46 protein-coding genes and 1 tRNA gene are annotated in these 57,671 nt (G+C 50.4%); 9 read left to right on the top strand and 38 right to left on the bottom strand.

Going from position 1 to position 57,671, the window contains the following annotated elements:
- Positions 1 to 163: 163 nt before the first annotated feature.
- From WC659_05265 to WC659_05185, 17 genes are all read right to left on the bottom strand, one after another.
- Positions 164 to 5,041 (bottom strand): hypothetical protein, encoded by a 4,878-nt coding sequence (locus tag WC659_05265; GenBank protein ID MFA4873315.1) that lies wholly within the window; start codon positions 5,039 to 5,041, stop codon positions 164 to 166.
- A gap of 3 nt (positions 5,042 to 5,044) precedes the next feature.
- The gene (locus tag WC659_05260; protein MFA4873314.1) at positions 5,045 to 5,377 is read right to left on the bottom strand and encodes a hypothetical protein; all 333 of its coding nucleotides are present in this window, start codon (positions 5,375 to 5,377) and stop codon (positions 5,045 to 5,047) included.
- Between the two features lie 23 nt (positions 5,378 to 5,400).
- The gene (locus WC659_05255; protein ID MFA4873313.1) at positions 5,401 to 6,957 is read right to left on the bottom strand and encodes a hypothetical protein; all 1,557 of its coding nucleotides are present in this window, start codon (positions 6,955 to 6,957) and stop codon (positions 5,401 to 5,403) included.
- Between the two features lie 10 nt (positions 6,958 to 6,967).
- Positions 6,968 to 7,294 (bottom strand): hypothetical protein, encoded by a 327-nt coding sequence (locus WC659_05250; protein ID MFA4873312.1) that lies wholly within the window; start codon positions 7,292 to 7,294, stop codon positions 6,968 to 6,970.
- Between the two features lie 114 nt (positions 7,295 to 7,408).
- Positions 7,409 to 8,527 carry a hypothetical protein gene (locus tag WC659_05245; GenBank protein MFA4873311.1) on the bottom strand — a complete coding sequence of 373 codons (1,119 nt, stop codon included), beginning with the start codon at positions 8,525 to 8,527 and terminating at the stop codon, positions 7,409 to 7,411.
- Between the two features lie 126 nt (positions 8,528 to 8,653).
- Complete coding sequence (locus WC659_05240; protein ID MFA4873310.1) at positions 8,654 to 9,319, bottom strand: hypothetical protein; 666 nt, start codon at positions 9,317 to 9,319, stop codon at positions 8,654 to 8,656.
- Positions 9,320 to 10,305: 986 nt separating this feature from the next.
- Positions 10,306 to 10,380: transfer RNA gene (locus WC659_05235), tRNA-Asp, on the bottom strand.
- Entirely contained in the window at positions 10,381 to 11,055 is a 675-nt protein-coding gene (locus WC659_05230) for an LAGLIDADG family homing endonuclease (GenBank protein ID MFA4873309.1), read from the bottom strand. It lies immediately after the preceding tRNA gene.
- A 59-nt stretch (positions 11,056 to 11,114) separates the two neighbouring features.
- A complete protein-coding gene (lgt, locus tag WC659_05225; GenBank protein MFA4873308.1) occupies positions 11,115 to 12,056 on the bottom strand; it encodes a prolipoprotein diacylglyceryl transferase in 942 nt (313 codons plus the stop codon).
- A gap of 175 nt (positions 12,057 to 12,231) precedes the next feature.
- Positions 12,232 to 12,876, bottom strand: coding sequence for a TlpA disulfide reductase family protein (locus WC659_05220; protein ID MFA4873307.1), 645 nt, complete (start codon positions 12,874 to 12,876; stop codon positions 12,232 to 12,234).
- A 105-nt stretch (positions 12,877 to 12,981) separates the two neighbouring features.
- Entirely contained in the window at positions 12,982 to 13,125 is a 144-nt protein-coding gene (locus WC659_05215) for an SEC-C metal-binding domain-containing protein (protein MFA4873306.1), read from the bottom strand.
- An 84-nt stretch (positions 13,126 to 13,209) separates the two neighbouring features.
- Positions 13,210 to 14,160 carry an FAD-dependent oxidoreductase gene (locus WC659_05210; protein ID MFA4873305.1) on the bottom strand — a complete coding sequence of 317 codons (951 nt, stop codon included), beginning with the start codon at positions 14,158 to 14,160 and terminating at the stop codon, positions 13,210 to 13,212.
- A gap of 208 nt (positions 14,161 to 14,368) precedes the next feature.
- Positions 14,369 to 15,004: a hypothetical protein gene (locus tag WC659_05205; protein MFA4873304.1), complete on the bottom strand. Its 636-nt coding sequence runs from the start codon at positions 15,002 to 15,004 to the stop codon at positions 14,369 to 14,371.
- Between the two features lie 129 nt (positions 15,005 to 15,133).
- Positions 15,134 to 16,135 carry a carbohydrate kinase family protein gene (locus tag WC659_05200; protein MFA4873303.1) on the bottom strand — a complete coding sequence of 334 codons (1,002 nt, stop codon included), beginning with the start codon at positions 16,133 to 16,135 and terminating at the stop codon, positions 15,134 to 15,136.
- Between the two features lie 178 nt (positions 16,136 to 16,313).
- Positions 16,314 to 16,970, bottom strand: coding sequence for a hypothetical protein (locus WC659_05195; protein MFA4873302.1), 657 nt, complete (start codon positions 16,968 to 16,970; stop codon positions 16,314 to 16,316).
- Positions 16,971 to 17,135: 165 nt separating this feature from the next.
- Positions 17,136 to 17,663: an RpiB/LacA/LacB family sugar-phosphate isomerase gene (locus tag WC659_05190; protein MFA4873301.1), complete on the bottom strand. Its 528-nt coding sequence runs from the start codon at positions 17,661 to 17,663 to the stop codon at positions 17,136 to 17,138.
- A gap of 174 nt (positions 17,664 to 17,837) precedes the next feature.
- Positions 17,838 to 18,545: a thioredoxin domain-containing protein gene (locus tag WC659_05185; GenBank protein MFA4873300.1), complete on the bottom strand. Its 708-nt coding sequence runs from the start codon at positions 18,543 to 18,545 to the stop codon at positions 17,838 to 17,840.
- 343 nt (positions 18,546 to 18,888) lie between these two features.
- Here WC659_05185 and WC659_05180 point away from each other — a divergent pair, with 343 nt between their 5' ends.
- Together WC659_05180 and WC659_05175 are read left to right on the top strand one after the other, a co-directional pair.
- Positions 18,889 to 20,820 carry a DUF4430 domain-containing protein gene (locus WC659_05180; protein ID MFA4873299.1) on the top strand — a complete coding sequence of 644 codons (1,932 nt, stop codon included), beginning with the start codon at positions 18,889 to 18,891 and terminating at the stop codon, positions 20,818 to 20,820.
- A 48-nt stretch (positions 20,821 to 20,868) separates the two neighbouring features.
- A complete protein-coding gene (locus tag WC659_05175; GenBank protein ID MFA4873298.1) occupies positions 20,869 to 21,573 on the top strand; it encodes a hypothetical protein in 705 nt (234 codons plus the stop codon).
- 366 nt (positions 21,574 to 21,939) lie between these two features.
- Here WC659_05175 and era read toward each other — a convergent pair whose 3' ends face one another.
- The 14 genes from era to WC659_05105 form a co-directional block, all read right to left on the bottom strand.
- Positions 21,940 to 22,815, bottom strand: coding sequence for a GTPase Era (gene era / locus WC659_05170; GenBank protein ID MFA4873297.1), 876 nt, complete (start codon positions 22,813 to 22,815; stop codon positions 21,940 to 21,942).
- Between the two features lie 111 nt (positions 22,816 to 22,926).
- Entirely contained in the window at positions 22,927 to 24,243 is a 1,317-nt protein-coding gene (rlmD, locus tag WC659_05165; GenBank protein ID MFA4873296.1) for a 23S rRNA (uracil(1939)-C(5))-methyltransferase RlmD, read from the bottom strand.
- Between the two features lie 182 nt (positions 24,244 to 24,425).
- On the bottom strand, positions 24,426 to 24,824 hold the full coding sequence (locus WC659_05160) for a metallopeptidase family protein (protein ID MFA4873295.1): 399 nt from the start codon (positions 24,822 to 24,824) through the stop codon (positions 24,426 to 24,428).
- A gap of 60 nt (positions 24,825 to 24,884) precedes the next feature.
- Complete coding sequence (locus tag WC659_05155; GenBank protein ID MFA4873294.1) at positions 24,885 to 25,334, bottom strand: hypothetical protein; 450 nt, start codon at positions 25,332 to 25,334, stop codon at positions 24,885 to 24,887.
- Positions 25,335 to 25,342: 8 nt separating this feature from the next.
- A complete protein-coding gene (locus tag WC659_05150; protein ID MFA4873293.1) occupies positions 25,343 to 25,624 on the bottom strand; it encodes a hypothetical protein in 282 nt (93 codons plus the stop codon).
- A gap of 1,998 nt (positions 25,625 to 27,622) precedes the next feature.
- Complete coding sequence (locus tag WC659_05145) at positions 27,623 to 30,577, bottom strand: LamG-like jellyroll fold domain-containing protein (protein MFA4873292.1); 2,955 nt, start codon at positions 30,575 to 30,577, stop codon at positions 27,623 to 27,625.
- A 125-nt stretch (positions 30,578 to 30,702) separates the two neighbouring features.
- Complete coding sequence (locus WC659_05140; protein ID MFA4873291.1) at positions 30,703 to 31,836, bottom strand: aromatic amino acid transport family protein; 1,134 nt, start codon at positions 31,834 to 31,836, stop codon at positions 30,703 to 30,705.
- Between the two features lie 95 nt (positions 31,837 to 31,931).
- Complete coding sequence (locus tag WC659_05135) at positions 31,932 to 32,450, bottom strand: prepilin-type N-terminal cleavage/methylation domain-containing protein (GenBank protein MFA4873290.1); 519 nt, start codon at positions 32,448 to 32,450, stop codon at positions 31,932 to 31,934.
- Between the two features lie 219 nt (positions 32,451 to 32,669).
- Positions 32,670 to 33,848 carry a GspE/PulE family protein gene (locus WC659_05130; protein MFA4873289.1) on the bottom strand — a complete coding sequence of 393 codons (1,179 nt, stop codon included), beginning with the start codon at positions 33,846 to 33,848 and terminating at the stop codon, positions 32,670 to 32,672.
- A gap of 95 nt (positions 33,849 to 33,943) precedes the next feature.
- The gene (gene xseB, locus WC659_05125; protein MFA4873288.1) at positions 33,944 to 34,195 is read right to left on the bottom strand and encodes an exodeoxyribonuclease VII small subunit; all 252 of its coding nucleotides are present in this window, start codon (positions 34,193 to 34,195) and stop codon (positions 33,944 to 33,946) included.
- Positions 34,196 to 34,319: 124 nt separating this feature from the next.
- Positions 34,320 to 35,501 carry an exodeoxyribonuclease VII large subunit gene (xseA, locus tag WC659_05120; GenBank protein MFA4873287.1) on the bottom strand — a complete coding sequence of 394 codons (1,182 nt, stop codon included), beginning with the start codon at positions 35,499 to 35,501 and terminating at the stop codon, positions 34,320 to 34,322.
- Positions 35,498 to 36,004 carry an NUDIX domain-containing protein gene (locus tag WC659_05115; protein MFA4873286.1) on the bottom strand — a complete coding sequence of 169 codons (507 nt, stop codon included), beginning with the start codon at positions 36,002 to 36,004 and terminating at the stop codon, positions 35,498 to 35,500. The genes xseA and WC659_05115 overlap by 4 nt, the downstream gene beginning before the upstream one ends.
- Positions 36,005 to 36,123: 119 nt before the next feature.
- A complete protein-coding gene (locus WC659_05110) occupies positions 36,124 to 36,264 on the bottom strand; it encodes a hypothetical protein (protein ID MFA4873285.1) in 141 nt (46 codons plus the stop codon).
- Positions 36,265 to 36,314: 50 nt separating this feature from the next.
- Positions 36,315 to 36,782 (bottom strand): putative toxin-antitoxin system toxin component, PIN family, encoded by a 468-nt coding sequence (locus tag WC659_05105; GenBank protein ID MFA4873284.1) that lies wholly within the window; start codon positions 36,780 to 36,782, stop codon positions 36,315 to 36,317.
- A gap of 252 nt (positions 36,783 to 37,034) precedes the next feature.
- On the opposite strand from WC659_05105, the gene ychF reads away from it, so the two are divergent.
- The gene (gene ychF / locus WC659_05100; GenBank protein MFA4873283.1) at positions 37,035 to 38,096 is read left to right on the top strand and encodes a redox-regulated ATPase YchF; all 1,062 of its coding nucleotides are present in this window, start codon (positions 37,035 to 37,037) and stop codon (positions 38,094 to 38,096) included.
- Positions 38,097 to 38,506: 410 nt separating this feature from the next.
- On the opposite strand, the gene WC659_05095 is transcribed toward ychF, so the two are convergent.
- Positions 38,507 to 39,760, bottom strand: a complete 1,254-nt coding sequence (locus tag WC659_05095; GenBank protein ID MFA4873282.1) for a hypothetical protein — start codon at positions 39,758 to 39,760, stop codon at positions 38,507 to 38,509.
- 408 nt (positions 39,761 to 40,168) lie between these two features.
- Between WC659_05095 and rpsF the strand changes: the two genes are divergently transcribed.
- The 4 genes from rpsF to efp all read left to right on the top strand — a co-directional run bounded on the left by rpsF (position 40,169) and on the right by efp (position 42,229).
- Entirely contained in the window at positions 40,169 to 40,603 is a 435-nt protein-coding gene (gene rpsF / locus WC659_05090) for a 30S ribosomal protein S6 (GenBank protein ID MFA4873281.1), read from the top strand.
- Positions 40,604 to 40,705: 102 nt separating this feature from the next.
- Positions 40,706 to 41,140, top strand: a complete 435-nt coding sequence (locus WC659_05085; protein MFA4873280.1) for a single-stranded DNA-binding protein — start codon at positions 40,706 to 40,708, stop codon at positions 41,138 to 41,140.
- A 171-nt stretch (positions 41,141 to 41,311) separates the two neighbouring features.
- The gene (rpsR, locus tag WC659_05080; protein ID MFA4873279.1) at positions 41,312 to 41,551 is read left to right on the top strand and encodes a 30S ribosomal protein S18; all 240 of its coding nucleotides are present in this window, start codon (positions 41,312 to 41,314) and stop codon (positions 41,549 to 41,551) included.
- A gap of 105 nt (positions 41,552 to 41,656) precedes the next feature.
- Positions 41,657 to 42,229, top strand: a complete 573-nt coding sequence (gene efp, locus WC659_05075; GenBank protein MFA4873278.1) for an elongation factor P — start codon at positions 41,657 to 41,659, stop codon at positions 42,227 to 42,229.
- A 91-nt stretch (positions 42,230 to 42,320) separates the two neighbouring features.
- Here the strand turns inward: efp and recA are convergent, their stop codons facing one another.
- The 4 genes from recA to WC659_05055 form a co-directional block, all read right to left on the bottom strand.
- Positions 42,321 to 43,394 carry a recombinase RecA gene (gene recA, locus WC659_05070; GenBank protein MFA4873277.1) on the bottom strand — a complete coding sequence of 358 codons (1,074 nt, stop codon included), beginning with the start codon at positions 43,392 to 43,394 and terminating at the stop codon, positions 42,321 to 42,323.
- A gap of 36 nt (positions 43,395 to 43,430) precedes the next feature.
- Positions 43,431 to 44,129 carry a helix-turn-helix domain-containing protein gene (locus WC659_05065; protein MFA4873276.1) on the bottom strand — a complete coding sequence of 233 codons (699 nt, stop codon included), beginning with the start codon at positions 44,127 to 44,129 and terminating at the stop codon, positions 43,431 to 43,433.
- Positions 44,130 to 44,575: 446 nt separating this feature from the next.
- Positions 44,576 to 46,843 carry a DNA translocase FtsK 4TM domain-containing protein gene (locus WC659_05060; protein ID MFA4873275.1) on the bottom strand — a complete coding sequence of 756 codons (2,268 nt, stop codon included), beginning with the start codon at positions 46,841 to 46,843 and terminating at the stop codon, positions 44,576 to 44,578.
- A gap of 559 nt (positions 46,844 to 47,402) precedes the next feature.
- Positions 47,403 to 48,194 (bottom strand): helix-turn-helix domain-containing protein, encoded by a 792-nt coding sequence (locus WC659_05055; GenBank protein ID MFA4873274.1) that lies wholly within the window; start codon positions 48,192 to 48,194, stop codon positions 47,403 to 47,405.
- Positions 48,195 to 48,396: 202 nt separating this feature from the next.
- On the opposite strand from WC659_05055, the gene WC659_05050 reads away from it, so the two are divergent.
- Together WC659_05050 and WC659_05045 are read left to right on the top strand one after the other, a co-directional pair.
- On the top strand, positions 48,397 to 49,206 hold the full coding sequence (locus WC659_05050) for an ABC transporter substrate-binding protein (protein ID MFA4873273.1): 810 nt from the start codon (positions 48,397 to 48,399) through the stop codon (positions 49,204 to 49,206).
- A gap of 14 nt (positions 49,207 to 49,220) precedes the next feature.
- Complete coding sequence (locus WC659_05045) at positions 49,221 to 49,862, top strand: amino acid ABC transporter permease (protein MFA4873272.1); 642 nt, start codon at positions 49,221 to 49,223, stop codon at positions 49,860 to 49,862.
- Positions 49,863 to 49,954: 92 nt separating this feature from the next.
- On the opposite strand, the gene rpoC is transcribed toward WC659_05045, so the two are convergent.
- Complete coding sequence (gene rpoC, locus WC659_05040) at positions 49,955 to 53,815, bottom strand: DNA-directed RNA polymerase subunit beta' (GenBank protein MFA4873271.1); 3,861 nt, start codon at positions 53,813 to 53,815, stop codon at positions 49,955 to 49,957.
- 105 nt (positions 53,816 to 53,920) lie between these two features.
- The gene (locus WC659_05035) at positions 53,921 to 57,304 is read right to left on the bottom strand and encodes a DNA-directed RNA polymerase subunit beta (GenBank protein ID MFA4873270.1); all 3,384 of its coding nucleotides are present in this window, start codon (positions 57,302 to 57,304) and stop codon (positions 53,921 to 53,923) included.
- Between the last annotated feature and the right edge of the window lie 367 nt (positions 57,305 to 57,671).

Raw genomic sequence — 57,671 nt, 5'->3', positions numbered from 1 at the left:
CGCGCAAGATCTCGAGGGTTTCTTGCTTTTTATTCAGGTTATGGGCGTACAGCCGTACGCCCCTACATTTTGATTATGCGGTGCGCGTGATCGCGGGCGGGATGAATTACAAAAGGCGCGTTGCCGCGCGCCCGTATGATGATTCTCTTTTTCGGAGAAAAGATTATGTGTCGGGTTTCTTGAGGCTTTGCTCAACTGATTCCTGTAAGTGCTTAAGATACTGTCCGATGCTGCTCGTTTCCCCGTACGCGGTAATAATGGCATCGAGCGCGCCCTCAACGTCTTTTATATCCTGCGCATTGTCCATGATAAAGTTCCCGCCATTCGCATCAACTCCCTTTACGATAAGCTCAAGTCCCCTGCGAAAATTAGCCTCTGACATGCCTAAATTTGCCGCAATCTTGCCAAATTCCGTGCCAGACAGGTTAATCATATCTTGCGCATTTCCTTTCACCAAATAGAGATCGTCAGTATTTAATGATGTGAATGCTTTGCCAAAATCATATTTCACCTCTGGTCCCGAAGACGGGGACACAGCTTCCGCCGCGTGCGCTGCCGCCCGCTCTGTCACCGGAGCCATATGTTTACCATGAAGCTGATCCCATGCCTGCTGATAAATCTCTTGCAATTTATTGACATTATTGGGCGTAACCTCTATCTGTTTGCCGCCTTCTATAAGATACAATTTGTCGCCATCGCGCGCGAAGGTAAAGATATTCATTTCCACCGCTTGCTTGTCAGGGATGACCGCTTTAAAAGCTTCAACCTTTTGTTCGCCTGTGGCCTTATCAGACATAAGTGTATCCCATGCATCTGTGTATTTATGCATCTCTGCAACTTCCTGATGCAAACGATCAACTGCAGGGATCCCAGTAGATTCTTTGCCCTCCAATGGTTGAGTACGTTGAGCATCCAGTCCCGGTATCTTTGGATCAATACCTGCGATACCCGTCGGCAATGGACTTTTATCAATAGCAATTATCCTCAATCCCTCTCCTTTCAACTGCTTGCCTCCAAAGGCCCCGCCCACTTCCTGCTGATTACCTAATGAATCAATTATAAGTTTATTGTCCTTCACCGTGAGCACACCTATTGTATTTATGCCTTCAGGACTATTCACAGAAATCCGCGGCTCTAGGCTGCCCTGCGCATCGTCTCCTACACGCCATCCTTCGGGTATCGCTATACGGTAATCCTTGCCGCCGATGATGCAGTTCATCATCCTGCCGTCTTGCTCAATGTGCACCCGATCAATCTCGCGCAAAGCCTGGTCCAACTGCTGATAATACGCGAAGTCGCGTTGGCTCTCCGGTGTATAAAACAAACGCTTTGCTCCCTCTGGGAGCACCTTCTCATCATTCAATAATTGTTTATCCAGTTTGGCGTATTCGGCAACAACTTGCTGGACTCCCTTGGCATCTACTTCCACGGCGCCCTCCGGCAACCCATGATCTTTAAATGATCCCTTTCCTCCGCCAGTCGCTCCTTCTTCTATCTTATTGAATTCATAAATATTTTTCGTCCCGGGCACATGGCGGTACTCCATATGAGAATTCTCATCATAGAAATATTCCTGCCCGCCGGCGCTGCTCTCTGGCACAGGCGTTTCCAATATCACGCCTCCGGATACCTTCGCCGCAGCAGGCGGCGCTTCAACCTGCGCACCCTTGCCTGCCTGCGGATATACGAGCTCCGCGGGCTGCTCATACTCTGCGCCCGCTTCATTGATCACCACAGTCCTGCCGGTTCCTGCCGTTTCAGGCACCACCGGCGCTGCACTGCCACCTGCTGTGGTTCCCTCTGCGAACACCTCTTCCGCCCGCATTTCTCTAATAATATCATCCGCAAAATTCTTCTCACCCGGCGTGGATTCAATCGTCTCGTGCGGATGCTCCGCCTGCCACTTAGCAAGTAGGCGATTGTGTTCCTTATTCTGGGCGTCTTCCGAAGCGCTGACATGATGAATCACGTCAGCCTGATGAGTTATCGTCCATTGATTAAACAGTTTATCATAATCAAAATTCTTTAACTGTTCCGCAGTCAAATGGTCAATATCAACATTAGCAGGCAAATTATATGCTGCCGGATTACGCAAAACTTCGTCTTTCAAAGCGTCAATCGTCCAAGTATCATCCCCGGAAAGTTGCAAGCTTGATTCCGGAATTTGATGGCCCACAAGTTGGGTGAAGTCAGCACGGACATTAGCTTGCTTGATAAGCTCATGCCACAAGTCCCCACCGCCTTGATATCCAATATGGGCCGGCAAGGGAACGGTTTCGACTGGTGGCGGAACTATCGCTTCTCCCCCTCCTTTATCTCCACCATCCTCAAATTCTCCTGGTACATGTTCTTCCCCGGCAGAACCTGGTGCGGGCAATGCCCCCTCGCCCCCTCCATCATCAAACTCAACGGGCGGTAAATGTTCAGTGGCTATTTCGAATTCTGGCACGAACTTCCTCAGCCATTCTAATTTCGTCATTTCGACGCCGAGCAAATTGACCTTCTCCCCTGCCCACTCAGGCGGGAGTTTTTCCCACCACCGCTCGCCCTGCGCGCCCCGCTGCAACTCTTCAAACCAAGTCGTCACCCGTGCCGCGACTGCCAATGCACCTTCCGATACTTCCCCTGCGGCAACCTTCGCCTCCACCGCCTCCTGAATCTCTTTAGACACCACTTCACCAACCACCGAGGTAATCAATGCACCGCCCATCTTATAGGCTACCCTCTTCCACTGCACTTCCTTTTCTATCTTTTCCTTCCGTGCCTGCGCCTCTCGTGCCCCTCCCGTAACAGCAGCTTCCTGGGTGCGGCTCACTTTCTGTTCCTCACTGACCGCAAGACCTAAAGAGAGCGCCATGACTTGCTCGTCATCACTGTTCATCTGTTCCAGTCGCATGAGATAACGGGTGGACATGTCTTTCAGCGCTTCTCCGTGGAGATACTCCTTTAACTGTGCATATTCCGTGGGATGTTTGAGCCTGAAATCTGTATTCAATATCTGCCGCTGCGCCTTATCATAGAGCGCTTTCTTCCATTCTGTAAGCTGGGCATCGTCCGGTAAGTTAGCTTTGCTTCGTTGATCAGGAGTGAGTCTTGAGAGCGACTGGCACCGCGTGAGATCATCTACCGTCACATCCTGGAGTTCGCCATATTTCTTTCGCAGCATCAAATCCCCCAATGCGCCGCCGAGCCGCATGCCGCCCCAGAAATCCATCGCAGGTCCCAGAACGCTGCTGGCATGCGCCACTTGCCGAGCGGCAATAAAGATGAGGCCGGTATTTACCTTATCCTTCATCTTTTCAGAAAGCCCCTTGAAGAACTTTACTTCTTCGAGCTCGTGCCGCTTGCGCCGTAGGAACTTCGTAATCTTTCCCTCATCTACCTTTACAAATTCCGCCTGCAGCTCCGCCTCGCTCAATGACTCCCGTTCATTTCGCTCATATAAATCACTGCACGCCTTGGCGTAGAGCACACGCTCTTCTTCGGGACGCTCTCTCCAGTATTCGTGGTTTTCCAAATACGTGAGAATCCTTTGTTCATACGCTTCCCTGGTATTAGTAAGTTCATCCAAATATTCCTGTCGGGCGCTTTCTTGATCTGCCGCTGATTTGCTCCACAACTCTTCTGCTCTCCATGTATTAAGATGCGCATCCCGCGCTGCATCAGTATCAAGCATCCTCTTTTCCACTGACTCTCCGTCGATCTGCTCCTGCTTGGCCGTGGCAATGGATGCGTTATACTGCTCCTTATATTGCCGCTGTTCTTGAGAACCGTTTACGACCAACTGGCCCTGTATGCGTTCTGTCTCTTCGGTAATCGCCTTCTTCTCCTTATGCTTCTTATAGAGCATCTGCCCGCCGCGGTACGCCGCAAACGTGAGCGCGGCAAGCGAACCGGGAAGTAGCGCAAAAAAACCCAAGCTCGCAAAAGCGGCATAGGGAAGGATATTTTTTGCGAGCGTCTTAAACCAGCCTGATTTGCTCTTCTTGCCCTTCACATTTTTCTCGGCTTCCTCTTGCAAACGCGTTAGCTGTTGTTTGGCTATTTCTAAAACCTGATCTTCAGGAAGTCCCGTCCGCTCGTTGATAAACTGCAAGGTCTCCGGTTTCACACCCTCAAGCACATCCTCAGCCTTTGCCATAGCTTCTAAAAGCTCCTGGATCTTCTCATTGAGCTCTTGGTCATCTGCCACCTCATCACGTTCTGCGTATTTTACTTTTTCCAAATCAATCTCAATGTCTTCCTCGGTCTTCGGTCCCTCCACCCCCTGACGCAGTGCCTCCTCCCGTTTTGCCGTATTCAGCCTGCGTAGGAGATTCCATTCTCTCTCCGGCTCTAGTTCCTCTTCCTCTTCAACTTCTTCCTCTGGTACTAACTCAGCTTCCTCCTCTTCTGGCTCCTCTTCAACTTCTTCTTCTTCTTCTTCTGGTTCTTGTTCAGCTTCCTCCTCTTCCTCTGGTCTCTCCCTCCGTGGTTCTTCATGCGAGGGAGGCGCCACAGGAACAGATGCCACCCCTCCCGCAACGTCAACCGTTATGCCGCCCTGTACATTATCCGCATGCATGCCGCCAACACGTGCACCGGTAAAATCCTCTTCCACATGAGGTCCAATATGTGCACCGGTAAAGTCTTGCTTTACTTGAGGTCCTATTTGAGCGCCGCTATTATCAATGGTTTGATGAACTCCTTCAACGTTCTGATTAATTATTATAGATCCCCCTGCACCATGACTCCCTAACTCGATCCTATCTCTTAATGTGCAGAATTCAAGTAACTTTGCTTTAATTTCAGGAGATATTTTTGTACTTCGCGGCCCATACAGGAACACGGTTACCTGCTCGATCCGATAAGGGTGCGCGAGGACGTCGCCGATAAGCCTTTTTTCATCAGGTGACGGCGCTTCGCCTTTTTTACGTTTGCGCATCAACGCAGTGAGCTCTTTTTCAAGCAGTACGTGCTTTGCACGCTCCTCGCTGGTCACTCCGCGCTCGCGCGTGAGCTCGGTATGAGTGGATGTACTTTGTTCTTTGGGATCTTCCATATATTATCCTACAAACTTCGCATGGGATTCGAAAAAATCGCGTATAATATCGCTCACTACCTGCCCGAGTTTCTTCTCAAAGTCGGGAATGCGCTTTCGAAAAAAATCAAACGCCTGCTTAGGCGTCGGATCCTTGCGTGCAAATTTGGAACTGAATTTCATATACTCCTCCCGCCCATTATCGTCGAGCATTTGTATCGCTTTCAGGCCCACCCTACGGGATAGCTGATCGGCGAGTTTCTCTTTATATTCATGCGTATACGTATGACCGAGTACGTGAAGCCCTCCGTGATGTATAAGGTGGTGGGCGAAGTGACGTGCAGGTGCGTGTGACATACACTAAATCAAATCCGTGTGACTTACTTCTTTTCCTCGATTGGCTGGAGTCCATTTCTAATTGCTATATCTAACGCTATCGCTAAATCACCCACAATCCCCTTCTGTGTAGAAGTTCTCTCTTTCCCTTCAATGCCAAACGCATCCCTCACTCGCGCAAGCTTATCAGCATTATCCATTACCTGTCGGATATCATAGGTAGCTCCGTTATAAGTAACCTTATAAGGCTCGGGGGCAATCGCCTCAAGCTCCTCCTTGGTTTTTGGCTTAAAACCCTCATGTTCTCCTCCCGCCCTCTTCCCCAACTCTTCAGCCAAGGCCTGTTTTAGATCCTCCAAAGTAACCGCACCCCGCTCTGCATGTTCCTCAACAGGATATGATATTGCGCGAATATCTTCAGCCGTTAAATTCTGGGGATCAATCATCTGGTCAGCAAGTGATTTCACAACAGACGCCATTTCAGCCTTACTATACTGGTATCCACCGTCAGGCGCTTCCTTCTCAGGTGGTGGTGCATTGCCATCTTTATCATCTTTCCTCGCACTCTTGTCTGTCTGACCGCCCGCCCCTTCGGATCCTAAAGCCTTCCTTATATCATCCAAGGTGTACGTACGCGGCTGTTCCCCCCCTCTTCTCCTGGCGGGGTCAAGCTTAATTCTCTGTACATCTATCACAGAAAGTTTGTCCGCCGTCACTTTCCATTCCAAAAGCCGTTTGACTACATATTTAAACTCAAAAGGAGTCATCTGAAAGGACGCTTCTTCTTTCTGTTCCTTCTTCTCTGGTCTCTTATATGCATCCCTGATCTGCGCGATTGTCAAGACCTTTGCGTCTTTCGGTGTTTCAGCCTTTTCGCCGCGTTTCAACATTTCGTCTTTCACTATAAACATAATACCTTCATCAGGCGGCTCTTTGTTTCCCTCAAGAGGAAATGCTTTTTTCAGCCTCCGCACCGCACTTGCCAATTCAGCATCAGTCAGTGCATATTCCTCCTTTGGTTCTTCTTCTTTCTTTTTACCTATGCCAAGTGCCGTCTTGAAGTCTTCGAGAGAATAAACCTTTACGTCTTTTCTTGCCCGTTTCTCCTTTGCGGCAACGCCAATCACATCCTTTACCGCCTGCTCTAATACTTTTCCCAATTCTTCTGGTGTAACTTCTTTCCTGCGTAATTTCACCTTTGTCGCCAATACTAACATATCAAATTCACCCTGGGTAAGTTTATACGTTACATCTTTTTGCTCCTTTGCTTCCTGATTTGTCCCCTTACCCTTTTCTTCGCTCGCTGGCTTTTCCTCATGAGTTGCAGCCTTCTTTGTGGTCGTCTCCTCACGCGCAGCTGTCTTCTCTTTTTCTGCCGTTACATCTCGTGGCGAGCCGATAGTGACATTGATACCGCCATCGACGTGTTCTGCGTGCATGCCGCCAATGCGCGCGCCGCTAAAATTCTCTTCGGTATGGGGACCGATATGCGCGCCGTTAAAATTCTGATCAACAGTAGGTCCGATAGTCGCTCCGCTCGTGTCAATGAATTGATGTATTCCTCCCTCTGCCTCCTGTCGTTGCTGTGGATGTTCAGACATATAAACAATATTAATCTTTCTTAATAGATGATAAGAATTCTTTTGAAAAATCGTCGAGTACGGTCTGCATTTTCGTGTCAAAATCCGTCACATGCTGCTGGAAAAATTTATGCGCCTCCTCGGGATTTGGCACTTTATTTTCGAATTTTTCGATAAATTTGAGGTATTCTTGCTTACCTTTGAAATCAAGCATCCCCACGGCTTTTATCCCAATGCGACGTTCTACTTGTGCAGCAAGCTGTTCAGCATAATCCTCTTTGAACTCTGGCGCAAGGGCATCGAGCCCGGCATCCGTCATGAGCTGGGCTACAAACTGCTGAATCGCAGAGGTAAGCATACTTTTTTAGTTAAAGATTGGGTATAAAACACTTATATCATAACAGAAATAAATAAAAAAATCAAGGCCGGATAAAAGATCTATCCGGCCTTTCTCACGTCCTCAACGCGAGCTTTAATTTAGAACCAAATTGACTTTTCCCTTCGTCCCCTTCGGCGCCCACACGTAGGGCACTCCAGAGGACTTGAAGGTGTAGCTTTCGTTCTCCTTGAACGGATGGGAGGCGACAGCAAGGACACTATCGTGTCGCGAAAAGCACAGCGCCACACTAATCGTCTCGGGTCCTCCCGCGTCCCGAGAGATCGTGCCAGTCATAGCCGTCGCAAGCACCGGACCGATGAACTGGCCCTGTGCACTTCCATCACTCTCCCGATACACAAGAACGCGTGCACCGGAAAGATCGACGGAGAGCTTCATAGGCGCCGCGGCTGCTGGCTTGGGTGCGGGTGCGGCTTGCGCTTGCGGGCCGCGGAAAGTATCCAAGCGAGATTTGACTTCGCTGGTTACCTTCCCGACCTCTCCCTTCACTGCCCCGAAAACCTCCGCCCGATACTCCGGCGTCAGTTTCTCCTTGGGAAGCGTGAAGAAGAGAATGCCACCGACAGCCGCCCCAAGAACAAGGAGAAAAATGAGGAAGCCGAACAGCCCGCTCCCCTTGCTCTTGCTGGCACCACTACCGTACCCCGAAGCTGGCGTTGTAGTTGAGCTGACGGTGGCGGTGGTTAAACCCGAAGCACTCTGCCCAGTTCTCTTCCTAGCGACCTTGCTTACCACAAGGTAACCAAGAGCAACCAATGCAAGATTCCCCAAAAATGGAAGCTGTCTCAATTCCCCGAAGAGAGCCCTTAACTCCTCCGGCGCGATGAGGTATGTGGTTGCGAGACCGAACTCGACCCAGGCGAGTCCGGTGACGGTGGGAATAAATTTCTCCCCCTTGATCCCGCCGCCCAAAAGCAGGATCAGGACTGCGAGCGAAATCAGACCGAAGATAATCTTATCCGGTGTCCCGAAGATAAAAACGAGCCCCAGATAATTCAGCCCGATCGCCTCGCTCAATACCACCACCCCCATGAATTTCAAATACGTCTGAATCGCTTCGCGGGTCTTCGTCACCAATTCCCCAGCCGCCTCAGCTAATACCAATAAAATCAAATGGCGGAGTATCCCAAACAGCACGAACCCCACAAACGAAAACAGTACGCCTACGATGATGAGCCCAATGCTCATTTGCACAAACAATCCCCAGGAGATAAGGACTGCCGTGATAAGGACGGTGGCACCGAGAAACCTGACCGTCCATTGGATCCGCCGACCTTGGTAGGCCAGCCAGGAATGAAATAGCTCGAGGAACTCCATGACTTACCACCATCCTTTCTTTTTATTGTATTTGTCAGCTGCCTGCCGCGCCCGACTCTTCCAGCCGTCGAGTTTAGCTGTCATCTTTGGCAAGATCGGGGCGCTGGGTTGTTTTTCCGGCTTCTTGAAGGTAAGCATTAGGGCGTCTACCGCCTCTGGCTTCAACCCTCTCAATTGCTGTTCAAGCTGGGCCGCCGGGATGCCAGCAAAATGCGCGTACAATGCAAGGCCGTCCCCTCCGTAAGATCCGATCCTCTTAAGTACTGCCACGCCTTGCGATGTCCTGCCGAGGGTCGTAAACACCAATCCAAAAGAAACCGCCTCGGCCTTCGGCAAGTGCGCAATCTTCGGTTCGTGCGTGGCAATTTCTTTAAGCATGCCGGACGCACGGTCGCGCAACGCCTGCCCGACCTCGGAGAAAAATTCCTTCTGGAAAATGTCCACCGTCTTCCAGACCCCCTTGTCCGGCAATGCCCGCGCCACCGCAAACGCGAGCGCCGGAGTAGCCATCGACCACAATCTTGCACGATCCTTTAATACATCATCTGGCAGGGACATCACCAGATGCCGCGCAAGTGGCCGAATGGCCTCGTTGATCACGATGTCGAGCACATCCTTGCTGACCGTGATCGGCCCGGCGTTTGTCTGTTTTTCCGCTTCTTCTGCCATAACAAACCTACCTTTCTTTTTATTTTATTGTTCTATCATTGAATTTCTGAATTTTCAATTTGCTATCTCTAATTCATTCCCCTTGAAAGCAAAACATGAAAAGATGCTTTAATCCCAACGGAAATGAAATATCGTTATTGTATTTTTGTTTTTTCTGGATTCCGGAATAAATCCGGAATGACGAAAGAGGTGTCCTCTGGATCCCGCATCCCCGAATCAAGTTCAGGCAGGCTCGGTGCGGGATGAAAAACAACCAACCTCCAGCCGCAATGAGTTCTTGAAACCAGAACTCGCAACTGGAGGTTAGGGGGGAAAGAGTACAATAACGCCGATCTTCGCAGATCACACGCAGATAAACGCAGATCTGGATAGAGAAGTTATTGCTCACTCTGGGTGTATACACCCCAACCACCAGAGGAGAGCCCTTGTTGGATGAATTGTTAAATTGTTACAGTGTTAAACTGTTACATCGATATGCTGTTGAATTGCTAGACTGTTACACTGTTATATATTGTTGGTTTGTTTGGGATTGCTAAAACAGGGAAGATTAACACGATCTGCGGCGCATGTCAAGGGTATGGGCATCTAGGAGTTGGAATTTAAAATCTAGAAGCTGGGAGCGTGAAGCCAAATAAAAAATCGCCATAATGGCGACTATTTAAGTTTATATTCCAATTTCTGCCATTTTTTAATACGGCCAGAGGAGTGGGCGCGGAGGTTTGCGGAAGAACGACGAAAATAATAAAGAGTGCCTCTGCGACACTTCCTTCTCAAACCTAAAATCATCGACCGATGATTCCAGGTCCAAGGATTCTGGCCGCTCTTGTTGTTCGATAGACGTGTGGTTGGCCTGCGCGCTTTTTTGTATTTGAAACTGCATTTTTGTTTTTTCCTTCGCACTGTCTGTTTCTACTATACAGCAAAAATTGACTTTAGTCAATCGAAAATAATATCACCGCCCTCTATCAAGGTGGTGAAAAACACAACGGGCCGGACGGGATTTGAACCCGCGACTACCTCCGTGACAGGGAGGTGTGCAAACCAGGCTACACCACCGGCCCCTACATATATTTTTTCGCTTTTATAAACCTCTCAAATTTTCTTTGTAGCACGGGAAGCTGATCTAAGCGAGGCGCATACATAAACTCCAATAAGTGTAATGATGGACGATTGCTATACACAAGGCGCCATGCTCTCCCGTAATAACTTAGAACACCTTCAATCTGTAACGTACTAAATAATCTTTCCGATAACGATTTAAGAAACCCCCTGCTCCCTGAAGTAAAGCTAACCCGTAATATCCTCGCAGGATGGGGCCGAGCTTTTCTTTTATATAGACCATACACGACATTGCCGTCTCCGTCAAAATAACCCCTCACAAAAGGAGAGAAGCAATCCTCAGGAATATCTGGAAGCACCATTCGTTTACTCTTATTGATCATGATACCCATTCGGGACAAGTCAATAAACATTTCTTTACTCCCAATCTGAAGAAAATATGCTGGCGATTTCCTTCCGAATTTCCCTACTTGTTTGACACTTATTTTATGTGCCGCACCAATAGCCCTGCGAATAAATTCAAGCACATTCCTGTCATTTGAGTAAAAGGCAACATACCTGCTCCCTCGTGGATTTACAAACATCGAACCGTCTGCGCAGAAAAAACCAAGTGTATATGCCATCGAAGGCGACCAGTGTTTAAAAAAATTTTCATTTTTTGCTTTATATTTTGGCATGATATGCAGTATTTCTTCACTGGCTATCGTACACGTTTCTTCTGTTTTATGCAATAGAATTAATTATCTTCTCCTCCCCGAGCCAGGTGCCGCATCCAAACAATTCCACCAAATCCTACCATTATTAAGATTATACTCACGAGCTGCTGCAGGCGCACGCCGTACACCAGCGGCATCGGGTCGATGCGTAAAAATTCTATGAAGAATCTCCCGAGTCCTGCAAGGATGAGGTAGAGGAAGAAGATGCGACCGACCGGCATTCGCCGGAGATCCTTCGACTCTGTTCTGCTCCGCATCACTCCGCTCAGGATGACAAGAAGGATAATACACACAATGATTAACCACACTGACTCATAGAGAAATACGGGATGAAAATATTTGTACTGCGTGAAATCAGAGAGCCGATGCGCAGCATCGATGGGAATTCCCCACGGCAGGTCAGTCGGCAGGCCATAGAGCTCCTGCCGAAAATAATTTCCCCAGCGGCCAATCGCCTGGCCGAGCGCGACGGAAGGCGCAAGGAGGTCGGTGATCAGTAAACATGTGCACAACCTTTCGCGGGCACCACCCACCCCGGCCTGCGGCCACCCCTCCGTAGGAGGGGACTCGACCGTACGAAATCCCCTCTTGAGAGGGATGTCCCGACATATCGGGACAGGGTGTGTACGCTTGCCGACAAACCACCACAATGCAATCAATCCTCCCAAGAGCGCGCCGTGGATCGCAAGACCCCCTTTCCACACGGCGAACACGTCCAAAGGATGCGACCAATAATACCCGAATACGTTCAGGACATGATAGAGTCGGGCGCCTATGAAGCCGCCCAGAATGAGCGCAGTGACGAGACGATCAAGGACCGAGGGGGAAACGCGCGCCCACGCAAACGTGCGCCGCGCAATTGCGTAGCCTGCCGCGACGCCTGCGAGCATGAAAAGACCGTACCAGTGGACGGAAAAGGGACCAAAAGAAAAAAGAATGGGAGAAGGATGGAAAGTGTGCAAAAACATTGAGAAGCTCTAAATCCGAAGCCCTAAATCCTAAATAAATTCCAAGCTCAAAACCCAAATGCCCAAAATCGTTTTGAATTTCGGTAATTTGGATTTTGGATTTGTTTAGTATTTAGAATTTATCTGGCTACGCCAGATCTCGCGTAACGAGAGAGTTTAGAATTTCCCCTCATGGGGCTATGATCTTCGCCGTGCTCACCCGTATTTCTTCCGCCGTTTTGGGGCCGATGCGCCGCTCCACTATGCGCCCTTCGCGGTCTATAAATATGGTAAGCGGCATGAATGGTTTCCCCTGCCCGAGCAACTTGAAATATTTCCCTTCAGGATCCTGGAGCAGGAGATATTTTATCCCTAACTTCGCCGCGAGCGCTACTCCCTTTTCTACAGGCTCAGAGTCGCCGCGATGAATGCCGACCACGGTAAGCTTGTCTTTCCCGTACAAATCCGCCATGTGCTGTATAAGCGGCATTTCCTTTACGCAAAACGAACACCATGAAGCCCAAAAATCAATAATAACCGCGGTTTTATCCTCATACTCCGCCACTGAAAAACGTTTCCCTTCGAACGTGTCCGCCGAAAAAGGCGGCATGAACTCATCGCTTCCGGCAGGAGGGATGTCTTGGGCGGTGGATGAGGCTTCACCTGACACGTCCGCACTATCTAGCACAAGGGTGGTCCCTCTGGTGAAATATAAAAAAAGAACGCCGCCTGACACAAGCAACAGCGCCGCGGCTCCTAAGAACCATTTCGTCCTGCGCCCAGACAGGCGGGCTTGGGCGCGCCTTCCTGGTCTCACGCGGTGGGGAAAGGACATACCTTTGTGTGAAATGCAAAAATCAAAGACCAAAAATCAAAATGAAAGAATTCTGTCCCGCTTTGCGGGACTCCATAATTTTGAGTTTTGCATTTTGCTTTTTTGTTATTCTTCCTCCTCGCCATTGTCAACGTCATAACAACAGCTGCCCGCAGGATCGCCGGATCCGCAGTCGCACGGCTCCATGGAACCATGGCACGCGCCATAGACTAAACCAGAGCCGCATTCGCAGAGGTCGCTTAATAGCATAAACTCTAAATACTAAACACTAAACTCTAAACAAATCCGAAATACAAAACTGTTTCACCTTTGAATTTTGTGCTTTGAGTTTGTTTAGGATTTCGGATTTAGGATTTTCAGATACTCATACGCGCTGGTCGCCGCGATGGACCCTTGCGCGGCCGCGGTGACGATCTGGCGGAATGATCCCGTGGCGTCCGTCACGTCCCCTGCGGCAAAAATACCCGCGATGTTCGTCCGCATGAATTGGTCCACGTGAATATGCCCGCTCTCGGCGAGCGCCACCCCCAGAGATGCGGGAAGCGCCCGATCCGGCACTGCGCCGATTTCTATAAACAACCCATCAAGCTTAAGGATGTCATTTCCTTGATAACCCGGTGAGAGCTTCACTCCCGCGAATTTTCCGCTCTCTTCTAATAACTCTTTTACTTGCGTATGGTATAACACTTCAACCTTGTCACCCTTGCTTTGCATGAGCCGAAAATTAATAGGTTCTGCGTTCACTTGCCCCAGCATAACAATTAAGAAAACTTTATGAACGAATTCAGTAAGCAGATTTACTCCTTTCACCGACGCATCGCCCCCTCCCACAATCCCCACGGTCTTCCCTTTGTACAATGGCCCGTCGCAGGTGACGCAGTAAGATACCCCTTTGCCGGTTAAGCGATCTTCGCTTGGAAGCCCCAATCTCCTGCGCGCCTGACCATGGGCGAATATAATGCATAAGCCTTCCTTCTCGCCTTGTCCCCCTACGGACACTTTGAACTGATGGCCTTCTTGTGTCACTTTCTCAACCCTGCCCGATTGGATTTCAGCGCCGAACTTGAGCGCATGGCTGCGGAATTTCTGATAGAGCTCATACCCGTCAATCGCATCAAAACCGGGATAATTTTCAATTAATCCCGCATTTGCGGTTTCTCCTCCGGGAGTTTCTCCTTCTATCAACAACACAGAAAGTTCATACCGTTTCGCGTAGAGCGCCGCGGCATATCCTGCGGCACCACCACCGACAATTATCAAATCATATTTATTTCGACTCTTCATAAAAAATAACAAGGTTATTGCGACCAGCCATCACCATAATTTCAAAATCTCACCGCTCAGGCGGGATCCCGCATACCTTAGATAAAATAATTCAAAGTGCGGGACAAAGTTCAAAGTTCAAATAAAATTCAAAACCCCAATGTCAAATTTGGATTTTGAGCTTTGATATTCATTTGACATTTGAAATTTGTCATTGGGATTTCCCATCCTATTCATTTCCATGATAATGGTGGTTCAAAAAGTATTCGCTTAGAGGAGGCTTCATTAATTTTTCTTTCCTGACCAGTGCAAGCACTTTTTCCACCAATACCTTCGGCTCGTTGTGATAGATAATTTTCCCCGCGCCTTTCTGCGCCGCCTTCACAATCCCTTTTATCAAATCAGCAGAACCGCCGCTCTCGATAAGCACCCCGATGGGTTTCCGATCTTCAAAGGCAATGGTAAACTCGTTGAGCGTCCCTATCCTTCCATTAATGACGATCACCGCATCCGAAGCACGGGTGAGCAGGAGGTTCCTTCCTGAATAATCGAATCCTGTATAAATGATCAAATCAAAGTACTTGGTCGGCAGGTGGTAATGGCGTATATGGTCCCGCTCGGAGGAGGCGGGGGACAGGCCTATGGAAATGCCACCCAACTCTTTTGCTCCCTGCGCAGCCGCATAGGGGATGCCGGTGGTGGCGCCCGTCACGAGCACACACCCGTGCCGCACGATCTCACGGCCTATTTCTTTTGCTTTATCCATCGCCGCTTGCGTCACCACGGGACCGCCCGCAGCGCCTGAAACGCATATCGTATACTTGAGCCAACCAATATTCTTCTTTTGTTCCTTTTGTGTATTCATAATTTATTAATAATTTCCAATTTTCAATGTTCAATTTTCAATTAATTTTCAATTTTTCAATGTTTGAAAATTGGATCATTGAATCATTGAGTGAAAATTGTAAAATTGAGAATTGAAAAATTGAATATTCTATAATGACGTTATCTTAATTCCATCCAGTATAGCTTGCGTAGGCCATTTAGTAAGCAACCCTTTTTTAGCGCCCATCTGTTGTATCGTGCCGAGCGCATTGAGTGTCGCCAGTTGCAGCGCCCGCGCAGGGTCACGCCAGCGCAGTATACCAGAAATAAATCCGGCGCCAAATGCATCGCCCGCGCCCGTAGAATTCACCACCTTCACTTTTTTGCTCTGCGCCCATAAGAACTGGCGTTGATCCCAATAATACGCGCCCCGCGCTCCCTCAGTGACCACGACGGCATTTTGAAAACGGGCAGATAAACGGCGCCGGAGCGCACGGATATCACGCGCGCCTGGCGCGAGCCCGCTTCGCCAGAACTTCAGCGAGGCGAGCATGTTCGCTTCTCCGCGATTGAGCAGCAGCACATGCGCGGCGCTGCAATGCTTACGAAGGACTTCGAGACCATAACGCAATTCTCCCATGCCCGGATTGAACGCGACCCGCACCCCACGCGCGCACGCTGCGTTGATAAGGCGCTTGAGCAATGCGATGTTTCCCGCAAGCGAAGTGACCACAAGCCACGCCGCATTGAGCTTCTGCCAAGGAATATCTGCAGAGGAAAACGAGGCGGACACGCCCCTATGGACAAGCGCCGTGCGATCGCCGTGGGGAGTAAGGAGTATGGCCGCAAACCCAGTCGTGCCCCCCGCCACGTGACGCACCCAATCAGTCTTTAATCCTCTCCCGCGCAAATCATTTACTACCGCCGCGCCTGCGCTGTCATCCCCTACTTTGGCAATGACACCCGCGCTGAATCCCAAATTACGGAAAGTCGCCGCAGCGTTTGTTGCTCCGCCGCCGGTTTCAAAATCAATGCGCTCTACGTTTATTTTTTCGCCCAGAGGGAAACACTCACATATCCGTTTCATGCGAGAAGATCGCATAAGGTGAAAACCCTTGCTCATCAAGAATACATCCTGGGTTGCCGCGCCGATGGTGATGACATCAAACATATGACGTAAATCCCAATTTCCAATTTCTCCCGCTTAGGCAGGATCCCGCATACCTTAAATTTAGAAAATAATGGTGCGGGACAATTTCCAATAAAATCAAAAATCCCAATTCCCAACCCTTGGACATTGGACATTTGAGCTTTATTTGATATTTGGATTTTGACATTGGGATTTATCGCTATGATCGAAAAGAAGGAACCAGTTGTTGTAATCTTCTAATCACTACTGCTGGCTCTTGAGCGTTAAAAATCTCGCTTCCAACCACAAGGTAATCCACTCCTGCGTCCACACAAGCTTGCGCGCTTCCGTTTTGAAGATGCACGCCGCCGTCCACGCCAATCTTTATTTTTTTATATTGTGTGCGCGCTTCCCGTATCCGTTCAAGCGTCCGAGGGATAAATGTTTGCCCGCCCCATCCCGGATGCACGCCCATGAGCAGAAGTGCATCCAGTATACCATGGAAGTTGGCAAGTGTTGAAAACGATGTATCAGGATTCAACGCCACCCCCGCTTCCCTGTCTGCACGCTTGATCGCATGGCAGACGGCGGCACCCTCCGCGGCAGATTCAATATGGAACGTGATGCGTTTTATCTGCGGTATTGCCTGCGCGCGCGCCACATACGAGAGCGGGTCCTGTACCATGAGATGCAAATCAATCGCCAATTCGAGGGAAAGAGATGACAGGTCTTCAATTCTACTCCAGGTCTTATGCGCCACAAATGCGCCATCGCCCACATCGATCTGCACCCAGTCCACAAAGGGCGCCACGAGGTTTAGCTTTTTCTCCACCTCCTCGTAGGTATCTTCGATAATGGCAGGAAGAACTTCTAGCATAATGACAAATTTCAAAATCTCACCGCTCAGGCGGGATCCCGCATACCTTAGATAAAATAATTCAAAGTGCGGGACAAAGTTCAAAGGAATTTCAAAATCTCAATGACAAATTTCAAAGCTCAAATGAGTGTCAACCCTTCGACTTAGGCTCTCGGATGACACGTCTTATTTGTCATGGTGAGCCTGTCGAACCATGGCATTTGAACTTTGAGCTTTGACATTCTTCAGATAGCCTTGTGTCTCCAATAAAGTAATCTTCCTCAACCTCCGCATATACTTCTCTTTCGGCGCAAAATCGGTGTCAAGCCAGCTCTTGAGAATGCGGCGCATCTGTGCCGCGGTCAGATAATCCACGGACAGCACTAGCACATTCGCATCATCATCGTGTTTGGCTGCTGCCGCTTGTTCAGGAAAAAAGCACAAGGAAGCGCGAATCCCTTGCACTTTATTGGCAACCACTGACATCCCCACGCCGGATCCGCACAGGAGCACTCCCTGCATGTCATCTTCCTGCGCGACTCTCAAGGCCACCGCATAGGCGATATCAGGATAATCATCATGCACGTCATACGCATGCGCCCCTTCATCAGCAATTAAATATCCCCACTCTGCAATGGAACGCTTAAGGTCTTCCTTCGCCTGCCACCCGCGATGGTCAGCACCGATAATGATTGTCTTTAGGGTTTTTTCCATACTTAATATAATTATCAATTTCTCCCGCTTAGGCGGGATCCCGCTAACATTTAAAAAAATGATCAAAGAGCGGGACAATGTTCAATTTTCAGTTGATTTTCAATTTCCCAATGTTTGAAAATTGAATCATTGAATCATTTAGTGAAAATTGTAAAATTGAGAATTGAAAATTTATCACTTTAATAACTCCTCAACAATCCCCTTCAATTCTTCATAGGTAAACACTCCCGCATACTTTGCTCCGTTTATAAAAAAAGTCGGCGTGCCACCAACTCCTAACGCGCGCCCATCGTTAAAGTCCGCAATCACCTCATTCGTTTTAGAACGGCCGTCCAGGCACTGATTGAAAAGTTTGAGATTGAGCCCGACCTCGCGCGCATACCTTCCGAGGTCTTCGCGCGTAAGGCTGTCTTGATGCTCAAATAATATATTATGATATTCCCAAAACTTGCCCTGGGCGCTCGCGCACTCTGCCGCCTCTGCCGCACTCTGCGCATTGGGGTGTGGTTCAGAAATAGGGAAATCGCGGTACTGGAACCGGACCTGGGCTCCATACGTATCGAGGAGCTGCTTTATTATAGGATACTCCTCACGGCAATAAGGGCACTCGAAATCGCTAAATTCCACAATGGACACCTGGGCTTTAATATTCCCCCGTACCGGATCATCGCTGGTCCATACGTTCTGCCGCGCTGCCAGCTCATCTGGGGTAGGCTCTTGCGTCATGGTTGCAGATGGTGCAGGAGCGCCCTGGCGTGTCTGATTTTTAAACGTACGAGAAACCACCGCGTATCCTACATATACCCCGATGAGCGCAATAACACCCACAAATACCACGACGCGGCGAGGTGAGGATGAACCGAGGCGCTGCGGCATATTCATGATTATAACGTTGATAAAAGAAATATATTCTCTCTTCATTATATCAGACGCATCCCTAGTTATCCACTTGCCCTGCCATTCAAACCGATATAAGCTTGAAAAGCTCATTCACAAGACTCTTTACTCACAGGGAAGTGGGGTTTCATTCCCCCGCTGTGCCGCAACGGTAACGCCCGCCTAAGTTTTGCAGAGCAAAATTTTGGCGGGACAAGCCCGGTCGCTGGAGTAAAGTAACCCCCTCACATGACTCCGAGCAGAGTTATACCATGGTCCTTATGCGCAATTTTATGCTTTGCGCTTTAAGACCATCCACTCCCTCGAGTGGATTTTTTTTATTTCTTATATGCGCACACAGCTGGTGTCATTCCTGCGAAAGCAGGAATCCAGACAAACGAACAAAAACAAATCGATTTTTGTCTATTTTTCCCTTCTGGATCCCCGACCCCGTATCTCGGTACGGGGCAGGTTCTGGTCGGGGATGACAGTGAGGTGCGTAACCGCGCTCCTCATCGCCTCATCCCTTATCCCGTCACTCTCATTGCAAGCAGACGCCCCTCTCTCCCGCGCCATTACCTATCTCAAATCCAAACCCGCCGCCCCCTGGGCTACCATGGCGCTTGTAGCCGCAGGAGACACAGAAGTCCCTGCCGAATACCTAAAAACGGCAGATACCAGCTCTGCCATCACGATGGAAGCGCCGATACTCGCGATTGTCGCGGCAGGATACGATCCCCGCACTTTTACCGGGATCGACTTGGTCGCGAAGCTCAACACGTTCCACACCAACGGCCAAATCGGCGACCCTGCGCTTCTCAACGATGATATTTTCGGAATTCTTGCGCTTTCTGCGGCAGGAGAGGCCTCTGACGACCCGGCGATCCAAGACGCAAAAACAACTCTCCTCAATGCACAGCAGGAGAACGGGTCATGGGGCGATACCAACACCACCGCAGCGGCCATTCAGGCGCTTATAGAAGCGGGAGTCGCCCCATCCCAAGAGCCAATTTCAAGAGCGCTTCTCTGGCTGAAGGGCACGCAAAATGAGGACGGCGGATTCCCCTACTTCTGGCCCGCCAATCCCTATACCAGTGAGCCGGATCCTTCCGACACATCGTCCTCCGCCTGGGTTGCGCACGCAGTGAGAAAAGCAGGCCAGGATCCCGCTTCCTCCGCATGGGAAAAGAATGGCAAAGACGCGCTTGACCACCTCCTTGCGCTGCAGCAGCCGAATGGCAGTTTTGCGCATTCCTCCACCTTCACCGATGAAACCTCGTTCACGCCGATCTCAACCGCATATGCCGTGATCGCGCTCGCAGGCAAAAGCCTCCCGGTCGCCTCCTTTGTGCCAGAACATGCCACGACCGTGTCCTACCGCATAGAAGGATCGTTAAACCCAGTCTGCACCGGCACCGCCGCGCTCGCTCCGCAACTAGCCAGCGCCTTAGATATCATTCCCGCTGCCGCATCTGCGTGCGGCTTCACCTATGATATCCCGCAAACCTCGTTCGGCCCTTATGTAAAGACGATCAACAACGATGCGGCGCAAGGGACAAAGGGGTGGCTCTACCGCGTCAACTGGGCACTCCCTGACCGTGGCGCCGCTGACTATGCATTAGCGCCGGGAGATGAAGTGCTCTGGTATTATGGGGAATTCGAGTGGAGTCCCTTGCGCCTTTCAGCATCTACCACCCGCACGATCAACGGCCAATCTGCCAATATAACAATTCAACAATTCAGCAATAATAGTTGGAGTCCGATTGCCGCCACGCTCTATGGGGGGACTGAACCAATACAGACAGACGCGCAAGGCGAGGCGACTATTACATTATCGGATGGCGTGTGGACCATTTGGGCGGAGGCTGACGGCGCAATCCGTTCCAATCGGGTCACCCTCACGATAGGAGATGGCAACGCAGTGGGTTTATTGGTTTATGTGGTTCCCGCGCCCGGTGGCGGAAATGCGGACGGCGTAACCCTAGGGTTCACGGTCGAGCCTTCGCTTCTTGACTTTGGCAATGTACCGCAAGGCAGGGCCGCAGACCGCACGCTCCTCCTGCGCAATACTGGAGACGCGCCTCTTTCATTCACCAGCGCGGTCCGCGGCGACGAGCTCTTTGTCGACAACCTGCGGCTTTCGGGCTCTTCATGGAGATCTTTTGACACATCGCTTAATGCGCAATCAACTCAAACGGTGGAGGTTGCGCTCTCCGTGCCCAGCGGGAACGAAACAGGCGTATCGCAAGGTACGCTCGTCTTTTGGGGACAGGCGCAGTAACACAAATCGCATTCACACGCATTCACAACGCACTTAAACGCCGGGGGTATGAGCTTCCAAACACTATTCAACGTCATCCCGCACCCCGTATCGCGGTACGGGGCAGGCTTGATGCGGGATCCAGACGCCGCCCCCGACCCCGTATCAAGTACGGGGCAGGCTCTGATCGGGGAAACAAAGATAAACAAACAGTCATTACGATTTTTATTTTTTGTTTTCATCTGGATTCCCGCCTGCGCGGGAATGACGTTATGGATGCTTCCTCCTATTGTACTCGCTGTAGGTATTTCAGTCTCGCCCCGAGAACTGACCCTCCATGGCGCGGCAAATAAAAAAATCACAGGTACGTTTACCGTGATGAATCCCTCCCGTGAAACCGTGATTTACGAAGTGGAAAACGACAGCCTCTTTCCATTCATCATTACTCCCACCACATTCCTCTTGGAGCCCAATAAATCCGCCACAGTCACCATTGAATACTATTCACAAACTCAACAACCCATAAACTCAAAAACTAATATTTCCATCCTAGGCCGTCCCTTAACCGTTCGAGCCACAAATGCCGCTTCAGGCATCAAGCTGCCGGTCACTATTTCGACCGGCCAAGTCGCCGGTGTTGCCACTACGCGCGATGATCCCAGCACTGCAGGTGCAGTACTTATCAGCATTGTGCTTATTTTTATCGGCGTACTTATCTTTACCCGAGAACACACGCCTCGCCTTATAGATAAATCTTCTCTAAAGTATGACTAGCCGCGGGTGCCGCGTTTCGCTGTGAGCCCGCCTGTCATCGCCTGTCAACAATGAACGGCAACATCCATGATGATAGAATCCTCATTGACGTAGGGAACACCCCCGTAGAAATGGCTACGGCAGACAGGGACTGTGTGATCGATTCTTCCCCTAAGCGAGGATTGCTCTTGCGCTACCCTCCGCAGGCAGGGCGAGCATGGTCTCCGACGTCACGTCGGAGTCGCCCTGCCGAGGCGGAGCGCCCCGCCGCGCTGGAGGCGGGGACGCGTGTTGCGCAACGGGCAATCCGAGCGATTAGCCGAGTTCCGCAACAAGAAAGGCGGCAACCGCGGCGTAATGGAACCATATTTCTAGTCTTATAGAACCTTACTCCATCCTCGTCATCCAATGCGTATCTACATCCACGGTAAGATCGAGGTACACCGGCCGGTTGAGGGCGAGGCTTAGCTCTTTGCGCGCCGCAGTGCCTATCTCCTTAATCCGCTGGGCGCCGTGTCCGATGATCATTTTGCGGTAACGCGCATCCGTGGTGACCACCACGGCGCGTATGTAAAGCACCTTGTTTGCCCGTTCATTTATTTCTTCCACGCGCACCGTGGCAGTATAGGGCACTTCCTTGTGGAGATAATAATAAAGCTTCTCGCGGATCATTTCCTCAATCCACCGCGTGTGAGATATATTCGTCTTTTCTTCGGGAGGATAGAGCATGACCCCCTCCGGGAGGCGCGCGAGGCACTCATTCACCAAAACCTTAAGGCCGCTGCCAGTGAGCGCCGACACTTCCATGATCGCGGCAAAATCTTCACGCAGATCCCTGTAATCCTCGCCATAAGGCGCATCCGCGATTTCGCTCTTGTTGATCACGAGCAATTTCGGAATAGGAAGAGGCCTTACCATTGCGAGCAGCGCCCGCTCCTCTTCGCCAATCATGCGCGTGGGGTCTGCCACATAAAGGACAAGGTCCACGCCTTCCAAACTTTCCTTAATCGTCTGGTTAATGCGTCCCGTGATCTTGTCTTTCGAACCCTTGAGCAATCCCGGCGTATCCACGAATACCAACTGTCCCTCATCAGTGGTGAGGACGCCCTGCACCGGCTGCCGCGTCGTCTGCGGCAGGGGCGACACCGGGGCTACCTTCTCGCCCACCAAGGCATTGAGGAGCGTTGATTTGCCGACGTTGGATCGGCCAATAAGGACGACGATACCGCATTTATATGGATGTGGGGGGGTTGGTTCAGTCATGCTCATGTATTGTACCATGATAAAATCTGGAAGCTAGAAATGAGAATCTAGATATTGACACATTCTGCATACCATTATTCGATATTCATTCCAGATTCTTGATTCTAAATTCTATATTCTCTCAAGCCTCACCACCAGTTCCACGTGCGGCGAGTGGGGGAAGAGGTCAAGCGCGCGCATGGCAGTGACGCGATACGCGGCTTGCAGTGCGGCCAGTTCCCGCGCGAACGCTTTAGGATTGCAGCAGACATACACAAACCTTTGAGGGCCGCACTTTATGAATGCCTCTATGACGTCCGGATGAAGCCCTGCCCGCGGCGGATCCACAATAGCCGCATCAGCCCAAGGGCTTACCCATGATAAATCCTCAACTTTCCCCGCCTTAAATTCAACATTGGCGATCTTATTCGTCTCCTGATTCCGTATGGCCATCGCCACCGCTTCTTGTGCCGCCTCAATGCCGATCACCTGCGCGCACAGAGGCGCATATTTCAAAGAAAATAATCCTAATCCGCAATAGAGGTCGAGAAGTTTCTCGCGCGGCGCTAACTGCAGGAGATCTTCCACCACATCCATCAGCTTCTCTATCATAAATGAATTGGTCTGAAAAAACGAATTGGGGCTGATGGCGAGCCTCAATTCCCCCACTTGCTCGTGAAGATAAGGGTCTCCCGCAAGAAGCGTGAGCGTATCTGCGAGTGCAGTATCGCTCAAAGAAAAATTAATGCCGTGGTAGAGCGACGTGGTGAGCGGATGCAAAAGTGTGATGAGATCCTCGGCTCCGGGCAATGCCCCGGGCGCGGTAATCAAGGTTACCATGCGCTCATGCGTGTATTTCCCTTCCCGAATCACAAGATACCGCGCATATCCCTGATGCAACCGCGCGTTCCATGAGGGCACGCGGTGCTGCGTGAGAAACGCGCGCACGCGGCGCACCACCTCGCACGATTCGCGCGAAAGAAGCAGACATCCGTCCATGTCCACGATCTCCCACCATTTCCCCGGCGCTTTGGTGCCAATTACGGGACCTTCGCCGATTGCGAATTCCATCTTATTCCGAAACTCGAAAAGCGGGGCGCTGGGAATAACCTCCGGCACCGATAATGACACTCCTGCCGTGTCGAAAAACATTTGCGTGATCATCCGTTTCCATTCCAATTGCTTCTCATACGCAATAACCTGCCAGAAGCATCCCCCTGACCGGTCCGCATGGTCGCATTGGGGAGCCACGCGCCATGGCGAAGGGCGGGTAAGCGCCACGAGCTCACACACCAATATCCCATGCTCGCGATGCGCCGGCCGCACGTCAGCTTCATCGCCGGGGAAGGCAAAAGGCACTGCGAGCAGCTTACCTTCCGCGGTCGCCGTGCCGCGTCCGTGCGCATCTACGCCGTGTATCACCGCATGGAGAGTCTGGTAGAGTTTCATAAATTAAGCCCTTCGGGCACTTTTATCAACTCTGTAGCGTCGGAGCTTTTATCCCGTCGAATGACTGGGATGTCTCCGACTCAACCGATCGTGTGGCCACGCCCAGGCGGGGCCACGCTACAACAGAACCATTGAAATGCCGATATAAAATAAAAAAAGGTGAACGCCCCCCCGCCCACCTCTTAGACACTCTTCCGCCTTGTACGCTCCATGGCGCGCACTTCGTGTTCCTCAAACCCGAAATGATGCGCGATCTCATGCCACACGGTGTCGCGCACTGCCTTGCGAAGAAGATCGGAGTTGACAGGGTTTCCGGCGAGCGCTTCTAAAGGACCCTGAAAAAGCGTAATGCGGTCCGGAAGCGCGGTGCCTGTCGCGATGGTCCGGTGGAGCTGGGGCACGCCCTCATATAATGCGAGCAGGGTAGAGCCTGCGCGCACGCGCGCGTTGCGTAGCTGCTCGCGGGTTGGCTCTTGTGCGATAAAAAAAGCGCAATTCTTGATCTTCTGGCGGAACCGTTTTGGCAGAAGCTGCACCTCCTCTCGTACCAGCTGTTCAAATGCTTCCTGAGAAAATTGCACAATACAAAACTAGGTTATTACGCAGATTACGCAGATATTCTACCACTATTTCATCGTAGGTCATAAAATTTCATCATAAGCCCGGGTGAGATAGTGGTGTTCTGAAAACCCTATCTTCCGAGGCCAGCTTTTGAGCGTTTCAAAATCCTCACCTTGGAATTCCAAAAATACTCCTAATTTGTCCACCACATTCAGGGCAATGGCAACTCCCTCCTCCTGCCACACCGTTCTCGTCATTGCCAGACTCACGCGGGGCGGGTATTCGCGCTTAAGTTCCTCAGCGCGGGTTTCAGAAATTTCCTCAACGGCAGAGGTAAACCCCGCCCCATGGCGCTGCATAATGGTGTAGGAAAGCGTGCCATGGTCATTCTTGATTTTCCTCGTCACATGAGGGTCGGCTAGGTACGTATGGGTGGCGGTCTCGACATGGTGAGGCTCCCCTAATCCTAGGGGCTCAATGAGTTTCCTCGCCATTGCTTCATTCATCATGCGCACTTTGATTTCGTACATAAAACCTATTAAAACCCGAAATCTTTAAGAATATACCAGAAGAAAGTGAATCCTAAATTGATGAGCACGCCGATTGTGATGACAATGCTCAAAGCTGCCTTGTGTTTGATGTCGATTGTGTATAGCAGGAAATATGAACCAATGAATCCGATAAGCGCGAGAACAAACCAGCCTATCGCGTAATCAATAAATACATCAATTAGGTTTAGATAACCGTAGTAGTACAGAGCGTCGATAACAAATGATACCATTATTAATATATACAACTGTTGTGGTTTAGTAACTTTCATATAAAAGACCCAACAAGCCCGCAGAAATGGGACTTTTTAAAACGTGCTCAAGAATGCTTCGCCCATGACATCAAACATGTAGTTTAAAAAAACGACCCAACCAAAATATACTGCCATAGTGAGGATTGCCGTGCTGATGAGCGCAATGCATACGTTTAAAAAAATTCCATCTCTTCTTGAACTTCCAAATATAAATAAAAGGGGAAAGGATTATTAGTAGACTTAAAAGAGGCAGCATAATGACCATTGCCCACGATGTAATCTCAATAAAAAGATCCTTAGCAATGAAATAAGTAAAAAATAAAATAACAATTAAAATTACGGCTATATTGTACCATAACGATACTTTATTAACCCTTCCTGTTAATGAGTGTTTCGATTCCATAATACAGATGAGTCGTCAACCCTGTGTCTTAATAGGAAGCTCATTCGCTTTATTCTCTTTTCTTAATTTCCACGACTTGATGATAAGTATCAAGATAGATACGGAGATATAGACTACGGAGAAAAACATGACGGACCATTCTTGGCTCCAACAGAGTAAACTACTAATTGACCCTCCGCAGCTGCCGGGGCTCACGAGGGTGATTATGATAGCTAGGGGAATGAACCAGAATGTAAATTTTTTCCACACCACACGAATCCGTGGTTCACTAACGATAAACATAATAACTAAGATAACCAAAACAAAGAAAGAGATAAGTGAGAGCCAGAGTCCAAAATTTTGATATTTATCTAAACATTGATATTTGACTTCACTACGCACGGGACAAAGGGATCTTAATCGGTATGATTTAGCTGCGAAATAAAAATATTGCCCAATACACAAACCCAATAAACCAGTAAAGACTGATAAATAAACCATTATTTTTCTTAAATTTTTCATAACAACTTAAAACCCAAAATCTTTAAATACAAACCAATACGACCATCCAAAGAGGAAATACAGATTAATCACAACACCAATCAATCCTAATATAGTCCATCTGCTATCTTTATTAGATGAAGGTGTTTTTCTATTCAGAATCAACAGCCAAACAAATCCTATAAAGCTCAAAATGATACACAATATACTACTCTGAATAATGAAAGTGCTATTACTTTTTACGGTTAAGTAAAATAACACATCCAATCCAAAAGAAGATACTGCAAGAATTAATATGCCTTTCGGGGAATAATGCGTATATTTATAGAAATATTGGGTCAAAATCTCTAAAAAGATACCAAAACACTATGAGAACAAGATTAATGAGAAGACCGATTGTTATAAATATATTAATCGCTGTCTTATCTTCAAAATCAGCTTTATTCATTATATAAGAAAGGGCGAATCCAATAAACGCAATGCTAAACCACCATATTGAATAATTGATGATAGAATCTATGCGATTAATGACACCCACCAAATAAACTAAGTCCAATGCAAAAATAGAGATTAATACTATAACTGCGTGTTTTGTTTTAAATATCATGGAATAAAACACCATTATTTAAAACCCAAAATCTTAATGATACTATTATTAATATATACAACTGTTGTGGTTTAGTGACTTTCATATAAAAGACCCAACAAGCCCGCAGAAATGGCACTTTTAAAATGTGCTCAAGAGTGCTTCGCCCATAACATCAAACATGTAGTTTAAAAAAACGACCCAACCAAAATATACTACTATAGTGAGGATGACAGCGCTGATGAGCGCAATGCATATATTTAAAAAGCTCCAGCTCTTCTTTAGCCTCCAAATATAAATAAAAGGGGAAAGAATTAAAAATAGCGAGAGAGAAATTGAAAATGGCCAAAATAGCACGACGGTTATACTAATAAAAAGATCCTTGGCAATGAAATAAGTAAAAAGTAAAATAATAAATAAAATTACGGCTATAATGAACCTTAACGATACTTTTTTTACCCTTCCTGTCGTAGTTGGTATAGTAGGATGCGATAATGACTGTTTCGATTCCATAAGACAGATAAAATTATTATTGGTATTAATGAACTTAAGGAATCTTCAAAAACACAAAGGCTTCCTTGAGATGACTTGCCGCTCGGGGATCAATCATGCCTATCTGCTCCAGGATCTCAACTTCTTTAGTCAAAGTTAAGAGAATGGTATTGACGGCAATCTTTAACTTCGGGAGGGGGCGCTTAACGTACTGCTGAGCCAGCGTCTTGGCGGCCTTGAGCTGAACGACTAGAAATTGCTTCACCTTGGGCTGTATGCTGAGCAAACCAAGCGTTTCGTAATGTTCAATGTTCCGGATAGTATCGTCAAAGGAGGTTATGGAGATGATAGTGACTTCCGTTGACGTGGTGTTGCCTGCGCGGTCATCCGCCTCGCCCCTGACGGTATGCATACCGAGGGACACGAGAGAGAGATCAGCGGATGCGGTGGTGGTGGGCGTGGGGGAAGCGGCAAAGACGGCGCCGTCAAAAAAGAGCCTTGATTCCTTAATCCCCGAGAGGCGATCGGCGCTCACCAGCTCCATTGGGAGAATCTCGGCGTCAGAATGAGTTGAGTTATCTTGAGGTTGCGTGATGACCGCCGCGGGCGGCTCTCCGTCAATGATCTCTGTGACGAGAGGAATTTCATTGCTCTCACCATTAAGTATGATTCGATATTCAATGATTTCGTCCATTCGCGCCTCTCCGGTGAACGTTTTGGACGAGTCCGTGTCTTCATCGATGAAAGCAGTAATCAGGTGATAGGTGCCATTGTCAGTGCCGGCGAGTTTGATAGTGTAAACGCCATCACCTGGATCAGGAATCATGATCATCTTGACGCCCATGGGATTGGTTTCTGCGTCAAACTCGGCACCGGGAATTTCGGAGAGTGTTCTGGAGACCATCTTCCCTTCACTGTCCGTTATCTCAATTTCCACAGGAGAGGCCACCATAACGCCCAAAATGCGAGACGGATCAGGAGTATCGTAGATAGTGGATGGACGGGTACCCATAAGCGCCTCTACCACGTCCTGCTGAGCAAGTGTGGGCAAACGGTCGTGTCTGCCGTTCCCGTATAACAGTCGGGTGACGCTAAGAATTGAAGCGCTGGAAAGCAAGACACGGTTGTCGCCGTCTTGGGAGTCTTTCAGGGGAGGATTCGGATTCGGCTTACCATGTTCCCATTGATTTTGGAGTGCATCTATAGAACTTCGATCTTCCACAAGGATTTTTTCAATCGTGGCCACCTCATCTCCAGCAATTACGAGGAGGTCGCCTACGCGCGGAGAAAGCGTGCCGATCCCTGCATTCAGGCCGTCAAGATAAGGGTTCGCGAGCGTGATGACATTGTTAGTATCATTCTCAACAAGAAAACCGTAGGTGGGGAGGAGTTGGCCAATAGAGGGAATATTTTCTTGAATAGCGCTTACAGTGGTTTGTGGGGGGAATAATTTGTCACGTAGATACTCGACGTATGCCCTTACAATCCATTTCATAGATGAACTCCAATCCTCCGGCAATTGCCCTCCCTCCCAAATTAGATATGAATCACTCGAGCCTTGATTCGGGGTGCCAATGAGTAAGAGTTGATCCACGTCGTTACGATACCCGGCGCTTTGGATATAGCTTCGGGCGACTAGCCCCCCCATTGAATGCGCCACAATATCCACTTTGCTTTGCCCGGTCCTGCTCTTTGCTTCGTCAATAATAGGAACAAGGTACTGCGCGGCCGACTGGGCGTTATCTTGGCGCCAGTCGTAAAAGGCAATGAATAAATCTTGTCCTTGTGTATATCCCGCATCGGTAAGAGTGTGTATAAGATCTAGGTAGGCATTGCCGTTGAGTTTCCAGTTATTGGAAAGGATGCCCCCGAACATCACGTCCAAGTTCCTTGATCCTGCAATCCCATGGATGAGGATGACTGGCTGGTAATCGACAGTAAAGTTCAACTCACCTGCAGCAGGCAGACGCGCGGTTGTTTCGCCGTCGCTGGTTTCGAAATGGTATTGGTAATTTCCCTTGGGGAAGGTGCTGGTGTAAGCGTACTGTTCGCCGTTGGAAAAGTTGCCGTCTTTGAGTATGGAGGGAACAGTGTCGCCAGTATCGGGAATGAGAGGGATGGGGTCAAGATTGACGGTGCCGGTATCGATGTGGAGTAAGAGACTCTGCGGCGGGTCGTTGTCGTGGTCGGTGTAGATGACTTTGAAGGCGAGTGGAGTAAGATTGGCTGTGCCCTTGTCAGGATTGATGCCGTCGGTGACATAGCCGGTCTCTTGCGAAAAGGAGAGGATGGGAGGGTGGTTCGCGGGTGATCCTGGAGCACATTTGCCTAAAGAGCCTGCCTGATAGATGGCGGCAATTTCTTCAGCCGTGAGGGCGCGGGTGTAGAGGCTCACCTCATCCACCTGGCCTTGCAGCCGCCTGATATCGCCGTACTCCCCTCCGACCTTACCTATAAAGAACTGCGTGCCTTCAGGGGGGACATCGATGGGGAGTGAAGCGCTGTTCACGGACACGCCATCGAGGTAGAGCGTGACGAAGCTGCCGACATTGGTCACGGCAACGTGGTGCCACTGTCCTAACTCGACCTGCGGCCCGAACAGGTCAGGCCCCCATGAGGAGAAATAGAGCCTGCCGAAGCTTGCGCCAATATTGTACGACGCGCCAGTGGCGCCGAACAGGCCGTAGCCTGCAAAATACGCCTCCTGGACAACCAGGGCGTCAATCTTAACCCATACTTCCAGGGTGCGATCGCTTGCTCCTGCGGGGAATCCTTGGGTGGGTATCTGCACCAGATCGTCAATGCCGTCAAAGCTAAATCCCTGACCTACTTTACCGGCTTCATAGAGAGTGCCTCCTTCCAAGGCGCCGTGGTTTAAGCCCAGGCTGTCCTGCGCATTGCCTTCGGCGCGCCACCAGTGTGCGGCGTCTGAAGGAAGGGGGAGGCATGAGGCGGATTGTGCGGAGGGTGGGAGAAATATGAAAGAGAGGAGAATGCTTAAAGGCAACAAAAACCGGCAGAGGAGAACGTGCTCATGTATCAGGTTTCGTTTTGAAACCTGTGAAAATTTTTCATTATGTAATAAAGTGTTCATCTAATGAAAGTGTATATCGCAGGCAGATCATTGGCAAGCTGCTATTTCAATACCCCTATGGTCGCAAGAAGCTCAAGGGAAATACCGATGCATAATAATAAAATCACCGTATTTCTCACGAAGGACGGCATATGAAATATCTTCTGCTGCGGGCGCTCTCGGACCGCATGCTCCTCGATCATCATCACGAGAATGCCTTCTATACCAAGGCTGACGGCGCCGGTGATCGCAAGCACGGTGATAAAATCATTGAATCCCATGAGGAGGAGTATGAGGGGGATAACCGTTGCCGAGATAAATGATACGACGGTGCCAATGCGGAAATCATATCGCAGCATATCCACGGTGACGCGGGTGAGCGTGAGGTATGACGTAAAGGTGGCGAGTACGCCGAATCCGAATCCGAACAGTCTCACCCCTTTCCCAAGGTGCATGCTTAATGAGCTAAGCGCGTCCGCGGAAATGGCGCCGTCGCTCACCCCCAGGGCAATGAGCACGAAGAGCGCAGACGCAAGGAAGGAAAGAATAACTCCGCCCGCCACCACCTCGCCTAAATTCCGGCGCGATGATACCTCTGCCACTTCAGGAATGACTGACATTCCCCACAGAGAAAAAATGAGCACGCCATACGCGCGCCATGGTGCGCCGGTGAAAGGAATAGCGGCAAGATTTGCGCTTCTAAACGAGGGCAGGGCCGCGATCCCCAGCACCACAATGGCACACAACATGATCCCCACCATTACAAGCTCTGCGCGTGCGATGCTCTTCGTCCCCCGCCACACCAGCACCGCTCCTGCGAGAAAAAAAATGGCTACTCCCGCCCAAAACGGTATCGGCAACACGCTACTGATAAACTGCGCGAGGAACGAACCGCCCACCATGAGATACGCCAGAGAAGAGCCTACCAATCCCAACGCTTGAGAAACAAATGCCACATATTTCGCTGGTTTCCCAAGCCATAATCCTGCATAGCCGGGCAAACGGGCGCGGCTTGAAGTAAGCACCACCACGTGGGCGTAGGCAAGATGGGTGATCACCACTAAGGGCAAGACGATGAGCGCAATCACGGCGATGGAGAGCCACCCCGCTTCCGCGGTTACTGCCGGCAGCCCAAACATTCCAACCCCTACGATGGTACCTACTAGGGTAGCGACGGAAAGCAAAAAACGCATCATTATAATTCAAAATGTAATCTCATCGACTCGGCTCAGGATGATAATCGTTCTGTGTCATGGTGAGCCGAGTCGAACTATGACTTTTGATTTTTACATTAATTGCTGACCTGATAATACCGATCCGTGCCGTTCCACCCGCTCAACCATACACCCGTACCTTGAAATACCCCGCTTCCTCCCCGCGGTGTGGGCGCAGAAATCGCGGAAAGCGTGACCGGCTCTTCTCCATTTTCCATATTCGCAAATATCGCGATATTTTTTTGTCCGTCAAGGACATACTGGAACCCTGAAACATCGCCGCCTTTATCAAAAAGCGGATCAAAAGGGCGCTGCCGGAACATATTGGTCCCGTATTTTGACTCAAGCGCGGCAATCAACTCAAAAAGATCGCCTTCAAGAGGCGCCTCTGGGGGAATATACTGGCTGATACTCGAGCCTGCGCTTCCCAAATACCTTCCGATCTGGGCGAGCTCTGTTTTGCGGATAGTGTCTCTCGCCTTCTTTGTCGTCCTTCCAAAAGTCATGAACCCCACCGTCGCCAACACGCCAATAATGGCGATCACCACCAGCAACTCAATGAGCGTAAATCCAGAATCTAATCTCATTTTCTTCATGCGTTCCAAGTGCTAAATGTAACTGCTCACTGGGGCATTCTCCAATCCCGCAGTGGAGCCCCCTCTTTTGCATCTCCCCCTGGCAGGCCTGCCTGCGCAGGCAGGGGAGAACAACGATTGTCCTCCCCCTAACAAGGGGGAGGTGTGGTGGGGGTGTCGAGGGTTAGTGAGCAGTTACTGCTAAATTTTTAATTCTAAATTCTCGCTTCTTCACTCTCTTCATCCTTTCCTCGTCAGCCGCACTATTTCCTCCAGAGTTGTAAAGCCTTCCCGTGCGAGCGAGAGCCCGTTTTCTCGAAGGCTCTTCATGCCACTCCTTCGCGCGTTCGTTTCAATGTGTTCGATCGGCTCGCGCGCGATAATCATGGTCTCTATCTCCTTGGTCACCTCAAGAACCTCAAAGATGCCGCTCCGGCCGCGATATCCGGTAAACGCGCACGCATCGCACTTTTCCCCCCTGCGGAACACCGCGTCTTTTTCGTGCATTCCCAGATCCTCCAATAGCGTTTGCGGCGGATGGAATTCCTTACCGCAAACTTCGCACACCTTGCGCACCAAACGCTGGGCAATCACGCCGATAAGGGAGGAACCGATGAGGAACGGCTCAGTGCCCATATTCACGAGGCGTGCCACCGCGCCAATAGCGTCATTCGTATGCAGCGTCGTGAGCACGAGGTGGCCGGTGAGCGCTGCTTCTACCGCTATCTGCGCGGTTTCCTGGTCGCGGATCTCGCCGACCATGATAATATCGGGATTCTGGCGAAAGAGTCCCCTCAATCCTTTCGCAAACGTAAGCCCGATATCGTAATCTACCTGCGTTTGGCGGATGTTAGGCAGGCGATACTCGATAGGGTCCTCGAGCGTGACCACGCATTTCTCCGGCGTAGTGATGGTATTTAAAAATGAAAAAAGCGAAGTCGTTTTCCCCGATCCGGTGGGGCCGGTCACCAGGAGAAGGCCGTTTGGTTTGCTCACCATGCGCTGGAGCCTGTCTAAATCATTCCCCCGCACGCCTAATTGGTCAAAGCTGAGCAGCGCGCGGCTTAAATCCAAAAGACGCATGACCACGCACTCGCCATAACTTGTGGGAAACACGGACACGCGCACATCAAGCTCCTTGCCGCCTTTTTTGAGCTGAAACCGCCCGTCCTGGGGAATGCGCGTTTCCGAAATATCGAGGTTGGAGAGCACCTTGATGCGGGATACGAGCGTCGGAAGGAAATCGGTGTCCTCGCTCCCTGCTTCGCGCAGGGTGCCGTCGATACGGAACCGAATGCGCACATGCGTGGCGTCCGGCTCAATATGCACGTCTGACGCGTTGAGCCTCAATGCTTCATCAATATACGAGTTCACCACATTCGTGGCGGATTCGCTCATGGGAAACTGCGCTTTGGGCATACCTTAATGTGAAAGTCAAAAACCAAAAGTCAAAAACCAAAATGAAGGTATTTCGTCCCGCTCCGCGGGACTCCATAATAATTTTGAGTTTTGCATTACTGTGATTCTTCTTCCGCTTCCGTCTCTTCTTTCTCCGTCTCCTCATTACTGTTCTTAAACTGCTTCTTCAACACCACCACCTTATTCTCCACTTCCTTTAGCCGCCCTTTCAATTCATCCACCAGCTTCAATCCGCGCTCGAATTCCACAAGCGCCTCGTCCAGATCAATGCGGCCTTCTTCAAACTTCGCCACGATCTTCTCCAACTCTTCAAATGATTTTACAAAATTGACTTTTGGTCTCGGCATAATGTGTAATCTCAAAGCTCAAATGTCAAATCCATATCTCAAAACTAAATAGCTTTACGATTCGAGTTGTGGTTTCGAGTTATAAGATTTACGTTTTGAATTAAAGACTATTTTTAATACTTATTCAGCTATTAACCTGCCCTACACGCGAAGAAACTGTACCCTTAGAGAGTTGCGTCTCCATTATATCACCCTCCATAATCCCTGTCGCCTCTCGCATGATGGCGCCTTTCACGCGCGTGATGGAATACCCGCGTTTTAAGGTTTCCTGGGGAGAGAGCGCATGAAGTCGGCGCGACAGCTGCGCCACCCGCTCTTCAAAACGCAGCTGGATATGCGCAATATGGCTTAAAGAGAGCTGGAACCGTGCGCATAACCCTTTCACCTCCTGCATGTGGAATTCAATCGCGTGCCAAGCGCTCGTAAGCATGCGTGAAATCTGGTGCGCGCGCTCATGCAGTTCGCGTTCAAGTGCCTCGACAAGCGTCGCTTCTTTATTGGCAAGATCTTGTATAATCTCCCTTCGATGAGGCACCACCAGCTCCGCGGCATTCGTGGGAGTTGACGCGCGCACGTCTGCAACAAAATCCGCAAGCGTCACATCGCGCTCATGTCCCACCCCGCAAATAACGGGAATCTTCGAGGCAAACACCGCGCGGGCGACCGGCTCGCTGTTGAATGCCTGCAAATCTTCCATCGACCCCCCGCCACGGGTGAGGATAATGATGTCGACCGGATGGCTTTCGTTTAAATATTTGACCGCGCCTACAATCTCGCCCACGGCGCTCGCTCCTTGCACGGCCACGGGCGCGAGGGTAATGGTCAATCCTCCCCAGCGCTCATTGAGCCTCCGCAGAATGTCAGTATACGCCGCGGCGGTGGGAGAGGTGATGATGCCGATGCGTTCAGGAAACCGCGGGGGGGAGACTTTCCATCGCTCTTCAAACAACCCCTCTCCCTCAAGTTTTTTCTTGAGCATTAAAAAGGCTTTTTGCAGCGCGCCTTCCCCCACCAATTCCACCGCCTGCACGCGCAAGTGGAATCCCCCGGTTGATTGGAATATTTTCGGCACCCCCGTCACTTTCACCTCCATCCCGTCCTCGAGAGGCTGGGCCATCTCATGCGTCAATGAGAAGCACAAACACCGCGCGCGTTCATCCTTCAGCTCGAAATACACCAGCCGCTCCCGCGCGACCCTGAACCCCGTCACCTCTCCCTGCACCGTCACGGCCCCCAACCCCTGTTCCAGATAGTCTGAAACGATGCGGTTGAATTCTGTAACTGATAATATGCGCTGGCTCGTCATACGACATTGCGTAATATGCGCACCGCAATCCTGTTATTCGTAAAAGCTAACCGTTGAGGAGGCGCGTGCACAGGAAACCACTGTGCTTCCTGTATGTCATCAGTAGGCTTCACTGATGGCTTCCGCATGATGCGGCTGAGGAATAATACTGCCAAGGTCGCCTCGCCTTGATACAGATCGGCGAAACTGCCGAAATAGGAACATCGCGGCACGGCAATGCCCAATTCCTCATAAATTTCGCGCTTCAACCCGGCTTCAAACGATTCTCCGCGCTCCACGAATCCCCCTGGCAAATCCCACCACCCTTGGAAAGGCGGCGCCGCGCGCCGCACGAATAACAATTCTTTCCTGAAGACAAGAAGCAATCCCACCGTCGGATGAGGATTGCCGTAAAAAGTGTAGCTGCAGCGCGTGCACACCCAGCGCACGTACTGGCCTTCGCGGCGCGGATGGAAAAGCCCTCCGCATTTGATGCAATAACGATAAGGCGGGGTATGTTTCATGAAACATATGCGCTGTGCGCATATCGCAGATTAACGCAGATCCCGCTTCGCGGGGGGCGCGCCTGCGGCGCGGTCGCAGATTTACGCAGATAATGTGTATTTTGATACATAAACAGGGGCTACGGTGAAACGCCAAACTGTTTTAATAGTTCCCTGATCTTCTGTTCCCGTTCACGCAAATCTGTAATCGCGCGCCGAAGCCGCGCCTTTTCAAGACGAATGTATTTCCGTATGCTCTTCGGTAACTTTCTTCGCGTCATAACATTAAAAATAAACAATTAACAATGTAACCATTTAACCATTTTTTAACTTAGCCATTCTTCAATAATTGCTTCACCCACCCCGCCCACTCGCCTCTCCCAAAAGGATCCTGCGCGCGCTTGACGTTTGAGAGAAATTCTTGCGGAGTCACTACATGCGTCGTGCCAATATCCTCAAGGTCGAGCAAATGGCGATCCTGGGTAATGAGATATTCAGGCTCTACAGCCCTTACGCATTGCACGAACTTTTCATCCTCCGGATCTTCACAGAGCATCGGCATACTCTTGCGCACCTGCCGCACGAGCACCACCTTCATGAAATAATCCTGCAGCTCCCTGCGCACTGCTGCCGCCACGACGCGCTGTTGCAATAAAGTACGGTTCTCGTCTAAAATAGAGCGGCTGGCAAACGCTTTAATCTCTCCTTTAATGACGAGGTTTATCACCTCGCGCGCCGCATTCATTAGGTCCTCGGTCGCCGCGATAAGTATATTGGTATCAATCACGACAGTATACATAGCTTCATCTTACGAGAAAGGTGACGAAGATTCAAGGAATTGATAAAATACATAAGATACCAATATACTAATCCATGCGAATGATACCTGCCCGCCATAGCCTTACCTTTAGGTAGAGAACGATTATAAAAGTAAGTGCATACACCAAGAGTAATACATTCATTAATGACAGGCGTTGGCAGGCGGGCGAATCACTTCGAATTCGTAGGTATTGGTATCATTAGTATTCATTCGTATATTAGTATCATATCTATGCAAATCGGCATCGTCGGCCTCCCGAACGTCGGCAAATCCACCTTGTTTAACGCACTTACGAAAAAGCAAGTGGATGCTTCGAATTACCCTTTTTGCACCATTGACCCCAACGTGGGCGTCGTGAAAGTGCCGGATGAGAGGCTGGAGATGCTCGCTCGCCTTAGCGATTCAAAGGAGATTATCCCCACCATCGTGGAATTCGTGGATATCGCAGGGTTGGTAAAAAACGCGCATAAAGGAGAGGGTTTGGGGAACCAATTCCTTTCCCATATCCGCGAAACAGACGCCATTTGCGAGGTGCTGCGGGCGTTCCCAGACCCGAATGTGCTCCATGTAGAAGGCTCGGTGGATCCCACACGCGACCAGGAGACCATCCACCTTGAGCTTGCCATGGCGGACCTTGCCACCGTCGCGAAACGCATTACGTCAATCGAGGGAAGCGCGCACGCCGGCATTAAGGAAGCGCGGGAGCTCTTTGCGGTTTACGAAAAATGCAAACGCGCGCTCGACCAAGGCAATTGGGTAAATGAAGCGCATTTGAGCGCAGAAGAACAGGAAAAAATAAAGGACTTAAACCTGCTCACCGTAAAGCCGCTCCTTTTTGTGCTTAATATCACAGAACAAAACACCCCCACTGTCTCTCCCCCTGGTAAGGTGGAGAACGAAAGAGAGGGCGTCATAACGATGGATATAAAAAAAGAGGCAGATCTCGCTGAACTCTCGGATGATGACCTCAAAGAGCTCGGCCTTGTGCGCACTGGCCTCTTCAAACTCATCCACGCCGCCTACGAAACGCTCGACCTCATCACTTTCTTTACCACCGGCCCAAAGGAAACAAGGGCTTGGACGGTGCGCAGGGGGTCCAAAGCGCCCCACGCGGCGGGCGTCATCCATTCAGATTTCGAGCGCGGATTTATCACGGCAGAAGTGATTGGCTACGAAAACTTCGTGCAGGCAGGAGGGGAAGCTAAGGCAAAAGAACAAGGCACCTTACGCCTCGAAGGGAAAGAGTACATGGTTCAAGACGGAGACGTCGTCCATTTTAGATTTAGTGTATAATTTGATATCAATATACTAAGGCTAATACCAATATACGAATTCATGCGAATGATACCTGCCCGCCATAGCCTTACCCTTAGGTAGGGAGCGATGAGAAAGGTTAGTGCATACACCAAGGGTAGCACATTCATTAATGACAGACGTTGGCAGGCGGGCTAATGGCTGCGAATGTGTTTGAATATTGGATTGGTAGGTATTCGTATCATTAGTATTTATTTGCAGATTATACTAACTTGCTAACCTAATTCCGATTGTCATTCCAGACCGAGATCTGGAATCCAGACATAAAAAACAAACAAAACATCGATTTTACTTTAATTTTCTGGATTCCCGCCGGAGTTTACCCCGTACCGTGATACGGGGCGGGAATGACGATGGAATCGGAATTTGAATAGCAATTGAGTATTGTATCATGTTTTTTTAAATATCCGTATCTCCCTCATCACCTGCTGATCCTCGCGCTGATACAGGAGCGAGTGCCGCTCTTTGAGATACCCGTGCTCGGCGCCGGGGACCGGGCGCAAATGTTCAAGAAACGGATCGATGACAGCGAGTCCTGCCTCCTGCGCCGCGCGCTCAAGGTCGAGGAACGCCACCGCAGTTCTTGATACGGATTTCCCCGCTACTCTCCACACCGGCCATATCATCACCACGCGTCCTCCCGGTGCAAGCACTCGGGTAAATGATGCAAACGCGCGGCGATACAGGGACGCAAGCTCCATGCGCATCTGCGGCACCTCTTCCGGGGATAATGGCTTTATCCGCGGCGGTCCCAGGTAAGGCTCGGTGACAATCGCATGTATACCGCCTTGGGGCATATGCGCAGGCAATTCTTCTATGCTGCACGCGATTAATTGCATAGAAAATGACGCGGTCTTCATCTGCGACGTAAAATTGCCGAGCCATTCAAGATTTATGCGGGTGCGTTCAACTGCTTTCTTGTCACGATCGCTGCCCAAAAGACGGTCAATCCCCAAAAGCGCCGCCTCTTGCAGCACCGTACCGGAACCGCAAAAAGGGTCTAGCAGTGTCTCACCCGGGCTCATTCGGGCAAGGTTCACCATCATCCTCGCAATTTTAGGAGGCAGCATTCCTATCTTGGCGTCCCGTGCCGGCCTTTCCATATCACGCTGCGCATATTCCTCATACGGCTGCACCGCGAGCGTTCTCCCCAGATAAGCGCCGTTGGGCAAAGACAGCACCACAATTTCTGCCCCGCGCTCCGACAGTAATTTATTGGTATTGATAACCACCGACGAAAGCGTATCTTCGCGGGAGGTGACAAAACGCGCGCTCCGCTCCTCTTCACTAAGCAGGCGCTTGACGCCGAGGCCAAGCTTGCGGCAATCTATTGCTCTGGCGCTAGGCTCGAGCACGTATGCGGATAAGCCAAAAAATAATTTCCTTCCCGTAGTGGGCAGCATGGATCGTACCTGCTCCGCCGTAAGGGCGCCGGGAACTGCCTTGGTTATTTCTGCTACTTTGACCAAACCCGCAAGCGCGTGAAACAGCTGATCCATACTCACATTGCTCGCAGTCTCACCGAGCGCCACTTCCTTGCTCCATCGCACAATTTTTAAATCCACCCCTAAGCGCGCGCTCACGGCAAAGAGCTCCGCCAGAGACAGCGCGGGTGTATTTCCTAAAAAAAATGCGTATTTCACACCCCGTATATCAACATCCAACGCCACACACGGAGGGCGTTAGATGATTATGGTAAATGAATGCGACTGGCATAGAATAATGCATATCAAGGTTTATCGTGGGTGTGGCGATCGGTGAGGGAGGCTCGCAATAAACTTTTCTACTTTTCTTCTTGTGACATTAGCTACACTTACTACCCTACCTGCATACTCTTAAGACTCCTGCCTCCCTCTTGGATGTTGTATTACGGGGCATATTAAAAGTATACCAGAGTGATTGCGTTTGACCAATCTTAACGATTATGATAGGGTAATCAAAGAACCTCTTAAAAAAGAATATTGTTTAAATTTTGGAAACCACCCCATCCCCTCCTTACTAAGGAGGGGACACGCGAGGGGAGGTCTCCGTTATGAAATTTTAGATAAACTATGCGCTACGATCTCCTCTATATTCTCCCTTCGCAAACCGAAGAAACGCCCAGTGATGAAGTGAAGAATAAAATAAGCGATTATCTCAAATCTATCAACGCGACTATTATCCGCGATGAAAATCTGGGGCGGCGGAAACTCGCGTATCCTATCCAAAACCAGCGCCATGGCTACTACGGTAATATCATTTTCGAGGCAGAAGCATCAGTGTTGCCAAAACTGAAGGAGGTACTCTCGCTTGAAACCGCCATCACCCGTTACCAAATCGTGCAAGAAGAGCATACGATGGGTAAGAAAGGGAAACGGAGGACGCGGCCTCACCGCTTCACTGCTCCTATGCCTGTGCCAACCACCGCTTCCAAGATCACGGAAAAAGTGAGCTTTGAAGAACTTGACAAGAAACTAGAAGAACTCATTTCTGAAGAAATAGCATAATGCCCGCCTAAGTTTTGCGAGAATGAAAAGGTTTGATGAAATAAACTAAGCGTTTTTTATCATAATATAATGCACTGTAATAGGTGCAAAATTTAAGCGGGTATGAACCTCAATAAAGCGCTCCTTATCGGCAACCTTACGCGCGACCCTGAAGCGCGCACCACGCCTGATGGCACGCCGGTCACCACCTTTTCGGTCGCCACCAACCTGCGATGGACTGATCCGAGCGGCAACCGCCAAGAAAAAGTGGAATACCATAATATTGTCGCATGGAGGAAGCTTGCGGAAATTTGCGGGCAGTATCTCCGCAAAGGATCGAAAGTGTATGTGGAAGGCCGCATACAGACGCGTCAATGGGAAGATCAGCAAAAACAGAAACGCTATCGCACTGAAATAGTTGCGGAAAACCTTATCATGCTCGACCGGCAGACTACCCCGTCAAATGCGGCACCCTCCGCATCGCCCCTCGAAGACCAGTCTCCCGCTGCTGCCGCCCCCCAAGAACCAGTGATCAATGTTGAAGAAATACCATTCTAGATTGATAAACTTTAAAACCTAAATCCTAAACAAATACCAAATCCAAATGTTCAAAATCCAAAACGTTTGAAATTTCGATCATTTTGAATTTTGAATTTTCCGCCTGAGGCGGATCCGCCTCAGGCGTGAGTTTAGGCTTTAGAGCTTAGAATTTAGGATTTACACTAAGATATGCCCTTCACCTCTTCTCCCAGCCAGCAATCGCAGCCAGTAGAGAAACACTGCTACTTCTGCATCAACAATCTCCACAGCGTATCCTATAAGGATGCAATGACCCTTCAGCGTTTTGTGTCGCACTTTGCGAAGATTGTGCCAAAGCGCAAATCGGGCTTGTGCGCCACTCATCAGCGCAAAGTAGCGCGTGCCATAAAGCGCGCACGCATCATGGGATTGTTTGCGTTTACTAAGTAAATTACTTTCTGCGTTCTTCTGCGTTACTATCTGCGTCCTTCCGCTTCTACACTAATAGAAGCAGATCAACACAGATAATGACGCTGATCTACGCGGAATTTTTATATGGCAGTATTATCCTCCCTCAATGACATCAAAAAAGGAATAGTCCTTAATTATCAAGGCGAGCCCTGCATTGTCATGGATGCGTCTTTCATGCGCATGCAGCAGCGCAAGCCTGTCATGCAGACCAAATTGAAAAATCTCCGCTCCGGCAAAGTGATTGAATACAGCTTCAAGCCCGGCGAACGCGTGGAAGAAGCTGACATTACCCGCAAAAAGGCTACTTTTCTCTATGCGCAAGACAGCCAATACTACTTCATGGATCAGGAAACGTATGACCAATTTTTTATCAATGCGTCAGAAATAGGCGAGGGGAAAAATTTTCTGAAAGAAGGACAGGAGGTGGAAGTGCTCCGTTTTGATGAAATGCCCATCTCGGTCCAGCTCCCGAAAAAAATCGACCTCCGTGTCACGGAAGCCGACGCCGCGGTTAAAGGGGACACCGCGTCAGGAAATGTCACCAAAGAAGTGACGCTCGAAACCGGCGCCACCATTCGCACCCCGCTCTTCGTAAAAGAAGGCGACCTCATCCGCATCAACACCGATACCGGAGAATACACCGAACGGGTCACCTGAACCCTACAAGCGCAAATATATACCGCCCCGCATTTGCGGGGCGATTTTTTTCTAACTGAAAACTGATAAACTGAAAAACAGTTGAACTCGACTACCTCCCCGCCTCCTCTTCCTCGCCCGCAGGGGTTGCGGTCATGCCTTCTTGCGCCTCTGCCGCCTCTTTCTCGCGCACCTTTTCCCACACGCGCGCCTTAATCGCTTTCAGGATTTCCTGATGGTCTTTCAAGAATTTCCGCGCGACCTCGTGACCGACCCCCAGCTTTTCTTCTCCGAATACATAAGAATTGCCTGATTTCTCGACCACGCCGAATTGGAGCCCGGTATCGAGCGTGTCTCCTGCGATCGAAATCCCTTCATTAAACATGATGTCAAACTCGCAAGTTCGGAAAGGGGCAGCCACTTTATTTTTCACCACCTTCGCTTTCGTGCGATGGCCTATGATGCGCTCTTGAGACTTGAGCTGCGCAGAACGCCGCACCTCGATGCGCACGGAAGAATAAAATTTAAGCGCAGTCCCGCCGGTCGTGGTTTCGGGATTGCCGAAAAATACGCCTATCTTCAAACGGATTTGGTTGATAAAAATGACGATCGTGTTTGACTTTGACACAATCGCCGTGAGCTTCCTCAAAGCCTGGGACATAAGCCGCGCCTGCAGTCCCATATGCTGTTGGCCCATCTCTCCTTCGATTTCCGCCTTGGGCGTGAGCGCCGCGACAGAATCGATCACTATGATGTCCACGGAATTCGAGCGCACGAGCGTTTCCACGATATCAAGCGCTTGCTCGCCGGTGTCAGGCTGGGAAATTAAGAGTTCGTCCACGTTTACTCCGATTTTGCGCGCATATTCTGGGTCGAGCGCATGCTCCGCATCCACAAAAGCGGCAATACCGCCTAACCGCTGCACCTCTGCCACGATATGCTGAGCCAGCGTCGTCTTGCCTGAAGCTTCGGGCCCAAAAATTTCGATAATTCTTCCGCGCGGCACGCCGCCCACCCCCAGCGCAATATCCAATGAAAGGCAATCGGTGGACACTGCCGGCACTTCCTTGGCGCGCGCCTCGCCAAAACGCATTATCGCACCCTCGCCAAACCGTTCTTTTATCTCATGGATCGCCGCTTCCGCGCCCTTAGACCGGTCAGTACTTGAAGTTTTTATTTTAGGCATAGACACTGAAAATTATAATAAGGTATGTTTCAAGAATTATGGCGCCGCACTTTGGCGTACTCTCATTCCTGTGGCGCCATCGCGCACGACACGGCGTTCCAAAATCCTCTCCCTGCCAAAACGCCGTGCCACCGAAAGATGTATATAGTTTACCCCTTTCGCGAGAGTAAGGGAAACAGAAAAAGTCCCGTCAGCGCGCACCGTGACCGCCTCATTATTAACCATGAGACGCGCTTCTGGTTCCGTGCTGCCTGATACGGTGATGGATTCAAGATGAGTGACGAATCCGTCAGGCGGATAATCAACGGCAAGCGGAGGCGGGTTGGTGAGTGCTATCAACTGCATGCCGAGGTACCCGACTATGGCAAGGAGTACTGCGGCCATAGCGATGCGCCGCAGCCGCTGCGGCCACACGACTAAATGCGCGCGGGTACAGCTTTGAGGTTTGGGCGCACTGCTCCAATGGTCATGGATGAGCTGAGTTTTTAATTGTGCCAGAAGCGTCTTGGGTACCACCCCTAAATACTTCGCATATTGCTCAAGGTAACGCCGCACATAAAGGACTCCTGGAAGGTCGTGCCATCGGTTCTCTTCAAGCGCCACCAGATAATGCTCTTGCACGCCCACCGCAAGGGCTGCTTGCGCGCGCGTGAGATGCGCCCTTTCCCGCGCACGCATAAGTATTTCCCCAATCGTCTCTTTCTGCTTAATTGCTTTCGCACGAAATATTTTCATACCCCGTATATCAACATCCCACGCCAAACGCGTCTGGCATGGTACTAACACCTAGATTGAATGCGACCTTGGAGTAGCGATTCATAACAAAGTTTGAAGATAACGTTTGGCGATTGATGAGGGAGGCTATAAATGTGCCTCTCAATGCACACATACGAATTCCCTTATATCACACCCTTTCTCTGCACAGGGATATCTGCCTCCCTCTTGGATGTTGTATTGCGGGGCATAGTATTCTTAGTTCTCCTCCTTATACCCTACTGCGACACTTACTGTCAATGCCCCACCTTATCTGCTTTGTCTTATTTAAACCGAGAAGTGAGGGAATACCAATTTTTCGAGGATTTAGGCGCGAGGGACGCTAGGTCGCGTCCGCAGAAAAATTGTGTATTCCTGAGCGGGAAAGAACTTGAATGGACAGTTATACTACCTCAAAAGCGAGAGTATTATTCCTCATCTTCTTCTTGAGGAATGTTATCGGAATTCTGATCCATTTTTTCCTCCCTTGGTTCAGGGGTAAATTCCCGCGTATGCAAATCTTCAATCGTGACCAGCACGTCTCTGGGTTTTGCCCCGTCGCCAGGACCGATGGCGCCTTCTTCTTCCAACAGATCAAGAAGCCTCGCGGCCCGCGCGTATCCCACGCTCATCCTGCGCTGGAGGAATGACGCGGACGCTTTTCCCGCGCGCACTACCAGCTCCCGGGCTTCCGCTAAGCGCATATCGCCCTCTCCCTCCCCCTCGAGATACTCTTGCGCCGTAGAGCGCTTCTCTAAAATCTCCTCGTCATAAGAAGGCTCTCCACCTTTCTCTTTCCAATACGCGACCACCCGCTCTATTTCTTCATCAGACACATAGGCGCCTTGCAGACGGCGCGGCTTTGAAAGCTCGGCGGTGGTAAAGAGCAGATCGCCTCTACCCAGAAGTTTCTCCGCGCCGCTTATGTCAAGGATAGTGCGCGAGTCCACCGCAGACGCCACGGCAAACGCGATCCGTGAGGTAATATTCGCCTTAATGAGGCCGGTAATGATATCTACCGAAGGCCGCTGGGTCGCGACGATGAGATGAATGCCGACCGCGCGCGCCATCTGCGCAAGACGTATAATGGCCGCTTCCACTTCAGCCGCCGCCACTGACATAAGATCCGCCAATTCATCGATCACCACCACGATGTAGGGCAGGCGCTCGCCGCCATTACTGTTGTACATTTCAATATTCCTCTTTCCCGTTTCCGAAAGCAGCTGGAACCTGCGGTCCATTTCTCCCACTACCCACCGCAGGGCATTGATGGTCCGGTCCACTTCAGTGACGACTGGCGTGAGCAAATGCGGGAGGCCGTTATACACCGTAAGCTCCACCCGCTTCGGGTCCACCAAGATAAACCGAAGGTCATCAGGCTGGTTCTGATAGAGCAGGCTGATGATACAGCTATTGATCATTACCGATTTCCCTGATCCGGTTGCGCCAGCTATGAGCAAGTGCGGCATTCTCCCTACATCCGCCAGCCACGGCTTGCCGGCGACATCTTTACCAATTGCTATGGTAAGCGAACTATTGCGTTTCCTGAACTCATCGCTTAAGAGAACCTCTCGGAGCGGCACGATAGCCACCTGCTGGTTAGGCACCTCAATGCCCACCAATGACTTCCCAGGGATAGGCGCTTCAATCCTGATAGGATGGGCAGCGAGCGCCAAGGCTATATCATTGGAAAGGCTGGTGATTTGGGATACCTTCACCCCTTCCGCAGGCCGCAGCGTAAACTGCGTGACGGTGGGTCCCACGGATACCTCTCCCATTTCCACTTCAATGCCGAAGTTCGCAAACGTCTTCCTAATAGTCTCCTGATTCGCGCTAATGTCGCCCGATGTGGGCTTGCCTGCTTTGCCGGTTAAGAGTTCGAAGGGAATATCCACTTTCTTTCTGCGGCGCGGCACAGGAAAGAGCGGCCGCGGTACCGTGTGCACATCAAACTCTCTCATAGGAAGAGCGCCCATTGCCGCGCCTTCTTCCGCATTAAGAGACATTGGCGCCTCGTGGGAAAACTCTTCTTCTCCGTCCTCTATATCCTGCCTATGAAACATTACTTCCTCGTTCTCTTCTTCATCTTCTCTGCCGAATCGCCCGTGCCAAAGGTTTGCCACCTTGCGCATCCTGTCCCGCACCCACGCAATCACGCGCATACCCCACCGCGTCGGCGCAAGCAAGCCCGTGATGCTCGTTTCAAACATTAAGATAAGGCCTGCAAGCCCAAACGCAAAAAGGATGACCAACGCGCCCCAGATGCCCGCGACCTGCCGCAGAGGATAAGACACCAAGAGTCCGAGGTATCCACCGCCGCGCTCCTCGCCTATTACCGCAAGCGCGTCTTCCGGGGATATGCGCAGATGAAACAATCCGATGAGCGCCACCATAAGAAACGCCACCCCCCACCACTGTCCCCGCTTCACTGCGAATCTTTCCGGAAAGAGCGTATGCATGGCAACCGTAAGCAAGAGCAGGGGCACAAGCACATCCACGCGCCCAAAAAAAGTAGCCAAAAATAGCCGCCAGGTGTTTCCTACCGGCCCAGCGAGATCAAAAAAAGCGAGCACGGAAAGGATCCCGAGCGCAAATAAAAAAATAATACCAAGCGCGCGCTTTGTCTCGGGCGACATAGGCTCTCTTTCCCGCATGCGCGGAATTCGAGGGCGCTCTTCACGATAATATCTAGCCATAATAATCAGCTTAGTACTTCAGTTACTTCTGCGTACATCTGCGTCACCATCAGCGTATACCCGCCCGCCATTGCCTATTCCCTGAAATGAGATACGACCGTTACTCTAGGCCTATAATCATACTGCATTCTGCCTATGTCTATAGGCGTTGGCAGGCGGGTCTGCTTCTATACCAATAGAAGCGGAAGAACGCAGATTTACACGCAGAATAACGCAGAAGGATTGAAATTCTGTTACATGAATGCTGTTAGTATATCATAATTTCGCATTTTTATGCAGGAGTTGTTCTAGACAGGCACTTCAGTAAAATACCCAAGACAAAACCCGCATCTACCAGGTAAATGCGGGTTTAAGGGGGTTGCGGAAACAGAGGAAATAATGCCAAGGATAAAGAGGTCTGCTATCTATCGCACGGTGATCGTGAAAACAGAAAAAAACGCTATCGATTCTATCAATAGCGTTATATTGAATATTAATTGTTCTCACTTCGTTCACCGACAGCTTATTATATGACCACATCATCCTAAAGCCAACGCTTGCGATGAAACTCCACACTGAATCATGGAATGGTCACGCTTAATGGCAATTGCTCCCACATGAGGTCGAACCACATCTTAAACGACTTCACGATGGCTGCGTCTTCTATGATAATGCCGGATGGGTAGTCGATGAGATCGATGAGGAACATTTTGTTTGACCAACTGACAGTATCAGTAGGAAATTCACCTCTTTCTTTTGGCCAAATTTTATAGTGCTGTTCATATTTACTTGTTTTCAACTTTTCAATGAAATGTTTCGTAAATTCCGTGTCTGCGAGAATGCCGCGTTTTCTCATGCCTGGCTCGTCAAAATAAAGTTCTTTCTTGAACCATCCTGGCATAAGCTTTTCCACTCGTCCGGGTGAGAATATCACCAAAAGGTCATAGCCAGGCGCCATGGCGTTACAGTCGCGTTTTACTTCATGATAAATCGCTTCAATCCCTTTTACTCCTTCAAAGAAACGGACTTTGGTCTTTAATTTTCCACCTTTCTGCAAGGAATTAAACTGATTGGCCGCATGAGCAAGCGATTTTTCGAGCTCTTGGAGCTCTTTTTGTTTATGGGAAATAAAGGCTAAGAGACCGGCATGATCAAGCGCTTCATATTTACGGATTCCTGCAGTGCCAGAGAGCGTGAGGAGTCCTTTCTTCTTGAGAGACTCCGCCAGTTCGTAAACATGGGTGCGAGTGATTTTCGCTTCGTCTGCAATCTCGCTCACGGTTGAGGAACCAAGCTTAACGAGACCTAAGAATACCTTCACTTCTTTTTCTCCAAGGCCGAGTTGGGAGAGGAGTTGGCTAATTTCAGGCATATTTCATAATTGTCATGGTGAATTTGTCGAACCATGTTGTAAATAATCTTCGACAATTTAATTATATATCAAAAAATAAGCCTTGTAAAGTATTATATTAGTGTATACACAATCTTGACAAATCGTATTATTTCCTATATACTTCCACGTTTAATATAAATTACATTGCTTTTTGACAACCTAACTTAGAGAGGAGTAAACCATGAAACGGAATATTTACTTGATGCTGTTTGGCGTGACACTTATCTTTAGTGCGTGCCAGAAGCAGGAAGGACCTACCTTACAAAGGGTTCGTCGAACCTGCGTTATTAGGGCAACGACGGTGGTCAATCCACCGTTCTCGATCAAAGACCCAATCACGGGTATTCGTTCGGGCTACATGATCGAGCTAATGGACAGTCTTGCCTCCCATATAGGAGCTCGTGTCCATTGGAATGAGGCCACTTGGGGGACTGCCGTTACAACCCTGACGTCACATCGGAGTGACGTCGTCGCGGCGGAGCTCTACATCACTGAGTCGCGTCTTAAGGTCGTCGACTTCACTAGCCCTTGGTTTTATATGGGGTACGGCGCAATCGTCAGAAAAGATAATGCGAGATTTGCGGGCATCACCGACGTTGCTGATTTCGACACGTCTGAATGCGACATTATTGTTGCTACAGGGGAAGCCGCAGATCCGTGGGTAGCGCAACACTTACCTCATGCCAAAATTAAGCGCATAGCTGTGGAGTCGGCAGACGTCACACGATTCGCTCTTGAAGTTCTTTCGGGAAGAGCTGATGTCGCCATTGGGGGGACAGACGTGATTGACCTTTTTGTTAAAGCCCACGCCAATGAGGTTGTGAATCCTTTTGCCGAAAACCCGTTCGGTCTCACCGCTGCCGCTTGGGCAGTGAGAAAGGGGGATGATGAGTGGAGAGGCTTTTTACAAGTTCATATTGATTTGTTGGTTGAGAAGGGAGTAGTTCGGATGCTTGAAGCAAAATACGGCATCCGTGTAGTTCACAAGTAAAGGAGGTGATTGTAATGGTATGGGATTGGAGTATTTTCTGGCGGTATCGAGAGGCGTTTCTCTATGGTGCGTTCATGACTGCTGCATTATCTGTCTTAACGGTCGTATTCGGCACTATACTCGGAGCTGCGCTCGCGCTTGCCAGGAAATCTCGCAATCCCATATTGCGAACCCTGGCAGGCATCTATATTGTGGTGTTCCGAGCGATACCTGCACTAGTATTGATCCTTGGGATTTATTATCAGGTCCCGTTTTGGACGGCATTTATCTCTGCCGTCATTGCCCTCGCTCTGAACCTAGCTGCATATGCGGCAGAGAACATTAGGGCAGGGATCGAAACTATCCCGAGGAATCAGATCGAAGCGGCCGCAATGGAAGGGGCGACGTGGTGGCAGACGATGTGGCATATTATCTTGCCACAAGCTGTTAGAAATATGTTGCCCAACTTGATGGGCGAGTGGATTACGTCCATCAAACTCACCTCGCTCGCCTCGGTGATTGGGGTGGGAGAGCTGGTGAATCGAGCGGCGAGCATAAACGCCGAAACCTTTCGGCCGATGGAGGTATATACGGCGCTTGCCACAATGTACCTCATTATCATTCTTCCTCTTGAGTTAGTGGGGAAGCGAATCGAGAGGAAACTAACCGAAGGTTAAAGACACTCAAAAAAGCTGTTATTAGGTAACATCCTGATAACAGCTTTTCAAATTGGTGTAAAGTGTATGTTGTAAGGTTGAAATAATCTTGACTACGTCTTCCTGAACCCGGTGCCTGCGGGGATGAGCCGGCCGATGATGACATTTTCTTTGAGGCCCCTCAAGTGATCCACCTTGCCTGACACCGCCGCGTCAATGAGCACGCGCGCGGTTTCCTGGAACGACGCGGCAGAGAGGAATGAGGAAGTCGAGAGCGATGACTTGGTGATGCCTAAGAGCAGCTGTTTGCTGGTCGCAGGCTTCTTGCCGCGCGCGATAATATCCCTGTTCATTGACTCAAACTCCGATAATTCCACCACTTCCCCGGGCAGGAATTCGCTATCGCCTGCGCTCATAATATACACGCGGGAGAATATCTGGCGCACGATGATCTCGATATGTTTATCGTTGAGCTTCTGCCCCTGCGAAGAATAGATATACTGAATCTCTTTGATCACATATTTTTGCACCGCTTCTTTGCCTTTTAAGGCAAAAAGCTCATGCAAATCAAGCGACCCTTCCGTCAACTGGTCTCCGCGTTCCACAGTGTCGCCTTCGCGAACCCAGAGCCCTATCCCCGCAGGGACAATAAGCTCTTTAGTGGCGTCGCGCTCCGTCTTGATAATAAGCAAGAGCCGCCCGCCTTCACCCTCGCGCACTTCCACGACCCCTGCGATGGGGGCAATGACCTTCTTGGTAGCAGTTTCAAGAAGCACTGCATTGCGCTTCACCTTCTCCCCGTCCTTCACGAGAAGCTGGTCAAGGTCGGCAGGACCAATTTCAATTTTTTCCTCATGCAGTTCCTTGCCGGTTATGGTAATGATGCGCTGCCTGCCCCCCTGCCCCGGCACAGATGCCGCGTCTCCAATCGCGACCGTGCCTTCAATGGGCGCCATGAGCGCGGGGCGTTTCACCGGACGCGCTTCAAAAAGCTCCTCCACACGAGGGAGACCTTGAGTGATATCTGATCCGGCCACACCGCCCGTATGGAACGTGCGCATAGTGAGCTGGGTGCCAGGCTCTCCTATGGACTGCGCAGCGATAATACCCACGGCAGTCCCCTTCGCAACATCTTTATTGTATCCCAAATCCCATCCATAACAGGCGGCACATAAACCCCGAAGCGTCTTGCACGAGAGCGCGGACCGTATCTTCACCAAGTCCAAGTTGAGAGATTCAATCTGCCGCGCAAGCTCATCAGTCACGGTCTCCCCTTTTTTGGCAATCACCTTCTTGGTGGAGGGTTCCTTTATCGCCGCAGCTAATTTCCTGCCCCGTACCCGCGCTGCAATAGTCTCTCCCATCTCCTCGCTGTCTTCCTTGGTAATGGCAAGTCCTTCAGTGTCGCCACAGTCCTCCTCCAAGATAACCACATCCTGGGACACATCAATCAAGCGCCGCGTCAGATAGCCCGCATTGGCAGTCCTTAATGCGGTATCAGACAAGCCTTTGCGCGCGCCGTGGGTGGATATGAAATATTCAAGCACCTCAAGGCCTTCTTTGAAACTTGCTTTGACCGGCAATTCAATGAGATCACCGGCGGGGTTTGCCACGTTCCCTTTCATACCCATCATTTGCGTAATCTGCGCCCAGCTGCCGCGCGCGCCTGACTCGATCATCGCATAGACCGAACCGTTGCGGTCAAGGCTTTTTTTGGATATTTTCGTCACTTCATCTTTCACCCGCGCCCAAATCTCAATCACTTTGGTATGGCGCTCGTCATCAGTAAGTAACCCTTGTTCATACATGGATTCCACCTCATCCACCTCCTTATCCGCGCTCGCAACAATCGCATCTTTTTCAGGAAGTTTCGGCAGGTCATCCATGCCCCAAGAGATGCCTGACATAGTGAGATACTCAAGAGAAAGTCGCTTTATCTCGTCTAACAGCAGTGCGGTCGGTTCAATGCCAAAGTGCTCCACGTTCCTTGCGATAAGTGAGCGCAATCTCGACTTGTCCAGCACCTCGTTCACGAACCGCAGTTGTTCGGGAAGCGTCTCATTGAATATGATGCGGCCCACTGAAGTATCAAGGAGCGCGCCTCTGTAGCGCACCAGTATCCGCTCGCGCAAACGGATACTGCCCACTTCATATGCGGTAAGTGCCTCGTCCGAATTGAAAAACTTTTTTAATGCGGTTTGGGGAAGTTCAGAGGACTCGCGCGTAAACGTTGAAAGATAGAAACAGCCCAAGACGAGATCTTGCTGGGGAGCCATCACGGGATCGCCTGTCGCGGGTTTTAAAATATTACGGGACGCGAGCATCAACTCCCGCGCTTCTTTTTTTGCCTCTTCCGTGAGCGGCACATGCACCGCCATCTGGTCTCCGTCGAAATCCGCGTTGAAAGGAGGGCACACCAGAGGGTGGACCTGAATTGCTTTCCCTTCAATAAGGATCGGCTGAAACGCCTCGATTCCCAACCGGTGCAGGGTGGGCGCGCGGTTGAGCAAGACGTGGGAATTTTTCGTCACCTCTTCAAGAATATCCCACACTTCGCTCCGCCCGGATTCGATAAACCGGTTGGCAGAACGCACGTTATGGACGTATTCTCCCGCGATGAGCTTCGCAATCACGAACGGCTTGAAAAGTTCGAGCGCCATTCTCTTAGGGAGCCCGCATTGGTGGAGTAAAAGATGCGGCCCCACCACGATGACCGAACGTCCGGAATAGTCCACGCGCTTCCCCAACAGGTTCTGGCGGAAACGCCCTTGTTTCCCCTTCAAAATATCGGCAAGGGATTTGAGCATCCTCTTCTGCCCGGTGGACGCGGTGACGGTTTTGCCGTGGCGCGCGCTGTTGTCAATCAAAGCGTCCACTGCTTCCTGCAACATGCGTTTTTCATTCCTGGTAATCACCTCAGGCGCATTAAGTTCCAGTAGGCGCTTCAGGCGATTATTGCGGTTGATGACGCGGCGGTAGAGGTCATTCAAGTCGGACGCGGCGAAACGCCCTCCATCAAGCTGCACCATCGGACGCAAATCAGGAGGTACTACAGGCACGACGGTAAGCACCAGCCATTCCGGGCGTATCCCATTGAGGAGAAATGTTTTCGTGAGCTTCAGCCGCTTTAAAACCCTTTTCTGTTTTGACGCCACCACTTCATGCGCTTCATCCTCAAGCTCGCGCACGAGCGCGGCAAGGTCGATGCTCTTGAGTAGTTCGTAGACTGCTTCCGCGCCAATCCCCGCTTCAAATACATGGCCGTACTTCAGCGCCAAATCCTGGTACTGCGACTCCGACATGGTCATGAGCGGTTTCAATTCGGTGATTTCCTTACGCGCAAGTATTACGGCGCTCTCCAGCTCCTTAAGACGCTCTTCCTTTTGCCGCTGGAGCTGGACCACACGCTCGCTGACGCCGCTCGCGTTTTTATCCGCCATGAGAGCGCTGTGCGTTTGTTCCCACTCCCGCTCAATCTCCTTCTTCCTCGTCTTGTGCTCATCCTGGACTTGCTGAAGGGTTGCCTGCCTCAACTCCTCATTCACCTTGAGCACGATGAAATTTGCAAAGTACACTACCTTCTCAAGCTCCTGCACCGAGAGGTCAAGCATGAGCCCGATATTGGACGGGACGCTCCGTAAGAACCAAATATGGGTGACGGGCGCGGCAAGGTTTATATGACCCATCCTCTCCCGGCGCACGACCGCGCGCGTCACCTCGACGCCGCACTTATCGCATACGATGCCCTTGTAGCGGATACGTTTGTACTTCCCGCAGTAACACTCCCAATCTTTCGTGGGGCCGAAAATGCGCTCGTCAAACAAACCATCCTTCTCCGGCTTCTGCGTGCGGTAGTTGATGGTTTCTGGTTTCGTCACCTCTCCATAGGACCACTTCCTCATCACCTCAGGGCTGGCGAGGCGCAGGCGTATCGCGTCAAAATCAGTAGAGGGGTGTTGTTCTTCAAACATCATAAGAGAATCAAAATGCAAAATCCAAACTCCAAAATGAAAATGTAAAATTGAAAATTTTGGCGTATCATTTTGGTTTTTACATTTTGGGTTTTGGATTGTTGTTTGTTATGACCGTTTCTCTCCTCCCACCTCGTTTGCCACCACATTGCCTTCTTTCAATAATTCCACATCCAAGCAGAGGCCTTTGAGCTCCCTAATGAGTACGTTGAATGACTCCGGCACGTTGAGGCGCCTGATAGGCTCGCCCTTGATAATAGACTCATACGCTTTCGAGCGGCCCACCACGTCGTCAGATTTAATGGTGAGCATCTCCTGGAGCATATGCGCGGCGCCGTATGCTTCAAGCGCCCACACTTCCATTTCCCCAAATCGCTGGCCGCCGAATTGCGCTTTCCCTCCCAGGGGCTGCTGCGTGACCAGCGAATACGGGCCTATGGAGCGCTGGTGTATTTTGTCTTCCACCAAATGGTTAAGCTTCATTATATAGATATAGCCGACCGTGACCGAAAGGTCGAATGGATTGCCGCTTCTGCCGTCATAGAGCGTCATCTTCCCGTCTCTCCGGTACCCTGCCTTCTCAAGCTCATCCTTGATATATTCTTCAGGCACGCCATGGAACGGAGGCGTCGCCACCTTGTAGCCGAGTGCATGTGCGGCGAGCCCAAGGTGCGTCTCGAGAATCTGCCCGATGTTCATGCGCGACGCCACGCCCAAAGGATTCAGGATAATGTCCACGGGCGTGCCGTCCTCAAGGTAAGGCATGTCTTCCACGGGCACGATGCGCGAGATTACGCCCTTATTGCCGTGGCGCCCCGCCATTTTATCGCCTACCTGCACCTTCCTTAACCGCGCCACCGACACTTGAATCTGCTCAATGACGCCTGAGGGCAATTTATCGCCTTCGTTGCGGGAAAATATCTTCACGTCCACCACCTTGCCGTGTTCGCCATGCTCCAGATAGAGCGACGAGTCCCTCACTTCTTTTGCTTTCTCGCCGAATATGGCGCGCAGCAGCCGCTCCTCCGCCGAGAGCTCCGTTTCCCCTTTGGGAGTGATTTTCCCCACGAGGATGTCCCCGGATGACACCTGGGCGCCTATACGCACGATGCCGCGTTCATCAAGATCTTTAAGCTTTTCCTCGCCCACGTTCGGGATATCGCGCGTGACCACTTCCGGCCCCAGTTTCGTTTCCCGCACGTCGATGACATAGTCTTCAATATGAATGGACGTATAACGGTCCTTCTCCACGACACGCTCGGAAATAAGGATGGCATCTTCATAATTTCCGCCTTCCCAAATCATGAATGCGACAAGAAGGTTTGACCCAAGCGCCAGATCCCCATGGTCAGACGCGGCGCCGTCCGCGATCACGGTCCCCTTCGTCACGGTCTCCCCCGGGTTCACCAAAGGGCGCTGATTGAGGCAGGTGGAGGCGTTGGAGCGCACAAACTTCCTTAAGGGATATTCATACAGTTTCCCGTCTTTGCCCTCAATGGCGACAAAATCTCCCCGCACTGTCTTTACCGTTCCCTCCACCGAGCTCACAATCACATGGCCTGAATCCTGCGCTGCCCGCCGCTCTACCCCTGTGCCCACCAGCGGAGATTCAGGGCGGACGCACGGCACTGATTGGCGCTGCATATTGGTGCCCATGAGCGCGCGCACCGCATCGTCATGCTCAAGAAATGGTATAAGGGAGGTCGCTATGGAGACGATCTGATTCGGTGCCACATCCATATAATTAATCCGCTCGACTGGTTCAATGGTAGGCTTCCCTCCTTGGCGCACTTCGCAGCGTTCTGCGAGGAAATAGCCCTGCTCGTCGTGCGGCGCGGTGGCCGCGACGGTGATATACCGTTCTTCAGAAAATGCATCAAGCCATACAATTTGATTGGTTACCCGAGGCTTCATCTTTACTTTCTTTATTTCTATAATACCCGCGAGCTGAAGCGCGCGCTCATGAGTAATCTGGTCACCCTTGGATACCACCGCGGAACCGGAAGCAGGGTTGATGAAGTCTTCCTGCGCGATCTCCCCATCAGTCTCATCCGTGCGATTTTCCACTTCATGTTTCACGCGAAGGAATGGCGTCTCAATAAATCCATACTCATTCACCCGCGCATAGCTCGCAAGGTGGCCCACCAAGCCAATGTTCGGCCCTTCAGGAGTTGAGATGGGGCAGATGCGGCCGTAGTGCGTGCGATGGACATCCCGCACCTCGAATCCCGCGCGCTCACGAGAAAGCCCTCCCGGCCCCATCGCAGACAGCCTGCGCTTGTGTTCAAGCTCTGCTAAGGGGTTGGTCTGGTCCATGAACTGCGAAAGCTGCGAACTCATGAAAAATTCTTTGATGGCGCCGATCACCGGCCGCGCATTGGTGAGCTGCCCTGGCGTAATCGTGGCGATATCCAGCGTAGACATGCGGTCGCGCACAATGCGCTCCATCCGCATGAGTCCTACGCGAAAACGGTTTTGCACCAATTCACCGATGGCGCGCACGCGCCGATTGCCAAGGTGATCAATGTCATCAGGTTCCGCTTGGCTCACATTGAGGCGCACCACCTCACGCACGATATCGATGAGGTCTTCACGCTTGAACACGCGGTGCTCCTTATTCAAGGGCCAATTTCTCTTAAACCGCTGATTCAGCTTGTATCTGCCGACGTTTCCGAAATCATACCGCTCAAAGTTGAAAAAGGTGGCGTAAATGAGCGACTTCGCGTTATCAAGGGTAGCTAAGTCTCCTGGACGGATGCGCTTATACACCTCACGAAGGCCTTCCCCTTCGCTGTGCGCAATATCTTTTGCCACGGTGATGCCCATGTAGCTTAATTCGGGATCAGTATCAACCTCTTTGAAGTACGCCAAAATTTCTTCGTCATTGCCCATGCCGAACGCGCGGAAGAGGGACGAGACGGGCACCTTTCTCTTCCGGTCAATCTTGACGGAAATCACGCCAGAGGGCGCGGTCTCGATTTCAAGCCACGCGCCGCGGTTGGGAATGATTTTCGCGCCGTACCACCGCCGTCCGCGGAAATATTCGGAAGTAAAAAACACCCCTGCGGAACGGATGAGCTGGGATACGACTACGCGCTCAATGCCGTTCACCACAAAGGTGCCGCGATCGGTCATGATGGGGAAATCGCCGAGGTAGATCTCCTGCTCGCGCTTCTCTCCCGTCCGCTTATTCAACAGCTGCGTCTGCACTCTTAAGGGGGCTTCATACGTCGCGTTGCGCGCGCGCGCCACCCGCTCGTCGAATTTTGGTTCGTCGAGATAATAATCCAGGAACGACAGTTCGAGATCGCGCCCGATGAAATCCTCAATGGGAGAAATTTCATCGAAGAGCTCGCGCAATCCTTCCTTCAAAAACCACGCATACGAGCGTTTCTGAATCTCAATGAGGTCAGGAAGCTCGAGCGCCTGAAGGCGAGGACGGAAATACCGTCGACCATCGTGAATAAGTGGAGAGGGGGGAAAATCACTCATGCCCAAAGGACGATGGGGAAGAAGATTATGGCGTATCGCGCTTTCTTACTACAAAACTGATAGTGCGATCCACGGGAATTACACTATTCTATTTATTTTCGAGTATTTTCGAGTATTTTGAGCCAAAAAAACACCCGCCTACATCCAAAAAAATAATGGAGGGCAGTTTCCATTCCTTATTACAATTCAGTTATTTCGCATGGTATGAGACTACAATACTATCGAAAACCTGTCAAGTTATAGTCTTGTACAATACATAATGAGCCCCAAATGAAAACCGATTCCACCGCATAACGAGCCCCAAACCCTGTGGATAGCTCTGGCGGCAGGCAAGGTCTTCAAACCAAAAGTGCGAGTCACCATACTG

The sequence above is a fragment of the Patescibacteria group bacterium genome, assembly GCA_041645165.1.
In the GTDB taxonomy this organism is placed as follows: domain Bacteria; phylum Patescibacteriota; class Patescibacteriia; order 2-02-FULL-49-11; family 2-02-FULL-49-11; genus 2-02-FULL-49-11.
This window is presented reverse-complemented; position numbering and strand designations above follow the sequence as displayed.

Bases quoted from the DNA above. Each gene is read 5' to 3' on its own strand.
- WC659_05265 (MFA4873315.1), bottom strand. From the start codon at position 5,041: ATGGAAGATCCCAAAGAACAAAGTACATCCACTCATACCGAGCTCACG.
- WC659_05260 (MFA4873314.1), bottom strand. From the start codon at position 5,377: ATGTCACACGCACCTGCACGTCACTTCGCCCACCACCTTATACATCAC.
- WC659_05255 (MFA4873313.1), bottom strand. From the start codon at position 6,957: ATGTCTGAACATCCACAGCAACGACAGGAGGCAGAGGGAGGAATACAT.
- WC659_05250 (MFA4873312.1), bottom strand. From the start codon at position 7,294: ATGCTTACCTCTGCGATTCAGCAGTTTGTAGCCCAGCTCATGACGGAT.
- WC659_05240 (MFA4873310.1), bottom strand. From the start codon at position 9,319: ATGGCAGAAGAAGCGGAAAAACAGACAAACGCCGGGCCGATCACGGTC.
- WC659_05230 (MFA4873309.1), bottom strand. From the start codon at position 11,055: ATGCCAAAATATAAAGCAAAAAATGAAAATTTTTTTAAACACTGGTCG.
- WC659_05220 (MFA4873307.1), bottom strand. From the start codon at position 12,876: ATGTCCTTTCCCCACCGCGTGAGACCAGGAAGGCGCGCCCAAGCCCGC.
- WC659_05215 (MFA4873306.1), bottom strand. From the start codon at position 13,125: ATGCTATTAAGCGACCTCTGCGAATGCGGCTCTGGTTTAGTCTATGGC.
- WC659_05210 (MFA4873305.1), bottom strand. From the start codon at position 14,160: ATGAAGAGTCGAAATAAATATGATTTGATAATTGTCGGTGGTGGTGCC.
- WC659_05205 (MFA4873304.1), bottom strand. From the start codon at position 15,004: ATGAATACACAAAAGGAACAAAAGAAGAATATTGGTTGGCTCAAGTAT.
- WC659_05200 (MFA4873303.1), bottom strand. From the start codon at position 16,135: ATGTTTGATGTCATCACCATCGGCGCGGCAACCCAGGATGTATTCTTG.
- WC659_05195 (MFA4873302.1), bottom strand. From the start codon at position 16,970: ATGCTAGAAGTTCTTCCTGCCATTATCGAAGATACCTACGAGGAGGTG.
- WC659_05190 (MFA4873301.1), bottom strand. From the start codon at position 17,663: ATGGAAAAAACCCTAAAGACAATCATTATCGGTGCTGACCATCGCGGG.
- WC659_05185 (MFA4873300.1), bottom strand. From the start codon at position 18,545: ATGAATATGCCGCAGCGCCTCGGTTCATCCTCACCTCGCCGCGTCGTG.
- WC659_05180 (MFA4873299.1), top strand. From the start codon at position 18,889: ATGCGCACACAGCTGGTGTCATTCCTGCGAAAGCAGGAATCCAGACAA.
- WC659_05175 (MFA4873298.1), top strand. From the start codon at position 20,869: ATGAGCTTCCAAACACTATTCAACGTCATCCCGCACCCCGTATCGCGG.
- era (MFA4873297.1), bottom strand. From the start codon at position 22,815: ATGACTGAACCAACCCCCCCACATCCATATAAATGCGGTATCGTCGTC.
- rlmD (MFA4873296.1), bottom strand. From the start codon at position 24,243: ATGAAACTCTACCAGACTCTCCATGCGGTGATACACGGCGTAGATGCG.
- WC659_05155 (MFA4873294.1), bottom strand. From the start codon at position 25,334: ATGTACGAAATCAAAGTGCGCATGATGAATGAAGCAATGGCGAGGAAA.
- WC659_05150 (MFA4873293.1), bottom strand. From the start codon at position 25,624: ATGAAAGTTACTAAACCACAACAGTTGTATATATTAATAATGGTATCA.
- WC659_05140 (MFA4873291.1), bottom strand. From the start codon at position 31,836: ATGATGCGTTTTTTGCTTTCCGTCGCTACCCTAGTAGGTACCATCGTA.
- WC659_05135 (MFA4873290.1), bottom strand. From the start codon at position 32,450: ATGAAGAAAATGAGATTAGATTCTGGATTTACGCTCATTGAGTTGCTG.
- WC659_05130 (MFA4873289.1), bottom strand. From the start codon at position 33,848: ATGCCCAAAGCGCAGTTTCCCATGAGCGAATCCGCCACGAATGTGGTG.
- xseB (MFA4873288.1), bottom strand. From the start codon at position 34,195: ATGCCGAGACCAAAAGTCAATTTTGTAAAATCATTTGAAGAGTTGGAG.
- xseA (MFA4873287.1), bottom strand. From the start codon at position 35,501: ATGACGAGCCAGCGCATATTATCAGTTACAGAATTCAACCGCATCGTT.
- WC659_05115 (MFA4873286.1), bottom strand. From the start codon at position 36,004: ATGAAACATACCCCGCCTTATCGTTATTGCATCAAATGCGGAGGGCTT.
- WC659_05110 (MFA4873285.1), bottom strand. From the start codon at position 36,264: ATGACGCGAAGAAAGTTACCGAAGAGCATACGGAAATACATTCGTCTT.
- WC659_05105 (MFA4873284.1), bottom strand. From the start codon at position 36,782: ATGTATACTGTCGTGATTGATACCAATATACTTATCGCGGCGACCGAG.
- ychF (MFA4873283.1), top strand. From the start codon at position 37,035: ATGCAAATCGGCATCGTCGGCCTCCCGAACGTCGGCAAATCCACCTTG.
- rpsF (MFA4873281.1), top strand. From the start codon at position 40,169: ATGCGCTACGATCTCCTCTATATTCTCCCTTCGCAAACCGAAGAAACG.
- WC659_05085 (MFA4873280.1), top strand. From the start codon at position 40,706: ATGAACCTCAATAAAGCGCTCCTTATCGGCAACCTTACGCGCGACCCT.
- rpsR (MFA4873279.1), top strand. From the start codon at position 41,312: ATGCCCTTCACCTCTTCTCCCAGCCAGCAATCGCAGCCAGTAGAGAAA.
- efp (MFA4873278.1), top strand. From the start codon at position 41,657: ATGGCAGTATTATCCTCCCTCAATGACATCAAAAAAGGAATAGTCCTT.
- recA (MFA4873277.1), bottom strand. From the start codon at position 43,394: ATGCCTAAAATAAAAACTTCAAGTACTGACCGGTCTAAGGGCGCGGAA.
- WC659_05065 (MFA4873276.1), bottom strand. From the start codon at position 44,129: ATGAAAATATTTCGTGCGAAAGCAATTAAGCAGAAAGAGACGATTGGG.
- WC659_05060 (MFA4873275.1), bottom strand. From the start codon at position 46,843: ATGGCTAGATATTATCGTGAAGAGCGCCCTCGAATTCCGCGCATGCGG.
- WC659_05055 (MFA4873274.1), bottom strand. From the start codon at position 48,194: ATGCCTGAAATTAGCCAACTCCTCTCCCAACTCGGCCTTGGAGAAAAA.
- WC659_05050 (MFA4873273.1), top strand. From the start codon at position 48,397: ATGAAACGGAATATTTACTTGATGCTGTTTGGCGTGACACTTATCTTT.
- WC659_05045 (MFA4873272.1), top strand. From the start codon at position 49,221: ATGGTATGGGATTGGAGTATTTTCTGGCGGTATCGAGAGGCGTTTCTC.
- rpoC (MFA4873271.1), bottom strand. From the start codon at position 53,815: ATGATGTTTGAAGAACAACACCCCTCTACTGATTTTGACGCGATACGC.
- WC659_05035 (MFA4873270.1), bottom strand. From the start codon at position 57,304: ATGAGTGATTTTCCCCCCTCTCCACTTATTCACGATGGTCGACGGTAT.